The sequence below is a fragment of the bacterium genome (assembly GCA_016786595.1).
Classification (GTDB): Bacteria; Bdellovibrionota_C; UBA2361; order SZUA-149; family JAEUWB01; genus JAEUWB01.
The window spans coordinates 1-57,671 of sequence record JAEUWB010000045.1 but is presented as its reverse complement, the minus strand read 5'-3'; the positions used below and the strand labels follow the sequence as shown (position 1 = coordinate 57,671).

Below are 57,671 nucleotides of genomic sequence, written 5' to 3'. Positions count from 1 at the left end.
TCTAATTGACTACATGCAACAAGGGGAAATTGATTTTTCACGAGTTGAGTTTTTAGTCCTGGATGAAGCGGACCGCATGCTCGATATGGGATTTCGCGATCCAGTAAAGCAGATTGTCAAAGCTTTACCTAAAAATCGCCAAACCTTACTTTTCTCTGCAACAATTGATCGCACCATTCTTGAACTAGCCCAGGGAATGCTTAATCATCCCGAGCGGATCGAAATTACTCCTGCTCAATCTCAACATGCAGACATTGAACAGAAAATCCACTACATCAAGGACCAAGCAGAAAAGCGCGCACTTTTAATTAAGCTTCTCGAAGCAGATGAAGTCGAACAAGCAATTGTTTTTGCTCAGACAAAGCGCTCCGCGGATAAGCTTGCTGAGAATCTTTATCGCACAGGACTAAAGGCCGCTGCGCTCCACGGGGATATGCGTCAAAATGCACGTAACCGTACAATTTCTAGACTAAAGGATAAGAGCGTTAAAATCTTAGTTGCAACTGACGTTGCAGCTCGTGGGATCGATGTCAAAGGCATTACGCATATTATTAACTATGATTTGCCGCGCATGCAGGAAGATTACGTGCACCGCATCGGTAGAACTGGTCGCGCCGGAGCTAAGGGCACAGCAATCTCGCTAGCACTACTTAGTGAGTATCGCCAGGTTCGAGAGTTAGAAAAATTTACAGGCCATAAGATTGAAGTTTTCAATTTACCTGGTTTTGAAGTGACTGCACCGAGTTATGATACTGCTGGTGCGGGGCGTCAGCGACCTGGACGTTCAGGTAGAAATTCCCGCGGTAGAAATAATTTCCGTCGTAGAGAAGACAGTTCGTCATCTGGACGCGGAGAGAAATCTTTCAGCCAGAGAAATAAGAAAAGGGGCTTTGCTGCCTCGAGGTCAGCTAATCGCAAGCCTAGTACGCGTAGTCACGAGCAAGCTTATTAAGTAAAGCGCTGCTAGCTTTCCGCTTGATTTGATCGAGCAGTCATGGGTATATTCCTCGCTATCAGCGAGGAATATACCCATGCGAAAAGTTGTTATTTTTTCATTAATGCTGAGCATCTTTTCTGTAGTTGAAATCTCAACAGCAGATGTTCTATGCGCGAGAAGTAGTAAAAACCATAGTGTTAAAAACCGTAAGGTTTCAATTAAGCTACCAAGTTTGCTTGCAACTTCTGCTACGACTTGCCCTGCTGGATATAGAGAAGTCTTTAGTGTTGAATCTGCTACTGGAACACTATCTTCAGGAAAAACTCTGACTGGAGTTTGGGTTGCTGGAAGTGGGCCAAATATTGAATTTACTGGCACTCAAATTAGTTTCCAAAAACAATTAGCCGCAGCTCCACAGGTGGAAATTCTAAGAATAGGCACTACTCCGACTGCAAATTGCCCGGGGACGGTTTCTGATCCAACGGCTTCACCTGGATATCTTTGTATTTATGAAGGCGGATCGAACAATGTTGCTTTCATTAGCTCTTATAATGAAAGAGGGCAGGGGGCCGGTACAGCTTCAAAGCTAGGCGCAACCATTAGTATGATTCCAGTCTCATTCAGTAGCACATTTTATGCTGCTGGATCTTTCGCTGTCACTGCGCCCTAGTATTTTCAATTAATATGGAACGAGCCTTGATTGAAAAATTGTAGCTGCTCACTCAAAACACTTATTATTGTAAGTCTGTGTTTGGTGAGCAGCATCTCCTGGCTTTCTGTCAGTCAGGAGTATCCGACTGAGCTTAAACTTTTTAATTGGGCTTTAGTAGCACTTAGTTTGCTACTAATTAGTGGTCCATACCGCGACCGCAGTTATTTATATTTAATTACTTTCTTAGGCTTTTACTTAACGCGCAGTTTAATGGAACAGCCGTTTTCCGATCAGTACCTAGCCTATCAAGTTCTCAAGCCAATCGATCTACTTTCTGACTTTCCACTGCGACCACTTTACTCTCATTTTAGAGATTTTCCCGAGAATTATGTACGCCTGCAAGGCACAGGAGAGGCAATTAAGTATTGGGAATATCCCTATCTGCCCTTAACTGCAGTTTTATCTTTTCTGCATTTACCGTTTGGGTTTGACCCGCGGATTATTTATGCACTGCTTTATAGTTTATCAATCCTTGCCAACGCACAATTTATTCAGAAAGAAAAACGCTGGATTTTATTGGCGATAGCTTTTGCTACTCCAGCGCCTTTTATTTTGGGAGTTTGCTCGCTCTCCACCACGGCATTAGTGCCCTTGTCATATTTTTTGTTACGTCTAGGGATGTATTATCAAGGTTCAACGCTGATTGCCGCCGCCATCCTGGCCTGCTCGCAACTTTTCCATCAATCGACTTGGGTGCTTTATGGATTTTGCTGCTTGCTCTTAGCCACTCAGAAAAAACTTGCACCTGCCCTAATTTCTGGCCTGCTTGTGCTACTCTGCTTGACCTATTTTGCTTTTCCCTTTCCTGAGGCGTTTTACCATAACGCAATCTATCAACATCTTGGCTTTACAGATGCAGAAGTTTTTAAGGTGCGAAAAAGTTTTAATCCTTGGACACTAAGTGCATTAGTTGAGAGTTTATCGAATTTAAGTGCCGAAGAAATTTATCAGCTACTACCGCGTAAGACTTTGCAGCTTGTCGCAATTTTAGCGTTTTTTTCTTACTGGCTCTTTAGCGCAAAAAGCAAAGAACAGACGATTCGTGTTGCAACCTTACTGTCGCTAGCGATAATGTTTATCAGCCGCACAGCTTGGTCGGATAGTCGCTATTTCCTTGCCCCAGCAGTAGTTGCATTTTTCCCTGACGCGTTTGTGCAAATTGATCAGCAAGTAATAACACGTCTCAAGAAATTTTTACTCTCTGGCGGTGTCCTACTGATCTGCTGCACGCTATTTGCTAAAAATCTACTACTCGAGCAGTTGTCATGGGGGGTTGGGGAAATGCGTAACTATCAGATCGCGCTCCCTAGCGAGGGAGAGCGGTTTTCGCTATCAAATGGAGCAGGATATCTAGCTTCGGACCAGCGCGGACTGCAGTATTGGATTTTACTTCCACCAGGAAAGTATTCGATTTTTGCCACAGCAAAAAATAAAGAAACCTGGAAAGGGGAAGTAATAATTTCAGAAGAACGCTCATTTGGCTTACGCTTAGCACTGGAAATATTTTCAAGGGGCAACACCTTACTTTATTCGCCACTTCCCAACTCAGATGTTGGCTTTATGCGCAAAAATTTAGTTGGTGTTTCAATTGATCGCATGCAAATTACCAAAACCACTTAACCTGAGGTTGAAGAAATTCTATGAGTCAAGCATCGCAAACTACTTTTTTCCAACCGGGGAAAAGAGCTGCAGCTAGTAGCTATTTAGATTATGCAACCTATGAAAAATTATACCGTGAATCGATTGAAGCCCCAGAGATTTTTTGGGCCAAGCAAGCCACAGAGCAAATCAGCTGGTTAAAACCTTGGACAACAGTATTAACCTGGGATTATTCCAAGGCACATGTGCGTTGGTTTGAAGGGGCGAAGCTAAACGTTTGTTACAATTGCTTGGACCGACATCTTGATCTGCGGGGGCAAAAAATTGCATTAATTGGGGAAGGTAATGAACCAGGTGATGTGCAGAAGTTTAGCTATCGCGAAGCACACAAAATAGTTTGTCAATTTGCTAATGCGTTAAAGAGCCTAGGTGTTAAGCGTGGAGACCGGGTTGCAATCTACATGCCGATGATTCCACAGGCAGCGTTTGCTATGCTTGCCTGTGCCCGAATTGGCGCAGTGCACTCGGTAATTTTTGGTGGATTTTCTGCCGAGGCGATTCGCGATCGCGTGCTTGATGCTGAGTGCGTATGCGTGATTACTGCTAATGAAGGGTTACGTGGCGCAAAATCAGTTCCACTTAAGCACACTGTTGATCAAGCGCTTGAAGGGGTGACTTCTGTAAAGCATGTTTTGGTCCACCGCCGCACCAAGACAAATGTAAAGATGTATCAGCCACGCGATATTTTTCTGGATGAAATTCTCGAAAAAATGCCAGATCACTGCGCTTGCGAAGAAATGGATGCAGAAGACCCGTTATTTATTCTCTATACTTCAGGTTCTACAGGTAAACCAAAAGGCGTGCTCCATACTCAAGGCGGATACCTTGTTTACGCAGCGGTAACTCATAAATATGTTTTTGATTATCACGAAGAAGATATTTACTTTTGTGCCGCCGATGTAGGTTGGATTACGGGACATACGTATGTTGTCTACGGACCATTAGCAAATGGTGCGACAAGTTTGATGTTTGAATCTTTACCAAACTATCCCGATGCGGGGCGTTATTGGGATACGATTGAAAGGCATCGAGTTAATATTTTTTATACAGCACCAACAGCTATTCGCACTGTGGCTAAAGAAGGGGAAACAAAACCCCGTGAATATGATTTAAGTAGTCTAAGAATTCTTGGCACCGTAGGAGAACCAATTAACGCAGATGCCTGGCAGTGGTATTATCAGATGGTTGGCAACAAAGAATGCTCAATTGTTGACACCTGGTGGCAAACTGAAACTGGTGGAATTTTAATTACACCACTCCCCGGAGTAACTCCAACAAAGCCAGGCTCGGCAACGCTACCTTTCTTTGGAATTCGACCAGAAATTGTTGACGAGCAAGGTCAGGTCCTTGAAGGGAATAATGTGCGTGGGCGGCTTTGTATTACTTTTCCTTGGCCGGGACAGATGCGCACTGTCTATGGTGACCATCAGCGCTTTTTTGAGACTTATTTTTCACAATTTCCTGGAAAATATTTTACTGGTGATGCAAGTATTCGTGACAAAGATGGATACTACTGGATCACTGGACGTGTTGACGATGTGATTAATGTTTCGGGGCATCGTATCGGGACAGCCGAAGTTGAGAGTGCAATCGTTCATTCAGGAATTGTTGCTGAAGCTGCAGTTGTAGGAGTGTCTCATCCAATTAAAGGATCGGCGATCTATGCATTTTGCTGTCTCCGCGAAGGGGTAGTAAATTCAGAGGCAGTTAACATGGAAATCCGTAACGCCGTTAAAAAAGTTATTGGCGGTTTTGCTGCCCCTGATTTTATTCAAATCGTACCAGGGCTTCCCAAAACGCGAAGCGGAAAAATTATGCGCCGCATTCTTCGCAAAATCACTGAAGGCGAGCTTGAGCAGATTGGTGACACGACAACACTTGCTGACCCAGCAATCGTCAGTGAAATCATCAAGGGCTACAAACGCTAATCACCTAGAAACAATCAATATTTTCAAGCAATTAAGACTCGAAGCAAAGAGTGAAAAACTCTACTCAAGTTTATTGTATTTTTAAGCGACTTCTAACTTGGGGAAGTAGTACTAAGATTAATAAGATTTTTGAGTAGAATGCTATGTACGACATCAAGCAACTTCTTGCTTTCATGAAGCAACACGATGCCTCCGATCTTTATTTAACAGCAAATCTTGCACCAAGTTTTAAAATTCATGGATCTGTTAAGCCCGCAGGCAAAGTGCCACTCGATGCGGAGATGATCCATGGTTTGATTAAAAGTGTGCTCAGTGAAAAAGATTATCAAGAATTCTTAGGGAAGAAGGAATTTAATTCTGCCTGGTCTGACCCAACAATTGGGCGCTATCGTTTTAATTTTTATCAGCAGAAAGCATTACCTGCGATGGTAATACGTAAAATTGAGGTAAAGATTAAAACGCTAGACGATCTGAAACTTCCAGAAATTTTAAAAGACGTGAGTATGACAAAGCGTGGTCTAGTGCTTGTTGTCGGGGCTACAGGCTCTGGTAAGTCCACAAGCTTAGCGGCGATGATTAACCATCGTAACGAAAACGAAGCAGGTCACATTATGACCGTGGAAGACCCGGTTGAATATGTGCATGAGCATAAGAAATGTGTGGTTTCGCAACGCGAAGTTGGTGTTGATACGGAATCATTTAAGGCTGCCTTAAAAAACACTCTGCGGCAAGCACCGACGGTGATTCTAATTGGTGAAATTCGTGACGAAGAAACAATGGAGCATGCGCTCACGTTTGCAGAAACTGGGCATCTCTGTCTGGCTACATTACACTCAAATAATGCCAATCAAGCGATGGAGCGCGTGATCAATTTCTTTCCACCTGAAAGGCATCGTCAGATTTATTTGCAATTAAGTTTGAATTTGCGAGCAATCGTCAGCCAGCGTCTGATTAAAACAATTGATGGGAGTCGTGCGGCTGCAATTGAAATCTTACTAGACAGCGCGCGCATTAAGGAACTGATCAAGAAGGGACAAGTTGATGGTATTAAAGAAGCCATGTCTGCCGGTAGTGGTGAAGGAATGCAAACGTTTGACCAGGCAATTTTAGATTTATTTTTAGCTAAGAGAATCACGCTCAAGGAAGCTCTGGATAATGCAGATAGCGCGACGGATATGAAAATCAAAATTAAGCTTGCTGGTGGGGAGCTTGCCAAAGAGCTTGAAGCAGAGGAGAAGCGTGATCTTGCCCTGGACGATCACAAGGCAGCAAATGGTAAGTCTGCCTTTGGTTAATACCTTTTGGGTTTTTTTGTCTAAGAGATCCTCTTAAGTTCAAGTCAGAAAAACATTTAGCAACTAAGTGTTTTAAGTTATCATCTTAATTAAGGGTAACCATGCCTCAAGTTGCATTAATTTTATGTCGAAATTTGTAGGCCAGACTTGTTTAGAGTTCGTTTTAGTTTTGAAATTCTATCACTCGGAATTAAATAATTATGTCATTTAGTAGAACTATTTTCATTCACAAATTATTTGTTCTAGCAGTTTCGATTATCGCAGCAAGCTTATTCGCTCCATCGACTGCATTTGCTGACATTACTCAAGATAATAATAACGGCTATCTCAGTATTGATTTATCCAATCTTGTTGGCCTTACACCCTCTTTAAGTGAGTTACCACCGAATGCGTCTAACTTACAGTTTAGCAGTGGTCGTGTGGTACTGAATACAGCGGGTAGTTTTACTAGTGGCACATTTACAACAGCTGAAGTCCGGCCACCTTCTTTCTCGGCATGGACAGAACTTGAAATCGATTCGATTACTTCTTTTCCTGCTGATATTGAAGCCCGCATCATTGAATGCGGCACAACAAATCCAGTTACCGGAGTGCCAAATCCAGCTCCGATCGTTGGTGGTAAGGTTAATCTAAGCGGGATTAATAAAAATACTTATCCCTGTATTCGTGCGCAAATTACCTTGCGGGATAACAGTGGCCCAGCGCCAAGTGTCGACGATTTAACTTTTCGTTGGGTGCCATTGCCAGTGTTTCTTTCTTCTATTACCTGTCCTGCGACCAAAGGAGTTGGGACTAATATAACATATGACGTGCGTTATTCCGTTTCATATGTTTCATCGAACGGTGTAATTGTATGGGTTCCGCTACCAAGTGGGGTGACTGATGCATATGGGCAGGATGCTAGCGCAACATTTGTATCTGCAACAAATGGCGGGCTCTATACATCTACAGGCCTAACTGTCCGTGGGATAAACATTCCAGCGAATTCTGTATATTGGGACTTAGGTCCAGAAGCAGAGGGGTCTTCCAGCTTATTGCGCTTTACAGTTCGTAGTAATAATGGTGTGCAAAATAATACAGCGTGGAATTATCAAGCCTTTGTTGATTCGGCGGATGCTGAGTTAGCGGTAAGCGATAGCAATCCCTCGCTACCAGGAAATCAGCCTTGCGCGACGAACCTAACTTCAACTCCTACACCAAAAATTAGGAAGGAAGCATTGGGCGCAGTTAATCTTGGGACGGATCGCATCGTTTATAATGGCAGTGGTTACAATGGTCAGGTGACTTATCAAATTGATATCGAAAACACCTTTGGTCCAACTGACAAGGAAACAATATTTGATCCAATTGTTCGCGACGATGTGTCTCATATTTTTTCGATTTTACGCAGTTCCGCTGCTGGCGGCTGTAACATGGCATCACCAGCTAGCGCATTTACAAATATTTCATCTAGTGGCGTGCTTAATTCGTCAACACTTGGAGCAGAGTATATTCAATGGGATTTTACGAATAATCATCTGAGCGTTGGCTCGACTCGAACAGTAAGTTTTACGGTTGATTATAGCACTTGTTTATCGCGTCCAATTGCTGATGGAACAATTGTTAATAACAACGTCTCTCTGACTGCAGATAATATTAATCAAATATCAGCAAGTCGAAATGTTAAATTTGGTTTGAATCTTGCGCCAAATGGCGCGTATGCCAAAGGTGAAGAAATTCGTGGTTTTCGTGAAACTAGAGCTGGTGTGAACGATAATGAAATCCGCTTCGTTAATCACGGGGAAACTTTTAAGTATATTCTCTATCAGACAAATGCAGGACCAGTTAACTTATATGACAATGTTTATATTGATAAAATTCCAGCGGGCTTAGACCTTGCTGCTGTTTCGATTGCAAGTTCGTATCGGGCAACAGTGTTTTATGCGACAACTAACTTATTTGGAGATCCAAATTCTCCTCCTGCATTTACATTGAGTGGCACACCAGGAATCGCACCAAGTGATCATGGTGTTTGGTCGACTACGCCACCAACCTCGGTTAATCAAACAACATGGGTCGCAGTATACGTTCCATGTTTATCATCGAATATATTTCCAGCTGCTCCAGGCAGTCTGTGCGATGGTGTGCCATCAAATGTTGCAGCAGATATTTTAGTGCAAGCTGAAATTCCAGGCGATGCATGCTTGGAATCTGAGGCTAATAATATTGGCCACTTTAGAACTTACAACGCATCGAATACGATTGCCAATAATGACAGTGGCTTTGTAACTACAAGTTTAAGTTATATCGATACTGCAGAAAAAACTAAAATTAACCCTCTATTGGGTGAATTACTTGAGCCGACTTCGATCATAACTGGTAATGACTATGTTGATTCTCAAAGTAGTGCAACATATCGTATTACTATTAATAATACTGGTTCCGACACAATTGTCGGTGCTACGGTTAGGGTTAATATCCCGCAGATTCTAGTCAATGGTGTGATGCAATACATATCATTGGCTTCAATTACCGGAGGAAGTGTCGATCTCTCGACCTTGGCAAGTGGTTACGTCACTGTTAGCCTGGGCGATATTCCGCCTGGTGCAGCATTCATCCGACATATTGATTTAAGTCTGACTATTCCAGCAGGAGTGATTGATGGCACCACATATTCAGTTGGAGTATTAATTAATGGTAGCGATCCCGAAGGATGCCAAACTATTGCAAGCTCGCTGTCCAAGACGACAATAATTAATGCGGAGCCACGTATCGAAGTTATTAAATCAAGGGAAGAGGCCTTGATTGGTAGCGGTGGTGATATTCACTATGAAATTGATTTTCGAAATGCTGGTCGCTCGCCATTAACAAATACATACATCGTCGACGAAGTTCCAGCTAAGACTGTTCTAGGCGCTGCATACACTTCACCTGCCGTAGATGCAGTTGGCAATGTGTTTTCTTGCGTAGATTGTAAAGTTTATTTTTCAACTGGCCACCCAGATTTACCAGTCTCTATTTCGCCAGCTGATCAATTTCAAGTCAGTGATATTACGAATTACTTTGTTTTAGGAGTTGAAGTAGATCCACTTAATTTGACAACACTACAACCTGGGTCTGGTGTTTGGTTGCCCCCTGCCAGCTATGCAAACCCAAGTCAGATTAAATTTGTAGCTTGGAAAATCGATGACTCAAGCTTGCCTCAGCCATTATTAGCCACAAATACCTTAGGTAAGGTGGGTATGTATGTGACCAATGATGATGATGGCTCAGGTTCAGGTACATCAGGTTCGGTCGATGGCACAATTATTCGAAATAACGCCGCTTCTATGGCAGATCAGCTATTACAAACGATTTCTAATCAAGTCATTACGACAATATTGCCAGAGCCAGGATTAAGACTTTCTAAAACTTCCGATCAGGACATTATTGGCGCTGGAACGCCATTTACGTGGTCGATTAGTTACTATAACGATTCTGGTTCGGATGACACAGAAGTTATCTTAACAGACGCCCTACCACTTGGCGTTAATATCAGCGGCCTAACTCATGAGTGGAATTCTCAAGCATTGGCAAATGACCCCACTCTGCCAGCAGGGCAAGTCAATATTCTTGCAAACGCCAATGTCCAAGTTACGCCAGGTCCTACAGGAACTACGATCCGCATTGTTATTGCTGATACAGATGGAAGTCCAACTGACGGATTGCGCCAAAGTAACTTAGGATTTTTAGAAGGCGGCATAATTCGAATTATGGCCACGGTGGATGGCACGATTGTTTCTTCTGGTACAACCTTAACTAATACGGTGGAAGGTTGTTATTCTAACCCACTTAATAGCTATTGTATTACAGCAAGCGATCTAGTGACGGTGCAAAAGCCTGATTTAACAGTTAATAAATTTGTCAGTCGCACCGACCCACTACCAGGGGAAATTGTAACTTATACTTTAATCATCGCCAACCGTGGACAGTTAGCTGCACCGAATGTGAATTTGGTAGATATTTTACCTGCTGGCGTTTGTTTTGTTGGCGGCTCAGCGCAAATTTCACCTGCGCATTGGAGTGTGACAGGACCAAGTGAAAGCGGTGGACCGTGTGCTACGTCACCGAGTAATTTGACTTGGTCAAATTTTGTAACAACTGTTCCGCCTGGAACTCCTGCAGGAACCATTCCGGGAAATAGTGAAAATATTACGATTAGCTATCGCGGACAAGTTCAAGCTGGAGTTGCTCCGGGTACAACATTAACTAATAGTGTCGCGATTTCAACAAGTATTCCTGAAGATAATAATTTCCCCAATAACGACACGCAAGATACACGCACACCACTTCCTGATCCTTATATCAGTAAAGCTGGACCTTTGAGTGTCTTACCGGGTCAGGCGTTTAATTACACATTACAGTATGGAAACCTATCGAGAATTGCTGCAACTGGAGTTTACTTTATTGATCGATTGCCTGACATTGGAGATGATGGCACTGCGAATATTACCCTGGCAAGCATTGCTGCAACGCATGGTGAAGTTATATATTGCCACGATGCTACAACTGGAGAGCCGGCAGTGGGCGATCTTTCTCCAGCAACGCTTAACATGAACGGTTGGGTCACTCAGCCCGGTTGTTTCACTCCTGGCTACAAGCCGACATATATATTAGCTGTAATTGGCTCATTAGCAGGGAATGCTGGGCCATTTAGCATCACGATCGGGGTTGAGGCTCGCGATCAAATGACTGGTATCGCGTTACCAGCTGCATCAACGATTGTTAACAATGTTCGTATCGGTGCTACCGTCGATGACAATTCGAGCAATAATAATTCTTCAGCAACGAGCCGCACACCAGGGTTCGATCTATTTATTACAAAAACTGGTAGCATTGAAGGTTCGTTCCCTGGCACGATTCCAGGGGCTGCGCTTAGCTATACGATGACCTATGGTAACTCCGGAACTGAGCGTATTTGTAATGTGGCAATTACGGATACGCTACCTGCCGGATTAGACTTAGCAGGCAGTGGGCATAATTTTTCAACTATCTCCTTGGTAGATTCGGCGGGCAATCCGATGGCGGCTGTTGACCCAGCAGGCCTACCGATTAGCGATGCAATTCCAGTCGTTTTTAATAATTCTTCCGGTAATTTAACTTGGACGCTTGGTAATCCAAGTAGCGGGGTGTGCTTGCCGCCTGGTAGCCGCGGAACGTTTGAAGTTTACGTTAGCATTGATAGTAATGTGGCTGATTCAACGAGTATTGAGAACTGCGCGCATATCGATCAATCAGCTGTTCCGGTTGGGAATGAAGACATTCGCTCAAATAATGATGATTGTTCAAGTGTGAGTGTCTATCGCAGCGATGTAACTAGTTCAAAAACTGGATATGCTTGCGGACCAGATGACGATTGCTCGACTGCAATTCCGGGAGGTGGTGAGGATAATAATAGCTCAGAAGTTAATGCCGGAGAAAAAATACGTTATACAGTTAACTATAACAATTCTGGCAATACTGCTGCAGAAGGCGTAACGATTGTCGAGCAAATACCTACAGGTTCATGCTACGTAATAGGATCGGCTGAAGTCAATCAGCCAGCTGGCACGACGCTCGAATTTTCTTCTGATGGCGGATCGACCTGGAGCTACGTTCCGGTTGGTGCAGCTGGCACGACAGATTGCTTAGTGACAAACTTCCGATTGCTGTTTACTACTGGTCTTCCTGCCCCAGCAACTTTCTGGTCGCAGAGCACGGCAGCTGAGTTTAGCACGGGAACTCTAACTGGGGTTAGAGCGCAAAATGGCTCCGACAATCTAGGTGAAGTTGTTCTTCAAAGTGAATCACGTCGACTCTCTAATCATAGTTTAACTACAGCACACTCATCAAATCCTGACTATGAAAGCGCCCACGCGATGAAAATTCTTACTGGCGCTGATGGGGTTAGTAAATTCGCCTGGGTTGAAGCAACAGAAGCTAGTACAGGTAATGAGTTAGCAGTTTATTTCTGGAGAGATGGCATGGGTGCCGGGGGAGCTCAGCAAGTAGCTCCATCTGCAAATTTCATTCCCGAATCAGACATTAGGGCCTTCACTGATGCAAATAGTAAAGCTCACATTATCTGGATTCAGGAGTCGGGGACGGGCGAAAGTGCTGATGTGTACTACTGGAATGAAGACATGCCTTTTGGTTCTCCACAGCGCATTAGTGATTTAACGCTAACTGAAGGCTGGGTGCGAAAATTAACTGCTACAATCGATGCGAATGGCACAGTCCACGCCTTGTGGGATGAATTGAATAGTGATTCTGCTGAATTCACTGATGCATTTTATTGGAACAGTCAGTCCGGTATTACAACATTAGTTTCAAATCACGGGATAACTCGGGGCTATGCTAGTGCATTAAACCTAGCAGTGACTCCTTCGGGCATCGCGCATATTGCATTCAAAGAGCATACAACTGGGACTGAGCTTGGCGGTTTATTTTCCGATACATTCTATTGGAATTCTACAATGGCTGCAGGCACTGCAATTAATATTTCAGATCCTACAAACACGGGCATGTCAGCAAGCGTAATTCTCCTTAAGCTCGATGCCTTAGATCGCGCACACGTGGCGTGGTCAGAACTCATGGCGGGAGAGCATTACAATATGTTCTACTATCGTAGCGACTTTGGGGCTTCGCCTGGTGTTGATATTACTGATGCAAGCGTTACTGATGGGCTAATTGATAATTGTGAGATGGTTATTTCAACCACTAACAATGCGCACATCTATTGGGCTGAGAAATTAAATGGCACTGGCCATACCGATCTGTTCTTCTGGTCTAGCTCATCGCTACCGTCTCTAGCAGCAACACGAGTAAGTGACACCGCGGCTGGCTCACAAAGTATTTTTCAAATCGAAGTGATCGCCGATTTGGTTGGCAGATCTCACATTAGCTTTATTGAGGGTAATAACGACGTCTACTATTGGAACAGTTCTCAAGCAGCAAACTCTCCAACTCTGATCAGCAATGCGACATCTACTTCGGGTTTTGCTAGACTTTTAACCGATCGCCGCAGCGGCGAAAGTTCAATGATCCTTAATCCAGTGTCTAATACTCCGTGGATAACTTTCGAGAAGAATAACTCCACTCCAGTTGAATCTCTAGATCGTTTTTACTGGGATTCTTCTACTCCTGCTCCTGCTACTAGAATCACAAATTTAGTTGATACTCAAGGAGGAACTAGCCAATTTGGCTCAGCTGCACGTTCTCCCTCTGGGAAATTTCAAACGACATGGGGTGAATTTTCAGCAACAGCGGGAGAATCCACAGATATCTATTTCTGGGATACGGATATTGCAGTTGCCAGCCCATATTTACTTACTAGCCGCAGCAACTCTCAGGGCGTTAGTAAAATATCAGGCTATGGTGGATTAATCCATTATGATGCATCAGGGCAGCCAGTCATATCTTGGGGGGAAGAGAATTCAAGCGGCCAATTTGAAGTCTACCGTTGGGAAGGAAGTTTGGGGGCGAGTTCTGGTCAGCAGATTAGTTTAACAGCAGAAACCGACCCAACAGCAGATGCGACTTTCGAGGAATTTAGCAAAAGAACACCAGATGGCTGTGTGTATACGATTTGGAAGCAGAATGCTAATACCGCTCTTTATCCATCTGAAGGTTCAGATGTTTTTGCTTATCCATTTAATGTTTTAAATGGAACAATTCGCAGCCCTCTGATCGCCAATACTTCTGGCGGTAATTTACTAGCTTGGGGCAACTTGATTGTCAGTACTGAATTACCTCCAGGCTCAAATATTACTTATTCTGTATATGATAGTACCGGAACAGTAATCCCAGGCTTCAATAATTTAACTACTACTTCTGGGATTATTTCTCTGGCTGCGATACCAGTAACAGCACCATCCAATCAGCTCTATATTGAAGCGACAATGACTCCTGGACCAGGTTGCGCGACAACTGTGACTCCAAAACTTAAGTCTTGGCAAGTAACATATACTACTGATTCTCAACCGAATTTTACTTTTGATGTCCGGGTATTTGACTCTGGCCTAAGTGTTAATTCAATTAGAAATGTGGTTTGTATTTCAACTGAGACACCTGAAACAAACGCGAATAATAATTGCGGGCAGCATACGCTGCCAATTCGGATGGCAGATATTCGAATCGAAAAGTCTGTAGATCGCGGCGCAACACTTCCAGGCTCTGGCGATACTCTCACGTATACTATTGACTACTGTAATGATGGTCCTTCAACAGCCGATAATCCGATTATTGCAGATACGATACCTGACTTTTTTGTGCTGAACGTTGGCTCACTGCCTGTAGGTTGTAGCACAAATGTATCAGGGTTTACTTGCATGCGCTCATCACTAGCGCCAGGTGAATGTGGTCAAATTACATTTAACGGCACTTTATCGGGAGCTGCTGTTGGTGGAGAGTTGTTGAGAAACGCAGTCTGTATTTCTTCAGATACATTCGATCCTGATCAGAGTGATAATTGTGACACCGCAGATACTCGTGTTGGCACACTGGCTAACGTGTATATACAAAAAACTGGGCCTTCAACGGTTAATCTTAATCAAGAATTCGAGTACTTCATTTCCTATGGTAATAACGGTAATACTGACGCCAATGACGTCTATATCGTTGATAACTACGATGCTACTCGGCTGACATTTGTTAGCGCAGTTCAACTTAGCGGCAGCCCAGCGCTTACCTGCTCTGAGAGTCCAATTGGAACTGTAACTTGCTCTGCTGACGGAACAACAGCAGGCGGGGTTGTGCTACCAGCTGGTCAGACAGGCACTATTGCACTACGAGTGCGTGTAAATAATGATCCACAAATTTTAATTGATAGCGCCAATGGAACCTATATCGATAATATTGTGCAGATCTCAACAACTACTGCGCAAACAAGCTTAACTGATGATGCTGACGACCATCAAGTTCGACCAACGCTTTCAACGCTGGCAAGCTTGTCAGGAAGCGTTTTTGTAGACCGTGATAGTGATGTGATTTTTGACAGCGGAACAGATACGGGCATTAATAATGTGCCAGTCTTTTTATATGGCTTCGATATTTTTGGTCGGGTCTACGGTCCTGATTCAAATATTTATGCTGCTCAATATACTTCTGCGATGACGGAAATATTGCCGGTTCTTATTTCTAATGGAATCGTGCCAGGCGGAACTACTCTGAGTAGCCTACCGACACTTGCAAATTACGTCGCGCTTGCCCCAGTAATTACAAATTCTAGTGGCGACTATAGTTTTTCGGGATTATATCCTGCACTTCCAAGTTTTAATGGTAGTTTCTACAATGTAATGGAGAGTCAACCGCTTGGTTATAGATCCACAGGGTCAAACGGCGGTCAAATTGGCTTGACTGCCAACGATAGTTCAACAGCTTCTCTCGGCCATGGATTAGGGTCTAAGGAAGGCGGATCTGATGTCAATCGCATTCGCAATATTGAATTAGCCGAAGGCACAAATAGTATTCGTAATGACTTCGGTGAAGCGCTTGGTCAAATCGGTAATCTGGTATTTGCTGATACTGATCGTGATGGCGTTAAGGATCTTGCAGAAGTCGGCATCGGTAATGTCGAAGTCAGCTTGTATCAGGACACTGACCCGAGCGACGGAGCATTTAATCCTGCTATTGATATTCTAATCAGCCAAACTTATACCGACACAAATGGAGCCTATCTTTTTGCAGACTTACGACTTGATGATGATGGTGGAGATAGTAATTTTAACTACTTTGTCGTTGTTACTGATAGTGCCGGAGTATTAACTGGTGCGATTAACACACTTGGCACTCCAGGAGTTGATAATAATTCTCAAAATGCAACTGGATATTCGATTACCTTAGATAGTTCTAACTTCTCGAACCTTACCGGTGATTTTGGTTATGTATACCCAGCCTCTCTTGGCGATACAGTTTGGTACGACACGAATGGAGATGGATTGCAGGGTGCTGATGAGCCTGGGGTAGCTGGTGTGACAGTTAATCTTTATCTTTCAGACAATACTCTATTTGGCACGACGATAACTGACGGTAATGGTCATTACGAATTTCTAAATCTTGCTCCAGGGGATTATTATGTAGAATTTATTCCTCCAACTACAGGGGCTTATCAATTCTCAGTTAAAGATCAAGCCTCAAATTCACTTGATGCTTTTGACTCGGATGCTGATACAAGCACTGGCCGAACTGAAGTAATTACCCTAGCTGTTGGTGAATCAAATCGAACAATTGATGCAGGGCTTTCAATTCCAAATATTTTACCTGCAAGCATTGGTAATTACGTATGGTATGATACCGATGGCAATGGGCAACAAGATACTGGTGAGACAGGTGTTGCTGGGGTTACCGTGAGATTACTTGACTCACTTGGCAATCAAATTGCTCAAGTACTGACTGATGGTAATGGATTTTATCAATTCGGTGGACTAGCTCCAGGTGATTATATTATCGATTTTGTTCCAACTGCTTCCTATAATTTTACAGCTCAAGATAATGGAGCGGATGACTCTGATAGTGACGCAGATGCAAGTACTGGAGAAACAGCGCTTATTTCTTTAGCTGCTGGTGATCATAATGAAACGGTTGATGCTGGCCTGATCTTAAGCGGTGGCCTAAACCCAGCAAGCATTGGTAACTATGTTTGGTATGATACGAATCAAAACGGTCAGCAAGATGTTGGTGAAACTGGTATCGCCGGAGTTACTGTTAGGCTTTACAACGGTAGCGGTACCTTGATTTCTGAAACAATTACAAATGCTGACGGAGAATACTATTTTGGCAATCTTGCCCCTGGAGATTATAGCCTAGAGTTTATTCCATCTAACTCACTTTACGTATTTACTTTTGCTGATTTTGGCGGCGATGACATGCGTGATAGTGACGCAAGTTCAATCACTGGAAGAACTGCCACAATTAATTTAAGTTCAGGCGAAGACGATACAACCGTCGATGCCGGAATGTATTTAAGCTCTGGAGCTCCTGCTAGTATCGGAGACAGGGTATTTAGAGATGTTAATTCAAACGGCATTCAAGATGGTTCTGATAGCAATTTATCAGGCGTCACTGTAAATCTCTATGATTCAAATGGAAATTTAATTTCTACAACTCAAACTGACGCTTCAGGTTTGTATCTATTTGAGAACCTTGCACCTGGAACTTACTATGTGGGAGTTATCCCACCTTCGGGACTTGGATTTACATTTGATAATATTGGTTCAGATGATTCTGTGGATAGCGACATTGACCGTACAACAGGGCGCTCGCCAGCAATTACTTTAGCCAGTGGCGAAAATCGCCGCGATGTTGATGCCGGCTTATCCAGTCCAGTTGGAACAATTGGTAATCAAATTTTTAGAGATCTCGACGCTGATGGAGTATATGAGCCAGGTGCCGGAGAGAGTGGATTTGAGTCTGTCAAGGTTAGCTTATACTGGGATATTAACAGAAATGGCGTGCTTGATGCCGGAGATCAGCTGATTGATGAAACATTTAGTGGGTCAGATGGGCGTTATCAATTTGTTGATCTTCCAATTGATGATGGAAGTTCTGCCTTCCATTATATTGTTGCAGTAGAGCAACCAGCTGGCTTCGTCTCAACCTTAGGAACTCCAGGCGTAGATAATAACTCTCAGATCTATACGGGTTATCATGTAATTTTAAATAGCGGTTCACCTGAAGTAGTCTATGCTGACTTTGGTTTTACTTCGAGCAGCGGAACCTGTGCATCTGCGGATATAGATGGCGATGGTATTCCAAATAGCACTGATGTAGATATAGATGGCGATGGTATTCTCAACACCCTGGAAATTGATCAAGCCAATACGCTCCTTGGTGGCAATTTAGATCTTGATAGCGATGGTCGAGTAAACCATTTAGATCTTGATTCTGATGGCGATGGCATTACGGACCGACGTGAGGCTCAAGTTAGTAGTCCATATCTTGCACCGTCTGGAGTTGATGCAAATTCAGATGGCATGGATGACGTGTATGCTACAGGTTTGACTCCAATTGATACCGATAGCGATGGTCGACCTGATTATCTTGATGCAGATTCCGATAATGATGGCTTAAACGATAACGTTGAGTACTTAGACCCCGCTCAATATATTCCTCCAAGTGGTATCGATGCTAATTGCGATGGTCATGATGATGCCTATGTAATCGACCGCGGCCCATATGGTGGATGTTCAGGTATTCCTGATTTTAGAGAAGCGATCGATTCTTGTCCTGATGTTAACGTAGTCAACTTGCAGTTTTCAGTTGACCATAGTGCAGCGATTTTAGACCAATATATCAATCAGCTGCTACGTCTGCGTCAGACGACTCGATCTGGCTCGGTTCGCGGTCGGGGTTGTAAAAAGCTTTCAGCTTCTCAAGTTAAAAATTATCGTGCACGTTCTCGTGGCTTCTACACACGTTTTTGGAATGCAACTTGGTCATTGCCTGGACGTTCGTCTCAAGTTTCTGACCCTGATAATACTAGCTGCCCACGCTATGAGACCGCTCCAGCACTTACTGAGATGTCAACGACAGCTGCAGGCCTTAAAAACCTAGCTCGCACGATCGCTAATGGCTGCAAGAATAATTCCAAGGCACGTAGTATTCGTACAAAGGTAGATGCGCGTTATTCGTCAATGACGACAGTTATTAATGGGTTGCCAAATCCAATGTTTGTATGTCCGCGGTAGCTTGACAACGAAGCAAGTCTTTTTCGTGAATGATTTGCAGACGATCGAGTCCGCAGTTGGCCAAGATTTGTCTGGCTCCGGCATTAATTTTACGCAGTCGATCATGAACGAATTTTCCAGGGGCAATAAATTGAGCGACTCGCTGCAAGTCTCGGGCGGCAGCTTGCGCTTGATCGCTCGAGTAATGACGCTGAATTAAAAGCCACTGCTCCGGAGGCAGCGTAGATTCAATATTTTTGTATCGCTGGTCTCCAGCCAAATAAAGTAAATTTTTTACTTGAGCTAGTGTTGAATCAATAGCGCGTTGGTTTTTGGTAATTGCATATAGTTCAGCTGAATCAGACAAAGCATTTCGCGAAAGATTACCAGTCCCAAAGAATAATTCAGTTTGATCGAAAATCACGATTTTCATATGTGGCGAGAAGCCTCGATCTGAATTTCCCAAGCTGTCATAATCAACAAGACCTTTGACTAGACTAGAAGATTTTACTCGTGGATGTGTGCCTGTAATGACCACAACTCGAATTCCTCGTTGCTGAGCACTGTGCAACTCATCCATTAGAGAAGAGTCAGAAAACTTATGCATGACTACAACAATTTCCTGTTTTGCCTGACGGATTTTAGTTTTCAATAAATAGCTTATGTCATGTAGCTGTGGCTGTAGGAAATATTTGGCAACTGCTGATGAACTACTTTGGCGAGTAAGAAATAATTCACAGCTTCGATCGAACATTTTTTTCAATAAGACTTGATCACTCACAGTTGGAACCATGAAATCAACTAAGCACTGATAATCATCACGACGTTGACAATTGTGTTCAAGCATTTGCTCATAGTAACTGCGTAGCTCTTGCACAACCTCGGCATCGCTAAAGTGATAGATCAGATCAAGGTATTGAGCGCGGCTGGGTAAGGAAAGATTCATTCCTGACAGAGACGCGTAATTTGAGGTTTCAGGAACAACAAACTTCCAGTGATAAATCGATTCGAATAAGCCTCCACCGATAATTGGGACGATATATATCGATGGATGTTCTGAATACGCTCTAGCAAGCAAACTACTTTGAAATGTAGAGAATGATAGAGCGGCATCTAGAGCCAGAAAGACGTGTTGTCGATTTTCACGAAAAAAATCATTCCAAGCTTGAGCTAGCGAGTTCCCATAAGACATTGTGGATGCAAATATTTTTTCTGATTTTCCGCTTTGATTTACGCGGTCGATCGTGCGCATGATGTTGTCAGCTAATGAATCGAATGGAAATACGCTAATTTCTACATTTTCAATAGGCTCATAATTTGGGATCGTTAGGCGGGGCTGTATTTTCTCGATACTACTTCGTTGGGCGCCGCAGCTTTTTATTGGGCTGTTTAGCATGCTTAATCCGCAAAACTTTCGCGCCTGGCACTCTTGTTCAAGGAATTTTGACCTGACGTGTCGATATTCTTTTAGATAGCTTTCTCGATCAGTTGCTTGCTGCGATCTAAGCTCAAAACCAATTGTTGATTGCTTAGAGGCTTTCCAGGTTTGTATTAGTTGCGAAATAAATTTATCACAAACAAGATCGGCCCGAATTATGGGACCTGAGTCTAGCATTGGAAGCTGTATCGCGTATATATGATTGCGATCGTTTAGAAGGATAGTTTTCTGGAGTTCTTCTGAACAGGCTATGCGGTCTTCAATCTCGCTAATCTTAACAGTTACATAATATTTTTTAGCAGCATGGAAAGCAAAATATGCATAAATAGTGCACGTCAAAATCGCACTGAGTATTATGGTTGCTATGTTTCTGGCCTTCATTGAGTAGTTTGAGTAATATATTTTTTAGTAGTACTAGGTGAAAGTGTAAGTAGATTAAAAACTTCCTCGATATTTTCTGCGTAGCAATTTTCGAGTGCAAGTGAAATAGCAAGACAGATCTGTCTGATACTTTTATTATTTGCATTAATAATCATTAGTGGATGACCGTAGAAACTAATGGTTTGCATCGAGGTTGTGCTATTTAAAGCCGGTAAAGCTGACACTGAAAATTTTGCTAAAAAATGCTGAGCTGTTTGTAATTCTAAATAATCCCAATTCTTAGTCTTTGTTTGCCAAGATAAAATTTTGTGAGCAATAGGACAATGTTTTGTTAAAGTTTGAGCGAGTTGATGTGAAAGCATCTCTGCGGCGTTTGCATTCAGATTTTTCCAGTCCTCGATAATTTCTGAAGATAGTTTTAGTGCGGCAGATAATTCTTGAAGTTGCTTACGTGCTGTATGTGGAATCTGCTTAAAGTATATAGACTTAAGTTCGAGCGATTTTTTTGCTTCAAGCGGCTGGTTTAAATTAAAGTCAAAGCAGTCTATACACCAACCTGAATAAGAGTGCAGTGGAAACACACCTGCGGAAATCCTAGGCATGTACCATAGCCATGAACTAAAGCAGATTAGATCTACTTTCAGATGGGAACGAAGTTCTTGAGTGAATCTTGCTCGATTATCTCCGATTAACTTGGCATCTACTACAAGTAGTATTCCGTGGCGATAATTTGTATCTTTGAGTTTCAATGGTGAGCTACACCCCGCAAAATACTCTGACTTTGCTGCAACATGTAATGGACTACAAACTGGGCGAAATGCGCGAATCAAATGTAATCCGATCAAGGCATTTGCTGCTGCCTCAAGAAAAATTATTAGTGTAATATTTGGTCGCAAATATAAAATAAATAGTGAAAAGCAAGTTAGCAGAGAAATGCTACTGGCCCAGCTAAATCGTAGCATCAGCTTATCGTTGGCGATTGCTTGTGCTAAAATAATTCCAGAATTTTTTAATGCAATGCCCAGTGCATAAATGATGATCAAGAGAATTAGCGTGCTTGAATAAATTACTGAAGATGTTGCCCAAACTATCAGTAAGTAAATCAGTGGAATTGTAAAGACAAGTAAGAATATTACACGCTTCAAGTAATGCGTAAGTCTTTCTGCGATCAGAATCCTAGCTCGACTTGTCGCTAATGCTATTTCAAAGCTCACGGAATAGACAATTCTCTCGGGTATGAAACTTAAAATCAAGCTGCTTTGTAGGATAATAAAGTATGTAAGTAGTGATTGACTGTTTAATGAATACAGACTGAGTGCAATTCCAATTGATAAAACTGTCTGCGGAAGCATAAATAGTAGATGATGATTCTTGTTTAGTCTACGAGCTTCATGGAGTGATGCGAAGAGACTATAAATTGGGAAATGTAGCCTCTTTCGCAGGAGGGCTGCGCGAGTAAATACAACGAGGATAATCCCGCTTATTAAGTGTTTAAAAATTACTCCGAAGATATAAGTTACGATGACATAATCTTCGGTTGCGCAGAGAATTGCAAAGATTGGGATCAGCGATGCTATCAATAGTTGAAGGGTTGGTCGAGGATGCCTTCTAGTAACCGATGCAAAAGATAAAATTACAGCGCTGGCGTATTCGAGGGGGATGCAAAAAATGAACCCTAAACACAGCAAGATTGTCACTGTATTAGCTTCGAAATAGATTGAAGCTAGTAAAATCCCAAATGCAGTTATTATTCCATATGTAATACATAGAGAGTATAACTTATTGAGAGCAAGCTGCTGATCGATTTGCTGATCAGTTGATAAAATCGCGTAGCGCGACTGCAACGTGATGCTGCGCAGCAATTGTCGCGAGCAGCGTAGTGTAAAATAAATAATCGCAAATGTAGGCAGCTGGCTGATGCCAGCAGCTTTATATAATAGATAAAATTCCAGTAAAATTAGGCTACGTTGTGCGATTTTATAGGCAATTACGATTCGATTTCTGAACAAAGCATAAATTAATAGTTTGAAAGTATTGAACGAACCATCTGTAATTAATAGAAGTCCCCGAGCTTGCTTTGTAGCGCGCTGTTGAAGTCGCTCCGTGAGGCTTTGTCGGGCCTTATCAAAGATCTGTAACATGATTTAGATGTGAGTTGAAGCTGTGTCGTAGCTGTTTAGAATTTCGAAAGCGCGTATCAAAGGCGTAAAGTAATGATTTTAATCCCGCCCTACGTAAGTTATTAAATTGATGCCATTGAAATATTCGATCGTGGCTTCCGTGGTTTAGCGCTATCAGTGTTTTTTTTGCTATCCACCTATCCAAGTGCTGCACTGCTTTACGATTTGTGCAGTTTTTAATAATTTCAAGAAAGAATATACTGAATGAACCGTAGCATAGAGAACGATTAACAGCTCGTATGAGTGACTGAAATGAATCTTGTGAAGTCATCTGTAGTCGAGTATTAGTTGCATGAGCACGTCTTGTGAATTTACAAAAATGAGTTTTAAATTCTTTCAAACGACGCTTTGAAATAAACAACTCTCCAGACTCATTGATATTGAAGCCAAGGTAATCAAAATTCTTTTCACTCGGCGTGGAGTTATCAAAAGTAAAAGCAAGTTTAAATGATTTATTCTGGTTTAATGTTAAGCAGCGCTCTCTAATTAAATGCTCCGCGCGAGACTGTAACTCCTGTGCTAATGCCAGATCAGTAGTCGCGAGCAGAATGTCGTCGCCAAAACGTGCGTAGAAGGTTTCAGTTAGGTAGTCGAAGCTTTGATCAAATTTACTCAAATATATATTTTCACAAACGGGTACTAAATGAAAGCCGGTTGGTAACCCCTTCATGAGTTGATGATTGAGGCTAATTTGGGGACGTAAAAAATGATCGATTAGAGACCATAGGTAAGGATCTTGATTGCCTAAGTAATTTTCAAGATCTAAGCGCAATAGATTGTGATTAATATTTTCTCCATAGTTTGCAATATCGTACTTGGCAATCAGCAATGTTTTGCGATTCATTCTGCATAGTTTAATAAAATCTGCTAGTTCTTTGACAACTAAATAGTGACTTCGTCCTTTGCGGAATGAATATAAACGCGAACTAAGTTGGTTATCGACTGCGCGATAAATTGCTTGAGCAAGCACGCCTTCGATGATTCGATCTTGCCATGACATGCGATATAAGACACGCCGCTTACCTAATACAATTTCATAACTACTAGCAGGCCCAGGAATATATTTTTTCCTTTGTATGTCAGCAATAATTTCCTTAATAACCAGATGTTGATTATCTAAAATCCAAGCTAATGTTAGTGGTTGATTTTGTGATTTTGAAAATAATTTACGCGGCGTCTTTAATGCTTTTGCTCGTAGCTGATCGAAAAACAGATCGTAGTTTGCATACGTAGTGAGTTCGGTAAAAATGTTCACGTTTTATCAGCTTCCAATCATAAAGGCGAGAAGGTAATTTGAAAGCCCCCCTGCGGGGCTGTATTATCCTATGAATGACAACCTCCCCTTGTAGGTAGCATAAGCTCAAAATGTGTCACTCCCATGGACGAACTAAGGGGGAGCTTGCGCTCGTCTACTTCTCGCCGATACTAGAAGAGCATAATTTACTGTGTAGTAACAAGATTAAATTATTTTTTATAGCTGTAACACTATAAGAAGTCGATTCCTTATTGATAGTAGTAGAGCAGTTCAAAGAGTTCTTCGCTTTGCCGCTGTGCTTGCGTTGGATTATATTTTACAGATAGCTGGCCTAATAGTTTGCGCGCAGCAACCTGAGCGCTATTAATACTCAAAGATTTCTCTAGATCTTTTACAACTTGCTCTAAGGAGAGATCATGAGCTTGTAGACCTAACTCGGCAAGTTTAAAGTATTTTTGCGCTACTGCATACGAGTCATCTTTAATCGAATTTAAATATTTTCGTGCAACTAAGTATTGATGTCGCTCTTTAGCAAATGCTGCTAACGCGAGTTTTGCATAGTCTGAGAATCGCTGATTAGCGTTAGCAATTTTCTCGTATAAATGCTGGGCTTGTTCTTCTTGACTAGCTTCACTTAATGCGAAGGCATGCATATTATCGGCTGCAGAAGTATCATTGAAACCAGGTATTTCAATTTGCTTGGCGGCTATGAATGCAACAATAATAAGTAGAAAGTTAAAGTAGGAGATTGATTTTAACTCTCTCAGTAGTTGCCAGAATCGCACAAAATAAGATGCGGTCAAGGGGATCAGGCATACTAAGATCGGTAGACGATATCTTGCCGAAGAATAAAAGGGTAAAATGCTTAAGCAGTAAATTATCAATACCGATAAAATTACTTTAGACTTTTTGTCTTTGATGCCGAATGCAGCCAGGCCTAAAATGAAAATTAAGAATAAATATTCAAGACTAAGATGTGTGTACTGAAAGATCGAAATATAGGTTTTAAGTGTGTGGAGATCATAATGCTCGCAAGCATCATACCCAAAAATTATCGCCAAAACTCGGTAAGTAATTTTTTTCAAGTAACCTAAAGGATCGTTAAGAATATTTTCGACCCCTTGTTTGTACCAGTAACGAGAGGCTTCGAGTGGAGTAAGCCTTTGACCTAAGCGTTTTGCAGCTTCAACTTGAAATTGTATTTCTTGAATTGCTGGTAAAGGCTCGGCAAATTGTGTCGGTTGGAAATAAGGGTCAATGTTTGCCTGACCTGTGCCTAGATAAAAATTCATCCCACCTTGAGTAGAACTAAGAATAAAATGGCCCGAGCGTTGATAGTTAAAGTATGCAAAGGGCGAAATTACAGCACTGCAGCCTAGGATATACAGGAATAGTCTGGTTAGTTTTCCTGCTAACTTAAGGTCAGAGGTGCTAAGAAAAATTATTATTAAATTTAATGGAATCAATGCAAATGTGTTTTCTCTGGAAACCGCACAAAGGCCAGAAGCGATACCGACACAGAGCACAGCCATCAGCTGCGGTCGTTCGACAACGCGTAGTACCAAGAATAGATATAAACTAAAGCATGCTAGTTCTAAGGAAGTTTTTAATGGGACAATCGCATAGAGAATAAATGGCGAATATAAAGCAGCAAACGTTAATGCGATAAACTGAGCTTGCGGTCCTTGCACTTTTTTAGCTGATAGGGCGATCAGTAAACAGGCGAGGCTACCTAAAATAATATTCAAGTATCGAATCGAGTCTAAACCAAGATTCATTAACTTAATTGTAATCGCGAAAACATATGCGGGTAAGGGTGCAAATTTAAATGGCGTTGCGGTGCTGAATTTTGACTCTGCAATAGCGGATGCCCATTGAAAATATAGTTGTTCATCTGGTAATTGCGTACTGCCAAATGGGGATGCTGAAATTTGCTGAAAGGCAATTACTCTTATGCATAGACAAAGGCAGAGTAGTATTAGTATTAATACTGGCTCAACATATGTAGTAGATAAGCAGCGAAAAAAATGAGATAGCTTTGCAATTTTCATTAAGCTTAGATTTGATTACATTATAAGCTGCGTCAATATACAATTAATTCGCTTCTTTTCCCATTTTGTTAGCTAGTTTTAAAATTTTACAGAACTCCCAATTAGTTTGTAGAGCTAGTCGATGATACTCTTCTGTTGTTCATGCTCATCGAGAATATAGTTCAACCGAATACGATTACTGTTTGACTTACTTTAATTTATATTTGCGCACACTAGTTCCGGTAGATAAACAAGCTGCAATCTTAGACCTGGGTGCTGGAGCAAGCTTTCTTGTTCTCGCATTAAAATCTTCGAACTATCAAGATGTTCAAGGTTTTGATTAGTCGCTTGAACAAGTTAACTTTGCTCAGCGGTGCAATTTGCCAGTTGAACAAGGTGATTTATGGCAGGAACTATCAAAGCCCAATACGGTGAGTGTTGTTACCTTAGTTGACAACATTAAACATCTGCATCGTGAAACTTGTTTCACCTTGATTCAGGTCAGTAGAAATTTGATCGCAAGTAGTTTGAAATATTTGGTTTTTAAAAATTATTTTTGTATCCTCGCGATAAGGAAACGTGCGCCACACGTTTGTCGCGCCAGCGAAAATAATAGAGTTTGCTCCTACAGCTGCAGCTAAATGACCTATCCCTGTATCGCCAGAAAGAACCAACTGCGACTTTTCTCGCACTGCAGGCACAGTTAAAAGCACTAAATTTTTGATGTAGTGAATGTGCGATTTGAATACCCGATCGATAATGCTACTGATCTCAGATTCAAGTTCACTCTGCTCAGAACCAAGCACGACATCCAAATCTCATTTGGGCATCGACTTCAGTCTCGAATTCATCAGCATTGCAAGTTCAGACAGCCTCGGCCGCTTAGCTTTCTGTTCAGAGCCACTTCCTGGATGAAGGGCAATCCAAGTTTTATTATCCAAGTCACGCTCAGCTAACCAGTTTTGTGCAGTAATTCTTTGTTGATCTGTCCGCAAGAAGCAAAGACGCGCATCGCTGCAGCACCTTGATCTAAACTTGAACTCGCCAAGTATGACTGGCAAGTTTTGACGCAGATTTTGTGTAAATTATTTCGTTTTCGAATGCCCATTCTAGAGATTTTGCTGTCTTAACTATCAAGTTACTGTAAACATTAATATGTTAGCGATTGATCTTTCTCAAGTAATGTTTGAGTAGATGTGACAGACTGTAGTTGGCTGAATCTAAAATTTTTGCCAACTGCAGGTCTCTCATAAATTCTGGTTTTTTATCTCCTCTTTCCTTGAATTTTTTATGCGATTCAGGGAAGGAGGAATCCACATGAAAAAGCTGAAATCTTTTTGCAGTAAGCTGCCTGAGGTGACAAGCCTCGCTGCTGACACCTGCGGCATTAAGGTCATCCCATGGAAAAGCCTTAGCCCGAAGCATCGCCTGCTATCTGTCTTTATGGCGCTTGGAATTTGGGCCATTCCGTTCCTTGAACCACAGTTGGTGGAAGTTAAGGCACGGCCAATGACAACGCTCGATTCCAAGAGCTTTGAATTTTCTGGACTAGACCTGGAAGTAGGCGAGCCAGTGAGTTTTAAGTCTACTGAATTCGACGATCCCGCACTGCAAGCAGTGTTGGCAAAGGTAATGAAATGACAAATCGACCTGGCGCAGGGATTTTAGCTTTAGGAATTTGTTTTTCAAAACGGTTTTTAATACTGAGAGACTTGCGCCCTAGTTCTATAGAGAGATTCTTTGGAGAGAATAGAGAAGCAGTAATTTTCCTAAAAAAATTTATCGAAAAGATTTTTATCGGGGAGATGCCTAGGCAGAGCTCCCCGATAGCTGACACCGCTAGGCGGCAACGGCGAAGACGTGGACTTCTCCCAAATGCAGGAAGCTGTAGAGGAGTCCTTTCGCCATGACATAACCGGCTTTTCCACGCAGCTCCACAGCAGCGTGAAGTCCGCTCCTGGCGTGAACCTGGTCAACGGAGCCATGACAGACGAGTCTGTACTTGGCTGTGCTACGACGAGAACTTTGAAACATTTCGACTAGAGACATTGGTTTCTTCCTTGAGTTTTTTCCCTGACTTCCTTGAGATTCCCCCTCAGAGCAGGAGTAACTGTAAAATCTAGTTCTACAGTTACGCCTACACTCAGGTGGATTGATTAGTTTTAATCTGGAAAACCTTAGATTACTGCTTCTCCTGAAAGAGCTTAGACTGAATAAGCGCTTTGAGGAGAAGATTTACTTTAACTGGCTGCAAATATTTAGTTATCAAAGAACAAAAAAACTATTTTATTAGTTTTTACTAATTTGGAAATAGTTTTTTTTCTGTAAAATTAAAAAAGAAGGGAAAGAGAGAAGGTTTTGGTGGCTTGAAAACAACGTAGTTGCAACAAGCCACCGAGAAAACCTTAACCGACGCCGGCCATTTGGGGCACGTCACCGTGGACGATGGCTTCGCCTTCTGGTGTAAAAGTACCACAGCGGGACCCTTTGGGAACCGTATCAATGCTACTTGCCGTAACGATGTTACCGATCGCCATGGCTACGTGTAGCGTTGTGCGATTAGAGTTCCCTGCGAGACGGTCGTGGAGTAGCCCGCCCAAGTAGGCTCTCATCCCATCTTCTTTGCCATCGCCTTCCATCTTGAGGATGAAAAAGCGGTTGCCCTTGGCGCGTTGGGCTACGAATTCAGCGATCATGCCGAAAGCGTCTTGTAGGGATTTGAGTGGACTGGCGACAAAGACCGTAATCTCTGCCGCTTGGGCTAAACTATCAACCCGTCCGGGTTGGATTTTGACCCCGATGCCAGCTGGTAGTGACGTCATGTGTGTTATTTACTCCTGCATTTGGATTCTCATCTCTTTTCAGAGGCTGAGTATGCAGACGAGTTTCTAATTCTCGCTTGCACACTCAGCCTGATATAAAGCTGATTTGAACTCGCCAACACTGGAGCAGTGTTAAGAATCTAATAAAACCTATATTCTCTCTTACCGCTTCTCATCAGAAAAAATGAAATAAATCTTACTATCTGAAGATAGCGGCGCTATTAGAAGCTACCCAAAAAAATAAATGAATGAACAAATGCGAAACTAGATATCTATCACAAATCATTAATTTTTTGTCAATTCTACTTTATTTTACTTAAGAATTCTCCCATGATACTATTCGCCGACATTTGGGTGCATATCCCAGTTGTTGTTCTTTAAATCTCTTAATTTCTTTGAGTAGTAGTATCAAAGATGCCGTTTAATTCAGCTCCATACAGAGAGCCCTGAATTAAGACGGCTCTTCTTAATTCAGGTTTTTTAATGCCGTAACTGTTTTTCTTAACTGCCACCTTTCAAGGCGGATGACATGAGCTCGAGTGCTGATGTCATCCGCCTCTGGAGGCAGAACAAACACATGAAAATCAACACGGACGCGCTTAACGAGCGCATGCGCTTTTTGCGCAAAGGTCTAGGAGAAATCCTGGGCGAGCGGATTCTAGCTCAATTCGGAGACAAGACCTTCAAGCTCGTTGAGAAGATCCGCAAGGGATTTCTTACTGCTCGAAGGGAGAATGACAAAACTGGCTGGCTAAAGACCTGCCGCGACCTCGAAAAATTACCAGGCAACAAGCGCCGAGAACTGATCACTGCTTTTGCTGTTTTCCTTTTGGTTGACGGCATTGTTCTTCATGAAGGCCGAGCAAGTGCAAAGTTTTCAGGAATTGACGCGATTCTCGACGAGACCATTCGTGGTCTGAAAGAGGATCTAGGCTTAAGCGCTAGTCAGGCACAGGAAGTACTGAAATCACTGGCGATCTACCTGACTCTGACAACGCACCCAACCGAGGCACGTCCAGACGACGTGATTCGTCTCTTCGATGAACTGCGCCAAGTCGTGCGGCAAATCCTTGAGGCAGAAGACTACGAAGCAAAATACAGTGACTGTCGAGACCAAGCAGCCGGCGTAATCGAACGTCTCTTGGCAACGCCTTTAATCCGCGAAACGAAACCCGAAGTCATGGACGAAGTCCAAGGACAACTGGAAAAGTTTGGCGTGATTTACCAGGTCTTGCCCGCGGTCGTTCAAAACTTCGAACAAGCATTTGCTCGACACTATCCGGGAGAAGAATTCGACGTCGCAAGCGTTTTCGAGTTCTTTGACTGGGCAGGTGGCGATGCAGATGGTCATGACGGAGTGACTGCTGAGGTGCTTGAAGCGAGTTTCCGTGCGCGACATGCGTTTATCGTAGGCCGCTATGTGGGAGACTTAACTCAGCTTGCAAAGAGTGCCACGATGGAAACTTACGCCAAGGCTTGGCGCGAGTATACGGCAATGTTTAAAGAACGACATCGCCGGATGTCTGGACAGGCACTGCGCGTTCCTCAAGTGAGAAATGTTCTGGAGCACTTTATCTCTCGATGCGAAGCGCGCCTCCAAGGTGAGCCTCAAGTCGGATGGAAGTGCGCTGGAGACTTTCGAGCGGAAGTTACTGAGCTACGACAAGTTCTTACAGCGTGTGGGTTTACTCACTTCGCTGAGAGGCTTTACGACCTCGAAGTGCGCCTCAGAGTGTTTGGATTTCACCTGGCGACAGTTGACATTCGGCAGAACTCCCAAGTGCATGAAAATCTTGCAGGCCAAGTTGCAGCTACTTTTGGCTATCGCTTCGGTCAACCCTACCAAAAGCTGAACGAAGGGGAGCGAAGACGGCGCTTGCATTGGATGCTTTGTGCCAAGACAGGTCCGCTTCGTATTGACTCGGAGGAACTTCGACGCCTGGAAGTAGTCAGGTGGGCGCAAGAGTGGCTAGGCGCACGAGCATGCAGTCGCTACATCGTCTCTCAAACGGAGACATTGAGTGACTTGCTCGAGGTGCTACTGTTCTTAAAGCTTGCAGGGCTTCAAGGCACAGTCGACATCGTGCCTCTGCTTGAAACCAGACAAGCTCTGGAAAACGGTGAGGTGATTGTCACTTCAATGCTGAGAAACCGCTACTTGCGACCTCAAATCAAGTCGCGCGGCAATCGCGTCACGGTGATGGTCGGTTATAGCGATTCCAACAAGGAAGTTGGCTTTATCGCAGCCCGCCACTTAATCCGCGAAACCAAAATGGCAATTGTCAAGGCAGCCAAGCCCTACAAGGTGGAAGTTGTCTTTTTCGATGGTCGTGGAGGTTCGATCGGACGCAGTGGAGGGGACCCAATCGGGCAAGCGATTGCCATGGTTCCCGAAGGGATTACCTCAGGCAAGACAAGCTTCACTGTGCAGGGAGAAGCGGCTCAAGTCTTCTGGGAAGAGCGCTCGGCGAGTCTTTTCTTAAGCGATGCTCTATCGTCCTTACTGGTGAATGTGGCTCGCCTCAAACACCAAGGTCTTGAAATGCACGCCTTAAGCATGGAAGAGGAAAGCCTGCTTGCCCGCTTGAGTGAGAGATCGTCTGCAGCCTATCAGGCGCTTGTCGCCGAGGAAGGCTTCGGACGTTTCTTTGAAATGGTTACTCCGCGAGAACTAATTCAGAGCTGGAAGCGTGGCAGTCGACCGCAAAAGCGTCGAGACCTTGACCACGAACAAAGCTTTGCTGAGATTCTCAAAGAGGTGTTGCGCGCCATCGAGTGGCAGATTGGGTGGATCCAGAATGGATCTTATCTACCTGCAATTTACGGCGCGGGAACAGCCTTGAAGGAACTTGCCCAAGAAAACCTTGAGGGGCTGCAAAGTCTCTTGGAAAAAAGTCCGCACTTCAAATCGCTGATCAGAAACCTGGAGTTTGCCTTGCTTAAGGCCGACAACTGGGTGTTTGGGATGTTTGATGGCTTAGTGGAAATGGATCTGAAGTTTGGTGCGCAGATATTAGAGGAGACCGAGCTTGCTAAACAGGCAGTTCTTGCCATCACAGGCAATAATGAACTTCTCCAAGATGCACCAGACTCGAAGACTCGCATTCTTCGACGCAAACCCTACGGCGACCCGGTAGAAGCACTACTGTGGATTACGCTCAGGGGCTTGCGAGCAAGGCCAAGTGCTCGGACAAATAGCCGCCTTTTGCTGGATGGCCTGCTCTGCATGGCCGCCATTGCAATTGGACAAGGTGAGACGGGTTAGGTGTCCAAAAAAATGGGCAAAAAAACGGAGCGGTGGTTGTGTCAAACACCGCTCCGTCAATTTTTTCTTTAGGTTAAATTTAAGAAGAGCCTACCTTTCTTTTACGCCTATGTGGCAAGTGAAAGCTAGGCCCAAAGTAAAAGAGTTAATTATTTTGCAATTACTTTACAGCCAACAATTCAACATCAAAAATCAAATTTGCGTTTGGAGGAATTACTGATCCTGCGCCACGGGCACCGTAGCCAAGATTTGCAGGAATCATCAAGGTGCGCTTGCCGCCGATTTTCATGCCTTGCACACCTTCATCCCAGCCAGCAATGACTTGTCCAATGCCGAGGGAGAACTGGAAAGGCTCACCGCGGTCGACTGAACTGTCAAATTTTTTACCTTTCTTACCAGCTTCATCCAGCCATCCAGTATAATGAACAGTTACCATCTTGCCAGAAGTTGCTTCTACTCCAGCACCAACTTTTTCGTCAGTATAGCCAAGACCTGTTTTTGTTTTTGTAATATCCGCAAGTGCCATTGAAGCTACTCCTAAGGTTAGAATTAATAACAGAGAGAATTTTTTCATAAACGTGTCTCCAAAAATAATGTGGATCAGTGTAACTTAGAGAAGATAATTAGAGCAAGTTAAGGCAGTTAGTTACTTAGAAAATGACTTGTTTGATCACGACTGCTTTTAAGTAGTTTTCGGAATGAATCTTACTTCTCAAATTAATGATAAGTGACTTCGGTATGATTCGGCGTGCGTAGCGCTTGAAATAGTTTGGCTAGCGCTTTGGAGAGTTTTCCTTCGTTAACTTTCAAAAAATGATTTAACTCTTGAAGTTTCCTTTGATACTCGCGCTTACCCCAACTCGGCATTGCTTTACCCGAGCTTTCACGTTTGGACTGAAGCTGGGAAAATTTTTCCTTTTCCTTAAGAATGCTGGCATAGCATTCAGCCCGCTCGAGTAAGAGCTCCTCAACGATCGGTAACTCCTCGATCCGTGAGCCACTACTATCAGCGATTAATAGACAGCGACTGAGAATATTCTGGTTTACTTCGCGTGCAGCCGTGATCGAGCTAATTGAAGATTTCGCATTGAGAATGAAGGCACTCTCGAGCTCTTGCAATGCTTTGGTGAAATTATTGTCTTCAAGTAAAGTGTCTGCGCTGCTCAGCCTCAGGTAGGCGCGTTTTACTGCAGCCATTTCTGCCATTTCGCCAGGGAGTTTAAAAAGTGAGCTCGCCAGAAGTTTTAAGAAGAACACACAGAGCGCGCAGCCGCAGGCAAGTAAAAAAAGAGCGATCAGTGTTTCTGCTGGGGACATAAGTTTATTTTAGCGCTTTTTGCTGCGGGCTGAAAGTCTCGCGCCAAAATGCCTGGACTAAAATTAATAAGAAAGCAGCTAGAGCAAAGTATGGGTAAAGCGCTGACTTTGTTATAATTTGTTTTAAATTATCTTGTAAATCTTCTAGCTGCGGATTAATCTTGCCACCGCTTTTCCGGGCTAATTCTTGTAGCAACGCAGCGTTAATGCCGGCACCTTGTTTTTCCCCAAAAGCATCCGGTTGGACTGTCACAGCCAATGGCGGCAATTCAGTTTTTCCGTATTTAATGTTGAGCTTGTAGTCCCCGGCAACAACATTCTCGAGATTCCCCTGATAGCGACCAATGATTGTTTCACGCAGAGTGATCGTCTGCGATTTGCCCTGCGGGTCAGTGATCAAGATTTCAGGATTTTGCTTTTGGCTTACAAGAGCTTGATCGAAAAGTGTGAGATCGAACTGAAGATGGTCAGCTTGAATTGCCGTGCGTAAGTCGAATTTTGTATTACTATCTTTATTGGATTGAATAGGTTTGATTGCATCGAGCAGGTTTGACCAAAAGTTCACAAAGTCACGCCAGGGCACCCAGGGGCTACTCCAGCGCCCATGAGCATCAGAAGTATAGGCGATAACTTTTCCCTGACCGTAATTCCAAGAGGCAAGCAGTGGAAAACGCTCCTCGTCTTTACTGACTTGTAGTTCAAGCGTAGCTGAATCTTTTTGGCGGGTTTCAACAAAGCCCAGCAGTGGTGGGTAGTTTGGCCCAACTTTCAGCGAGACTGGATTTACATTAAATACAGGAAATTCTTGGTTTTCCTTGAGAGTTTTATCGCCGGTTGTGACTTTTATATCTTGCAAGAAAATCTCCGGAAGATTGCTTTGATTGAGCACATGGTAGAAGGCACCTTTCCCGGCACCAGCCATACCTTTAAGCACTTGCACATCAGCTTCAAACCCGAGTGCCACAGCGGAAAGTGTTATTCCTTCTGCATTAATTCGTCCGGCCTCTTGAATAAATTCTTGGTCAGTACCCGAAAGCTCGCCATCGGTAAGAACGATAATATGCTTACGCCCAGCCTTAGCCTCAAGCAGCATCCGTCGAGCCTGTGCTAAGGCGGGGCGTAGATTAGTTTGGCCGGCTGCAGTTAAATTTCTAAGTCGCCGCTCTGCACTGGGTTTAACCTCGGCGACAGTGTCCATGCGGATAATTAAAAATGGATTAGTGTCAAAACCAATTACCGAAATTAGATCATCATCCTTAAGCGCGTTAATTGAGACAAGTGCCGCCTCTTTCGCAGATAGGATTTTGTTTTCCTCTGCCATACTGCGTGATTTATCGAGAATCAGAACTACGGCGTTATTTAAGCGCTTTTTTGTAGTAGTCGGTGGTACAAACTTCACTGGGGAGATTTCATCCAGGGTTGAATTCTCATAACCGCCCAGTCCATACATTCTATCCCCTCCAACCAGTAACAAGCCACCGCCCGAAGCGACGTATTTTTTCAATTCTTCAAGAAAGCTCTGGCTAAGATCGGTTTTAGGAATATTATTTAGAATCACATTGGCATAGTCTGCGAGATTTGTCGGCGCCTGCTCCCCCTGTGAGGGAATACGACTTTCAATTAAGTATCCGCGCTCTAAATAAAGTCGCGGTAAAATACGTGCGTCGACTGCGCTGCCACTTAAAATTAAGACTTTCGATTTTTTCTTTACCGAGATCCAACGATAAGCTTCAGAGACTTTATTTGTAGCCACTTCTTGCGGCGTGAATTTTGCTTTAATTTTATGCAGTCCACCGGCTAATGTTTGGCTATCGATTTTCAAGGTCTTTTCACTCTGTGCTGTAATACTGACTAGACCCGAATGAAGCTTTTTATCGTCGAGATAAACTTCAAGGCGACCTTGCTGAGTTGTTTCGAAGGTATTCTGTAGACTGACTTGAATTTCTGCTGAATCTTCGGCTTCAGCAATTAACGGAGCTGAAAGGAATGAAATTTTTAACTCTGGATCAGTAAATGACTCTAGTGCAGGAAGGATTGGATAAACGTTAGACTTTCCATCAAATTTAAGCGACTTGATACTTCCCGAGGTCTCATAACCATCACTCAATAAGAGTATGGTGCGCTCGCTACGTGTTTGACTGAGCGCAGTTTCTAGATTTGTTCTCCCCGCATCGAGCTTTGCTCTGAGGAGATTGTCCTCCGGGAGATCTTGAATTTGATATTGCTTGTCGCTAGTTGTTCCAGCGAAAGGAATAACTTTGATTTTGAGATTATTCTGGCCAGCGCTTAATTGCTGGACTTTAGTGATTAATTCTTTCCTCGCCTTAGGGGTGACACTTTCGGAGACATCGTAGAGAGCGACTGCGCTTAATTCAGTGTCAATCTTTTCAGTCGATGGTTTAGTTAAACCCAGCACTAAAAAGCATAATGCAAGCACCCGTAGAATTTCTGATGCTGAGAAGCTGCGACTACGAATTCGAAAAATCGCTTCCAGGATCAGAATAAAAATAATAATCCAAGTTAGAGTGGGGTAGAGCTCAGTTTTTGCTAGCTCCGGGGTTTTATCTTCAGAACTACTTCTCGGCAGACTTAGGCGTGGGCGAATTGCGGTTTGCGACTCGTGACTGAAAAACGCATTGACATTGTAGCTTGAATTCTTGCGAGTGATTTCAGTTTGATTTTTCCCGGAAAGTTCAGTGACATGATATATTCCAGGAGTGTCGAAATTTAAAGTTTGATTGACTTGGCCCTCAATGGTTGTAGTTTTTCCACTGGGGTCTTTGATCACCCAAGTACTTGGTGGGCTGAGCGCAAGGCTTGAGCCAATTAATGTTGAGCCTTGACGATTTGCTAAATTTCCACTTTCCGCACTGCGTAGAAAATTAAAACAATTGAGACTGAGCACGCTTAAGACTGGATTTAAGGTGCCCTCAAATGGCAACAGTTCAATGCCGGAAATTAAAAAACGAATCCCCGCGCTCTCACCACTAAGGAGCACGGGACCTTGTTCGCTGCGGATTACGTTTTTTAACCACGCTGGGGTTTTAAAATACTGTGCTGCTGAGAGGTTCAGTAAATTTAGTTTTACATAAGCAGTAATCGGGCTGGTTTCATCCCAGTAACTAAGGGTATTACTAGAACTAGTGCCCAGCACCGGTGCAATTAAGTTGTCACGCGGTGGCAGGATATATAATCCAGGTATTTTGGGAGGACGTAGTGGTGCCAGTTTATGGAAAATTACAAACGCATAGCGTGTTAATGCTTCTGGAGTTAAATTTTCATATTCCTCGATTCCCAGGCGTTCAAACTTAATTTGCTTAATCCCCCCCAGCCCAGTTTGAAAGTTAGGATCTGCACCCACGTAAAGTGCAGTCGTGCTTGCAGTGTTTAGTACGGACCCCCAAGCGGTGTTATCGAGGGTAAGTGCATCTTCAAGTTGACCCGAATTGAGCTTAATTTGAAAACTAGATATTTCTTGAGCAAGCTCAAACTCGATTTGAGCGCTTGTCGAAATCGAAATCTCTCGACGCGTGATTAGCTGATTCCGCAGTGCTGCGTTGGCTATCAAATTAACTGGAATTAATTCGACACTGATTTTACTTGGAGTTAGGCTTGAAGCTTCTGAAGCATAGCGCTCAACTGTGACATTGAGCACACGCTTACTGTCAGCCTTAGTTTCAACTTGTAGGTCAGAAATTGCAAAATTTTGCTGGACTTTTCCAACTTGTAGCAGCTCAAAGCGACTTGTTATGCCGGGATAGGCTTCTTGATCGGTTGCGACAAAGGCGCTGTCGAATGTTTCATTACGATTAATCTCAGCAAGAGCAGGCTCGAGTGAATCTTCTGCAGCACTCAACTGTTGTCCATTTAAAATCGACTTTGCCTCAGTAGTTGAGACAAAATCAGTACCGAGGCTACGTAGTCGAGGACTAGTGAGGAAAATTTTAAATCGACTATTTCTCGGTGCTAAGTCAATTTTCTGAGTCAAACTTGTAATTGCTTGGCTGAAACGATTTTCAGCTTGCATACTTAAAGAGTTATCCAGCACCAGGACTAGGTCTTGCTTTGTTTCTGAAAAAAATGGCTGAAGCGCAAGTATGCCGAGCAAGATCAAGGCTAGTAATTCTAATAATGCCGTCCAAGGCGGGCGAATTCTTTTAGTGGGGCGCTTTCTCGGAGTAAGTTTTTTTAATAAGTAGGTACTGGAAACTACAATTTGCTTACGCAGGTCAGAATTTCGGTAGGCAAGTATTAGTAGTGGCGAAAGGAAAATTAAGCCCCAGCCCCAGCTCGCTGCGACACCGAGTGTCGATAAACTAAAATTTGAAATTAATCCGCCGAGCATTATTAATCCAAAAATATCTTTACAGAGATTACTTTAATAAACCCACACGGGGGAGTTCTTTCAGCACAATATCTTCCAAATTTGCAGAGCTTGAGACTAGTAAATGCCTTAACTCTTTTTGTGCAGTTAGTTTGGTGATTTCACTTAAATGTAAATTAAGCTCCTTGGCATATTCTGCGCTTGAGCTTGCATCGGGAAAAATTATGCTCAACTCCCCACTTTCACTATCAAGTAGCGGACCCTGGAGCTTGTCTGGCTGAAGCGTCATTTCACTAGGGGCAAGAATTTGAATCAGCGAAAGATCGAAATTGCGCCCAAGAATTAAGTCAATAGTTTGAGCAATTTCTTTGGGGTCAAAGAGTAGGTCAGAAATATAAAAGCACTTCCCCGGGGTGCGGATTTGAGAAAGCGCATGCGAAATAAACTTTACTTGTTGACCATTAAACTTTGGATCTAGGCCTGCAATTTCTTTTTTCAGTCGTGCAAAAGAGCGCAGACCGCGAAAGCGGGGAGTTGACTTGATTCCCGACAGGCAATAACTCACTGTGTCGCCACCTGCAAGGGCAACATAACTCAATGAGAGCGCCAGAAACTGTGCGGTTTCGAATTTCCTTTCCTGGTTGGGGTAGTTCATCGAAGCACTGCCATCAACGATGACTAAAACATTAATGTCTTGTTCTTCGCGAAACTCTTTAACAAAGAGTCTGTCACTGCGGGCATAAGCCCCCCAATCAATCGCACGAAAATCATCACCCGGAGTATAGGGGCGAAAATCCGCAAATTCTAAGCCAAAGCCGCGACGTGATGACTGGTGAATGCCTTGCCTGGTGCCTAAATAGAGTTTACGTGTATGAATTTTTAATTGTTCAAGACTGCGAAGAAAGTTTGTAGAAAATTCCATTAGGCGACACTTTTAAGAACTTCCTCGAGAATTTTATCTGCAGTAACCCCATCAGCATCAGCCTGATAGTTTAAGATTAAGCGATGTCTTAGTGCCGGCAATAAAGTTTTACTGATATCTTCGTAAGAAAGATTAATTCGCGAATCAAGCAGTGCTTGCACCTTTGCGGCAAGTAGCACTGCTTGTGCCCCACGCGGCCCAGGGCCAAAGCGCACATATTGGTTGACTAGATCGGGTGCACTTGGATTTCCTGGAGAAAGCGAGAACATCACCCCGACAAGAATATCTTCAAGGTGCGGGGCGACAACAACGCGACGCACGAGGTTACGCAGTGCAATAATTTCTTCTGCGCTTTTTTCTGGAGTAAAGAGCGTCTGGACTTCAGGAGTTTGTGCTCCAGTTGTGCGAGCTAAAATAGTTTTTAAAGCTTGAGCATTGGGTGGACTGACCAGCAGCTTTAATAAAAAGCGGTCAAGCTGGGCCTCCGGTAGCGGATATGTGCCTTCAAGTTCAATCGGATTCTGCGTAGCTAGGACAAAGTATGGCTGCGGCAGTTTGTAAGTTGTTCCGAGGACAGTGACTTGTTTTTCCTCCATTGCTTCAAGTAAAGCTGACTGGGTTTTTGGCCCAGCACGATTGACTTCGTCGGCCAGGATAACATTGGAGAAAATTGGACCTTGTTTAAATTGAAATTTGCGACGCCCAGACTCATCTTCAGTTAAAACCTGAGTGCCAGTAATATCTGAGGGCATGAGATCGGAAGTAAATTGAATGCGATTGAAAGAAAGCCCAAGCGATTTAGCAATTGATTTAACGAGTAATGTTTTACCCAACCCAGGAGCACCTTCAAGTAACACGTGCCCCCCAGCAAAAAGCGCGCTCAAGGCTAGGCGCACAATCTCATCCATGCCAACTAAAATAACACTTAGGTTAGTCTCAATTGCTTTAACTGTTGCTGAAAAATGTTTAATTTGCGAGTCGAGTTGTTGTGTTTCACTCATAATGTCTATATCTTTCCGCACTCAGTCTAAAACAAAACCTATCGCAGATGCTATAGGATATCTTTATATTCTAAAGGAATTGGTTGTTCTTCTTTGCCCCGGGAAATTTCTGGCTTTTGGAAGGCATCTGTGCCAAGTGCAGTTTTTGAGCGTTCAGCCTCCTTTGCAAGGCTACGTGTCTTTTCATCTGTCCCGTAAGGTAAAAGTTTTTCTTGTCCAGTCTGAGGAATTTCTACTTTGTCTTTTTGCTTAGATCCGGTGTCCAGTTGCCCAGCCTCTCCACCACCAAAAGGTCCAAGTTCAAGAGCTTCTTTATCAGGGAGTGCTGTTTGCTCACGTTGACTCTTCGATTGCTCGAGTGATTGATCGTCTCCCGGGCGCCCTGCTTGTTCACTTGTTTTTTTTGCTTCTGGCTTTGTCTGATCTTCTGTGTCCTTGGTTGCTGTGGGGTTTTTAGTCTCGCCGGGTTTACTTTCACCGGGTTTACTTTCGCCGGGTTTATTTTCGTCAGGCTTTTTATCACTGGATTCTTTTTCTTCGGCAGCTTTTTTTTCTGCCGAGTCTTCTCCAGCTTGTTTGTTTTGATTTTGTTGCTTGTCTTGACTCTGTTCTTTCTGGTCCTGTTTTTCTTGGCCCTGTTTCTCTTGCCCCTGCTTTTCTTGTTCCTTGCTTCCAAGACCTTGCTCTTGAGGACTTTTTTCTTGTTCTCCAGGCTTGTTTTGATCTTCTGCCTGGCCTTGCTTTTTCCCTTGATCTTTCTTCGGCTCTTTATTTTTTTTGTCCTCTTCGTTTTGTTTCGAATTAAGTTCCTCTTTAATGCTACTTAATTTTTCTTGTGCAGCACTAAACTCAGTTTGCTTGCTTTGACCTGGCTTGCTTTGATCTGATTTCCTGACACCTTCTTCCTTGCCACCTTGGGCATCTCCAGCTGAACCTTTCTGCGGAGCTTCTTTTGTTTGATTACTATTTTCTTTGTTTGCTTCTCCACTTCCCTTTTTATTGTCTTTAGCTTTTTGTGCTTCCTTCCCCTCTTTGCCACTTTCGGAAGGAGAATCCCCGTCCCCTTGGCCGCTTTGATCTTGTTTGTCGCTTGAAGCCTGCTTATCAGCTGGCGCTTCCTGCTCGGAATGATTTTCGGCTGATTTTTCTTGAGCTGATTCTTTGTCAGACTTTTGCTGATCTGCCTTCTGCTGCTCTTCTTTGTTACTTTGTGCTTGAGCAGTTTTTGAATTTTCCTGGGATTGTTTTTCTTCAGCTTGCTCTGCGCCAGACTGCTTTTCACTAGAGTGTTTTTCTTGATCTTCTTTTTCTTGTTTGCTTTGTTGCTCTGGAGTTGAATTTTCCTGACTTTGATCTTCTTTTTCTTTATTTTCCTTGAGGTCGATTTTTTCTTTTTTAGTTTGCTTTTCTAGAGTCGAGTTTTCTTCAGCTTGCTTTAAGTTTTCGATTTGCTTTTCAAGCTTGTCAAACTTAGCATTCAGTGTTTGCAAATTTTCTGAACCGGCTTCAATCTGATCGGCTAAATCTGTTAAGTTCTCCGCAATCGAAGGGGCTTTGGTTTCTAGGGTTTCTGCCAGTTCTTTTAACTCTTTTGCTAGATGCGCACGGCGCTCAAGAGTCAGCCCAAGCTGGGGCGGGGAAGGAAGTAGTAAAATTAGCCCAATTAAAATTGGGCTAAAAAGTGCTGATTGAAGCGGTTTCCTTCCTGGAGTGATTTTAATTTTAGTTTTGACTTGCTCAATCACGGCGCTCTTGCCGCTTAGTTCTTGCAATTCACGGTCTATATAGGCGAGCTCTTCTGTGTGCTGAGTTGATGTTAAGTCGCTAAGACTTTGAAAACGGTCTTTCGCCTGCAGTATTGTATCTAGTATTTTTGAGCCACTAGTTTGGCTTTTGTCGGAAAGCCCAATCCAGTGCTTCAGAAAATAGAAAATTACTGGGACCGCCAGTAGGCTACTAACGAGAGCACTTGTTGGGTCGATTTCCCAGAGCATGAAAACCAATAAAAGCAGGCAGAGTGGCGTTAAGAGCAGTAACCCACGCTCAATTACTAAGCGTAATTTAATGCGTCCTTGGGCCAGATTTAATAACTCTCGTGGGGTCACAACGTTGCTACCGTATAGCTATTATGCAGGTTTTTCTTATGACGATGGCTATACTATTTTATTGAAATTATTGCGTAAAATTGTTTTTACGGCATGGAAAATCCCATCATTATCAACGCTTTTTGTCACCATCCAAGCATGTTGTTTGAGTTCTTCCTGTGCGTTTCCTAGTGCAATGCCGAATCCTGCTCGCGAGATGAATTCTAAATCCTGTAGGCCATCGCCAAAAGCGATAACTTCCTCGGGTCGAAGATTGGTCTGTCCGAGGATAAAATCGAATACTGCTGAGCGGTTAGCCTTGCGGCTAGTGATGTTGAGGAATGTTACTCCTTGATGCAAAGAGCCTGGAGTAATGCCTACGGAAAAATTGCTTAACTGCTGGCTGTAATGAAGAAGTCGCTCTCGCTCCTCGCTATTGCAGGCGATTGATAAAGCTTTAATTAATTTTAAATTTGTTGTGTCTAACTGCTGGAGTATTTTTTCAAGTTGTATCGACTGTGGCCGAGGAAGACCATACTGTTGATGCATTTTGGAGTAATCATTTTCGCAATCTGTGAAGTAATTAGTTGTTGAATAAAGCTCAAAGTATAAATTCTGCTTTCTCGCAAGTTCTAGCAGTTCTAGAGCTTCTGTTGATTCCAAATACTTTGCTTGCAACTCCTGATTAGTGACAGGATCGATCACTAACGCTCCTGAAAAAAAGGATGAAGGAGCTGTAATTTTTAACTCAGAAATAATTTCTTTTGCTGAAAATGCAGGGCGCCCTGAAGCTAGGCCTAGTTGCACTCCGCTTTCACGTAAGAGCTTAAGCGCGAATTTTGTTGAAGCAGGAATATGCCCCCTGCTATCAACTAATGTTCCGTCGATATCAAAAACTGCGAGTCTGGGGGTCAGCTGGTCTTTGCTAGAGTGACCCATTATTGTGCACGTAATACGTCTTCGATACTTGGCCCCTGGGCGGGAGCTGGAGGAAGATTTCCTGCAGGACCAGGGGACTTTTTAATCGGGTCAATTTGACTCAAAGCGGGCTTCTTGCTTGGCGCTGTGATAATTGGGGCAATGGGTTTCTTGGTAGGAGCTTCTTGTAAAACTACCTCGGGCTTTTTCTCGGGCTCCTTTTTTTCTTTTTCTTGTTCCTGTTCGACTGGAGTTGGAGAATTATCACCTCGCAAAATCCGTAAGTATTCTTGTACTGCCTTGTTATGCTCCTTAAGTGTTGCAGAGAACTTATGCCCACCTGAGCCGTCGGCAACAAAATATAAATACTCTGTGTCCTCGGGGTAAAGTGCCGCTTTAATCGATTCTAAGCCAGGGTTACAAATTGGAGTTGGAGGAAGGCCTGTATTTAAATAGGTGTTGTATGGTCCGGGAGTTTGCAGATCGGCTTTAGTTAAATTGCCATTAAAATTTGGCAGACCATAGATAACTGTGGGGTCAGCCTGCAGCGGCATACCGATGCGTAGTCGATTGTGGAAAACTGACGAGATTTTTGGCTTCTCTTGTTGGTTGCCCGCTTCTTTTTCAATGATTGAAGCAAGGGTCAGAATTTGGTGATAGATTAATCCTAGATCAATCCAGCGCGAGGCCATCTCATTGGTGATTTTTCCTTTCCCGGTTTCGATTGCCTTGGTGATAATTTCCTCAGCAGTAGTTGGGCGTGTAAAACGATAAGTGTCGGGAAAAATATAGCCTTCAAAGGAATTTGAGGTAATTCCATACTTGAGCATGAGCTTGTTGTTGTAAATTGCATTCTTTGCTTGATCTTTTGAGACTAGAGTTGTGCGCTCGAGGAGCTCAGGTAGATCTTTAATAGTTGCGCCTTCGGGAATAGTTACCCCATAGTACACAACATCACCTTCGATGAATTTTTCCAGAATTTCAAGTGGCGTCATGCTTGGTGAGATACGATATTCACCGGCTTGAATTTTTTGTTGTTGACCGTGCATGCGATATATCAAAGGAAAAGTCCAAGTCTTTTTGACCAAGCCCTGTTGCACAAGTTCTTGACCGACTTTCTTGACGCTACTGCCGCGTTCAACAATGAAAGAAAAAATTTCTTGAGATTTTGGATTTGCTGGCTCGTATAGTGTTGCCCGCATAAAAGCAGCAGTAAGTAAAATGCTCAAAATAAAAGGAATCAGATAGATGCTCAGTCTGCCAACTAAGAAAAAGAAGCGGTAAATATTAAATTTCTGTGCTGTCATAATAAATACGTAGTGCCTGAACATCAGTTACGCGAAATAGACTAACTCTAAATGGTGTGTCTGAAGCGCAACAGCTATATTTTCACTTATCCTACTGTTTAAGATAACTTTCAAGCAGTAAACAGGCGCTGATTTCATCTAAACGCTTACGCCGGTCTTCATTTTTCAGTCCAGCACCAAGAATATATTCCTCGGCTGCAACCGTAGTCAGTCGTTCATCGAAAAGTTGAACTACAAGGTTTATCTGGTTTTGAGCAAGAAAAGTTTCTAACTCAGCTGTAAATTTTTTTACCTTTTTAGTTTGTAAACTTTCGGACCCATCGAGTAATAAAGGTAATCCAATCAGTAACTTAGAAATTTTTTCTACTTGGATCAGTTTTTTTAGTTTGGTGTAAGAATCCCTACGGTTTATAGTGCCCAGCGGGCGCACTGTCAGGCCTAACGCATCCGAACAGGCAAGTCCAATACGCTTATCCCCGACGTCAAGTGCAAGGATTTTACCAATATTTTTTTTATTTTCCACCTGAGACACGCTTCATTAATAGCGTAATTTTATGATAAAGACACCACCTTATGCCGTACTCGCCAGGAAATGCTGTGCCTAAAGAAAATGCGATCACTTCTGAAGTGCAATCGATAGTGGGATCTAGATCGAATGCTCTCAAACAGAGCTTAGCTGTAAAAGGTGAGCTCAAAGAACCTAATCACTTGCTGCGACTTGCGGGGGTGCTTTCAATTTTGTTGCTTTGCATTGCATCCATAGTTTATTTTTTTCAAGCGCAAGAGCCGCAATCTCTTGCGGCAATTCAACCGGATTCGACAATCTTATTTACTGATCAGTATTTAACTCCAGAGCTTGAACCCCTAGACAGTTCACTACTTATTACTTCAGTCTTAAAAGACGGGTCGTTGGAAAAAGTTTTTGAGGAATTAGGATTAAATCTTGAGGATGCACAAAGTGCAGAGCGCAGTTGGCAAGGTTTCAGTAAAAAATATCCCGAATTTTTTACTGAGACAAAACGCAGCGAAGTGCGCATCAAAATTGCGCAAAATTCAACTCTAGTTGGCGCTTTTTCAATTCCCGTCGCTGAAGATAAATTAGTCGTATTTTCTCGCGAAAAAAATGGCAAGTTTAAGCATACATTTCGTTCAGCTGAACCGCGCTTTAACGAGCGTGTGCTGATTGGAACAATTAGTCGTGAGTTTCCTTCATTTGCAGGTGCAGCAAAAAATGCCGGTGTTTCTTATGATGTGGTTGACGATTTAGTCGATCTTTTTAGTGACCGCATTAACTTTAGAAAAGACTTCCAAGTCGGAGATCGTTTTGCTGTGATTTATCAAGCACGCCTGAATCAAGATGGTGAAGAAGAACAAGTTGGTGCAATACTTGCAGCGGCCTTTAAAGTTAAAAACAAGCGACGTGTCGCCATCCGCTATGTTGGTAAGGACAATCGCGCACGCTATTTTGACGAGTCAGGTAGTGGCCTTGATAATGGTTTTTTACGCTATCCCTTGAAATTTACGCGCATCTCCAGTGAATTTTCAACCGCACGATTCCACCCTGTTTTGCAGCGCTTGCGCCCTCATAACGGTATCGACTTTGCAGCTCCAACTGGCACCCCTGTGCGTGCTGTCGCTAGTGGAGTTGTTGACTTTGCTGCATACAAAGGGGCAAGTGGAAATATGGTCTTAATCCGACACAATGACAGATACACAACAGGCTATTTACACTTGTCGAAAATTTCTCCTGGCCTAAAAAAAGGAGATAAGGTTTCACGTGGTGAAGTCATTGGTGCAGTTGGCATGACTGGATTAGCAACTGGCCCACATTTACATTTTAGTTTCCTCGATAACGGGAAATATGTAAACCCAATGAGCATGGACTTGCCATTAATGGATACTACTGATGCAGCGCAGCGTATTCATGACGCTTATCGCGACGCAGTGATTAAAACATTAGAGCATTATTTACAAACCCACGTTGCATTGAAACTGGGGCAGCCTAATGTCAGTTAGTCTGGAATTGCTCAAGTCTGTGGTACAAGGCTTAGCAGATAAGAAGTTTACAGTTGCAACTGCTGAATCGTGCACGGGAGGACTTGTCGCAAAACTACTGACTGACTTTTCCGGCGCATCGACAATTTTTCTTGGTAGCGTTGTCGCTTATAGTAATCATGCTAAGAGCAAATTGCTAGGTGTTGCGCCAGACTTACTCAGCGCTCATGGAGCGGTGAGTGAAGCAGTGGCAGCTGCGATGGCACAAAATGTGCGTCAAATTCTTGGAGCAGATTTCGGACTTTCAATTACTGGGATTGCAGGACCAACGGGTGGCACTGCGAATAAGCCTATCGGCACTGTATGTTTTGGCTTAGCTTCGCAACACTGTCTTGAAACTTTTAGCTTGCTTCAGCCACTTGAGCGCAGGGCCTTTAGGGATTTTTGTGCCGAGAAATCATTGCAATTACTCAAGCAGAGCCTGGACAATTTACCGCGGAGCATCCTCTAAGTGACAAGCGAAATAACTGCTGAGATTGAAAATTTAGCCGTCGGTGGAGCTTTCATTGGTAAAGTAACAAGTCAGCCTGAGCAGGGCATGAAGGTTTTTATTCCTTACGTTGCACCTGGAGAGAAGGTTCATGCACGCATAACCAAGCGTTGCGAAAGTTATCTAGAAGCGCAAGTGATTGAAATTGATCAGCCTTCGCCACAACGTATTAGTCCAGTCTGTCCGTACTATCAGCAGTGCGGAGGCTGTGAACTTCAACATGGTTCATATCAAGCACAGTTGGTATGGAAGTATGAGATGATTAAGTCTGCTTTGAAAGCTCGCGGGGCAGAAAATCTGTCGAGTTTGCTTGCGCCAATTGTAGCAAGTCCGCCATACGGCTACCGCCGACGCGTGACTCTGCATTTATCAAAGGAAGGCCAGCTTGGGTTTTATCAACCAAATTCTCGAACAGTGGTGACCGTGCAAAGTTGCGCTGTAGCAACCCTTGATATTAACCGCCTGTTGCCGAAGCTGCAAAATATTTTGTCGTCTTATGCTGGAGCCATTATTCGCGTTGCGCTAGAGCAAGGAATTGAAGGTGTGCATGTTATATTTTATCTCGCTAAGCGGATTGCGCGTGAAGAAGTTGAGAAGTTGCTTTCACATGTAAAGGCAGATGTTACAGGGGCAACAGTGCTGGAAGGGGAAACGGTAGTTGCGCAAACCGGTAGTAGTGTTGTGCGTCTTGAGATTCCTACCGCAGGAGATAAAATTGTGGAACTCCCGCCCGGTGCTTTTTCTCAAGTCAATTGGGAAATTAATTCTGCGTTGGTAAGTGCGGTTTTACAACGCATTCAAGCCGACTCAACCAATCAAATTATTGATTTATACTCAGGTGCAGGCAATTTTTCTTTACCACTTGCCTTGCAGGGCCATGCTGTAATTGCAGTTGAAGTAGAAAAGCGACTTGTTGATTTAGGAATTGATAATGTAATTCGTTTTAAGCTTGGTAAGCAACTGAAGTTTATTCAATCTACAGTCGAAAAATTTGTTAAAGACGAGCTCAAGTTTCATTTTGGCGCAACAGTGATTGCCGATCCACCGCGAAGTGGGCTGGGTAAAGTTGCGATGAACATGTCTGCTGCTGGTAAAATTTTATTGATCTCATGCCATCTGCCAAGTTTTATTCGAGATGTAGTTTTTATGTCGCAACACGGCTGGAAAGTTAAGGAAATAATTCCTTTTGATATGTTTGCTCAGACGGCATATGTTGAAATTTTGACTGTGCTTGAACGCGAAAGGAGATAAAGTGAATCTGCGTTTTGATCGCTGGCTGGCACTGCGTGCAATAGTTTTTGCATTAATCGTTAATTGGGGAAGCATTAATCTGGTGATTAATGGACATCTCAATTCTCGCCTCTTAATCAGCGATGCCGATGAAACAGTCTACTTGAAGCGTGCTTATGATATCTCTCAAGGGCGTAGTCCGGATTCGATTTTTTACGAATATGATCGATTTCCTGGGATTGGTGAAATTATTGCCAATGAGCCGCATGCACTAATAGATTTGCTTGGGGCGCTTGGACTTAAACTAGGGATTACGCCAATAATCTTTGGATTTTTTCTAGATTTATTTTGTGCCGCACTTTCATTTTATATTTTTGTTTTAATTTTTCGCTTACTTGCAAGGGACTTAATCTCGGCAGAAATAGGGGCCTTTTTCAGCTTAGTTTTGCCGTGGAAGCTCTCGATTGATCAGTATTTAAATTTTCACTTACAGAAAATATTCCCACATCTGATTAATGCTCCCGTAGGATACACAGCGTGTTTGCCAATTCTGCGGGGGTTCTATACCCAATTAAGTTATCCAGTTTACGGACTTGCCATTTATTTTGCACTTAAAACCTGCCTTGATTTAGTAGATCGCAAGTCAAATCTCATTTTTGCTGCGATTGCGACTGGACTACTAATCTATCTATATTTTTTTAGTTGGTTAGCAGTGTCGCTTGTCTGTTTTTCGATGATTTGTATCACTTTATGTCGTGACTGGCGTGCCGGCATAACTTCTTTGCAAAATGTAACTCGATTGCTTGGAACATTTATTTTTGCGCATCTTTGTACTGCTAGTTTTGGACTCTATGTATTACTTGCAGGACACGGCGCTCGTCGTGATTGGAAGTTCATCGAGTTAAAGCAGTATTGGTATTTTTCATCTGAAGTTATGATTTGTGCGTTGCTAGCAATCTTCCTAGCATTTGTCTTTCGACGTCAGCGGCTGTTAACTACTACATTTATGCTGTTTGTGACGATCTATGTCTCGCAACTACTGTTGATGAATACGCAGCCACTATTGGGCAAAGTGTTATCACCATTTCGCTTTGTCCAGCTATACTTGCAACCACTAAATTCAGGATTGATTGCTAGTTTAGTTTGCTCGCTCTTATTCTCACGAATTCGATTTAGTAATTACTTAGTGGGGATTTATTTGTTCTTTGCGTTTTCTGCTGGGAATTATGCCTTGAGTCGTGAAATGTTAGATTCGGCAATCGCAGATTCTCAGTTTGAAGAACTGATTAGTGAACTTAATGCCAATTACAAACGCAGCGATGTTTTTGCCGTATTAAGTTTTTCTAAACCCTATACGGATCGTGTCCCTAAATATTTCAGCTGGGATGAGTTACCAAATCAATTGCATTTGTTTACCGGAGCACACAGCTTACACCAGCTTTGGATTGTTTCTAGTAATATGACTGGCGCAGATCTGATTCGCCGGGAACTATTAGCGGGCTGGATCTTCTCTGGTAAGCCGCAGCTTTTTTGGCCTTGTATTAGCAGAAAATATATTCCACTTCCGGGCGATATTTTTTCTGTAACTTGGACGATCCATAAATTCTACCGCAGTCAAATCTGTCTTGAAGGTTATACGGATGTGATGCGGCCTGATTTATGTTCACTGCTCAAAGCATATAAGCTAGATTATCTTGTTTGGGATCGAACAAAAGATGAGTTAGTGCCCACTGCACGACAGCATTTGCAAAAAATATCAAGACTTGTCTGGACAAGCTCAAAACAGCAATTTGAAGTTTATCAATTTAACCAGGCCCAGCAACTCGAACTAGCTTGCCAGTCAAGTAGCCCAGCAAGTCCGAGTATTGCACAATAAGTTACAATCAAACACAAGAAGAGTATGATTTATGAATTTCTTGAAACTCACCAAATCCCCTACCTCAGGGTAGATCATCCAGCTGTCTATACTTGTGAAGAAGCCCGACAGCACGTTCCACGACTTCCTGGAGCAGAAACTAAAAATCTTTTTCTCTGTGACGATAAAGGAAAGAAGCATTTTCTTGTCGCCGTTGGCTATGAGAAAAGTGTTGACCTCAAATTACTAGCTGGGACTTTAGCCTGTACGGGGCTCAGGCTTGCTTCACCTGCCCGACTCATGAAATATTTAAAGCTTGAGCCTGGGTCTGTGACCTTACTTGGTGTTTTGCATGATGCAAATTTTGACGTGCAAGTGATTATCGACGCTGATTTGTGGAAAAATGATGCCTTACTGTGTCATCCACTTGTCAATACCAGCACATTAGTATTAGCTCGAGCTGATTTGCTTAAATTTTTTCGATTGACTGGGCATAGTCCACAAATAATAACTATTCCAACCCGTGTGCAATTTCATGATTAAGCTGGTGATTTTCGATCTTGATGGAACGCTAATTGAGTTTCACCACGACTTTTTATTGAGCGAGTCGGAGCGCATCTTTCAGCAATTAGCCATGCCGCATATTACCCGTGAGATCCTGCAACACGGCTTTGAGCGTTTTAACTTTTTTCATTTTATTGAAGAGCAGGAGCGCATTGAATTCGAGAAAAAATTTTGGGAGCACTTTGACTTTTCGAAAGTGCCAAGACCAAAAGTCTTACCAGGAGCCGAGCAGATTTTAAGCCATATCGCAGACCGGCAAATTCCGCAGGTAATTGTTACAGCGCGCACTGCCCCAGAAGAGCATGTGCTTGAGACCCTCCAACATACCTGCATCCCCAAATATATTGAGCGCATCGTAACCCGAGTTGAAGACGACTTGCATTGGTCCGATAAGCGCCAGATGCTTAGAGAAATTTGTGCAGAGTATCAAACTGAGGCCGAGGCTGTGCTTTTAATTGGGGATACTCCAGCTGATATTAAGAGTGCTGAAGAAATTGGAATTACTCATAGAATTGCAGTTTTAACGGGGGGTATTTTACCCGAGATTTTAGTGGCGGCTAACCCAACAATCGTTGTTAATCACCTCGAAGAGTTTTACGAGCTTCACCTTGATAAGTTTTTCCGTTAGGATAAAGCTCTATGAAAGTATCTGAAATTAGACAATCATTTTTAGAGTTTTACGCCAATGCCAATCACACGATTGTTGCAAGTTCAACACTCGTTCCGGCGGGTGACCCGACGCTACTCTTTACAAATGCCGGAATGGTTCAATTTAAAGATTGCTTTCTGGGAACCGATCCTCGCTCATATGTTCGTGCTACGACCTGTCAGAAGTGCTTACGTATTTCTGGCAAACACAACGATCTTGAAAACGTTGGACGTACTCCGCGACATCATACCTTTTTTGAAATGCTCGGTAATTTTTCTTTTGGCGACTATTTCAAAAAGGATGCAATCATCTTTGCTTGGAAATTTCTAACAGAAACTCTTAAGCTTGATAAAGAAAGACTTTGGATTACCATTTATGAATCTGATGATGAGGCAGGAAAGCTTTGGAGTGAATCAACAGATGTTTTACCTGGGCGTATTTTAAAATACGGCAAGGAAGATAATTTCTGGGCCATGGGTGAGACTGGCCCATGTGGACCGTGTTCAGAGATTCACTATTACCTTGGCACTGATTTAAAAACGCAGAGTGAAGATGATTTTCGTAAAGCCGATGGCCGCTACATCGAAATTTGGAATCTAGTTTTCATGCAATATAATCGTAGCGCCAATGGGGAGCTAGTAGCTTTACCTAAGCCTGCAGTCGACACAGGCATGGGACTTGAGCGTATTGCTGCGGTGAAACAAGGTGTGCGTTCAAACTATGATACCGATGAATTTCGCCGCTTGATTTCCTGCACAGAGGCACTTTGCGGCAAGCATTACGATGGTAAAAATTATGAACGTGCGCATAATTCGCATTACGATATCGATTGCGCTTTTCGTGTGATTGCCGATCATGCACGAGCGATTGCCTTTTTAATCGCTGACGGAGTGCGCCCTGGGGCCGATGGGCGCGGTTATGTTTTACGACGTTTAGTGCGCCGTGCCTGCCGACATGGTCGTATTCTTGGATTTAAAGAATCGTTTCTATTTAAAGTTACAACTGAAGTGGTTGCAACCTATGGTGGAGTTTATCCGGAGTTGCAGGCGGCGCAAACTCAAATCGACAGATTAGTTAAGGCTGAAGAAGAAAAATTCTCAATCACATTAGACCAAGGATTGGTTTTACTCGATCAAGCAATTCAAGACACTAAACAAGCTGGGGCAAAAGTTGTCACAGGTAAAACTGCCTTTCAATTGCATGATACTTACGGCTTCCCACTGGACTTAACCGAAGACATTTTACGTAACCATGGATTGACGGTTGATGGGGTAGAATTTAGCCGTGAAATGGAAGTGCAGCGTGAACGATCGCGTGCCGCGCGTGCTTCGGAGACGCAGTTAGTGATTCAGCGCTCAGTTAAAGAGTTGCCGACAAAATTTGTTGGCTATGAATTTTTGGAATATGAATCTGAAATTTCTGGTTTGTTTGATGTTAACGGCGAAGTTAAAAATGCAAAACCAGGAAGCGAGGTTGTAATTGTTACGCGCGAAACGCCATTTTACGCTGAAAGTGGCGGGCAAGTTGGAGATACGGGGTTTTTAAGCACTGATGGCGGGGCAGCCTTAGATGTAATTGATACTCAGAAAACCGCTGCAGGCACAATTGTGCATATTTGTCGCGTGGTTGAAGGTGAAGTCCAAGCTGGCGAAAAAACCCATCTCACAGTTGACGGGGAGAGGCGCCGTTCAATTGCAATTCACCATTCTTCCACGCACCTCTTGCATCTTGCTTTACGCGATGTTTTAGGAGTGCATGCCACTCAAGCTGGTTCACGCGTCTCTGAGCAAGCACTCCGGTTTGATTTTAGACATGACCAACCGCTGCGTGAAGCGGAGTTATTGGAAATTGAAAATTTAGTGAATCACTGGATGCGAGAGAACTATGCAGTCACGACTGAAGTGCTTTCACTCGAACAAGCTAAGAAGAGCGGAGCAATGGCTCTTTTTGGTGAAAAATATGGAGAGCAGGTGCGTGTTGTGCAGATTGGTCCACGTTCGCGAGAGCTTTGTGGGGGAACTCATGCCAAGGCTTCTGGCTTCCTTGGTAGTTTTTATTTACTAAACGAAAACAGTATCTCGGCCGGCGTGCGTAGAATCGAAGCTGTGGCTGCAGAAGAAGCCTATAAGCATAGCAAACGTAAGCAGAATTTAATTCGTAATCTAGAGTTGGCGCTCAAATCACCGGAAAAAGAACTAGAAGATAGAATTCGCAAACTTTCTGCTCGCTTGCGGGATCTTGAACGTGACGCAGAGCGACAAGGTCAGCGTTCTCGCAGTGAGCTTGGAGATAAGCTTGCCGATAGAGCTCAAAACTCGCCGCATGGCGGAAAGTATATTATTTCTAAGGTTGAGGCGATTGGAGGCAAGGAGCTGCGTGAGCTTTCAGATAAGCTACGTACGAAAATCCAGAGTGGCTGCGTGGTCTTAGGCTCAGTTGTGGATGGGCAAGTGCTCTTACTTACGGCTGTAACTGATGATTTGACGGATCGTCTACATGCTGGGAAACTAACTGAGGAGTTAGTGAAGATTGTTGGTGGACGTGGTGGAGGGCGAGCCGACCTAGCTCAGGCCGGTGGTGGCAGCCCCGAAAAACTTGATTCGGCATTGAAGCGTGCCGAGGAAATATTAGGCAGATGAGCGAAACTAATACTACGCCGCTGATAAATGTAGAAGCGATTTCTAAAGCTGCGCTTGTGGTGGTGACTTCAGTAATTGTCACACTGATCACTATCGTGATTCAGTCCACGCTTGAAATTCGTGCGCTTCCCGAGCCGCTAGCGATTGTTTTAATTACTTATACTTTTCTGGTCACAATTATTTTTGGAGTGACCTATTTATTTTGCAAAAGTGTTTGGTCTAGCTTTAATCCAACCTTGCGCGATCTTGCGCTTTTATACGGAGTCTTAATTTTTAGTATTACAGTGCTTGAGGCGCATGTTGTTTTAGGGCGTGCGCTAAGTTCAACATTTAAGGCCCTCAGTCCTGAGGACTTAGTTTATGCCGCGCCGCTTGCTGTCGGGGGCATTCTTTTGCAGGTAACTTTAAGTACGCCTAGTGTCGTATTTTTTGTGATTTGCTTTACTTTAATTTCAGGCTTGTTCTTTCCGGGCACCTGGATTCTCCCCCTCATTATTTGTCTTGGTAATTTTACTGCAATTTTAAACATTAAGCGTTGGTCAAGACGTGCCGCTTTCTTGCGTGCGGGGCTTCAAGTTGCAGCCATCAACTTAGTACTAGTTTTTTCAGCGTTAATGATTGACGGGGATCTAAATGCTGCAGACGCGCCGCTAAGATTAGCTTTTGCTCTACTTGGTGGACTGGTTTCGGGAATGTTTGGAGCAATGCTTACACCTGTTGCAGAATATTTCGGTTCATATCTTACAGATATTAAATTGCTGGAACTTTCTTCACTCGATCATCCCCTACTGCGGGAACTTTCAGTTGGCGCTCCAGGAACATGGAATCACTCGATCGTGATGGGGCAGATGAGCGAAGCCGGTTCTGAGGCAATTGGTGCCAATAGTTTACTTGCGCGAGTTGGTGCTTATTATCACGATATTGGGAAAACCAAGAAGCCTGAGTATTTTGTAGAAAACCAAGCCGACGATGAGAATCGACACGATAAGCTTACGCCGTCGATGTCAGCTTTGATTATCAAAGCGCACGTTAAAGATGGAGTTGAAATGGCTAAGGAACATAAACTTCCTCAAGCTGTAATTGATTTTATTCCGCAACATCATGGCACATCGATCATAAAGTACTTTTATGACAAGGCGGTCAAAGATGCTGCTAATGATGAAGAAGTGGAGGAACAGCATTTCCGCTACCCTGGCCCGAAGCCACAAACTAAGGAAGCTGGAATCTTGATGCTTGCTGATTCAATTGAAGCTTCCGTGCGCACACTTAGTGACCCCACACCGGCGCGTATTCAAGGTGTGGTGCAGAAAATGATCAATAATATTTTTTCTAGTGGACAGTTAGACGAGTGTGACTTGACGTTGCAGGACTTACATCAAATTGCCAAAAGTTTTACACGAGTTTTGACTGGCATCCATCACAAGCGCATTGAGTATTCAGAACCTGTTGAAAAGCGAAATAAGGACCGCGATGAGCAGCAAGAAAGTTCGCAAGTTGACCACAGCAAGACAAATGAAGGTGAAGTCAAAGACGCTCGTGGAGGTGCAGCTACAGGGGAACGTCAAGGCACCGCTAACAAAAGCGAGGATTCAAAAGATCGCAAAGAAACTCTTAAGCGACTTGGGATCTGAAGGTTTAGAGCTTAGTATTCTTTTAACTACGGACAAGGTGATCGAACAGCTTAACGCGGAATATCGTGGTAAGCATCGCCCGACAGATGTGCTCTCATTCTCTTTGCGTGAAGGCCGTGGGGCTAAGCTTGCTGGAAATTGCCTTGGAGATGTCGTGATTTCACTACAAACCACTAAGCGCCAAGCTAAAGCTTATGCAGTTACATACGAGGAAGAATTTATACGCTTACTGGTGCATGGGGTTTTGCATTTGCACGGTTACGACCATGTGGGAGTTAGTAAAAGTAAGGCCCAGCAGATGCGTCGCAAGGAAAAAAAGCTCTTTGACGAACTAGTTACTGATTTGCTTTAAGGTTATCTACTATGGCTCAATCAATTATTACCGACTCGGAACTACGCAATGTAATCGACTCTCTACGTACAAGGCTTGAAGCCTTGAGGGGGTATCTTTGACCTGGCAAGTAAACAAAAACGCCTTGATCTCATTCAAACTGAAAGTGCGAATCCAGATTTCTGGTCAAATCCAGAAGCTGCGCAAAAAATTCTAAAAGAAAAATCTGCGCTTAGTACTATTATCGATAAATTTAAAGTACTCGAAAGTAAAATTTCAGATTGTAGCACCTTACTCGAACTCTATAGCGAGAGTTCAGATGCGGCTTTGCTGGAAGAAGCAAATCAGGAAATTACTAATGCCGAAAGCAAGCTCCGTGCGCTGGAACTTGAGCAGATGCTTTCTGGAGAACATGACACGCATAATGCTATTCTTGAAATTAATTCAGGAGCAGGCGGCACCGAAGCCCAAGACTGGGGCGAAATGTTGCTACGCATGTATTTACGTTGGGCTGAGCGTCAGGGTTTTGCCACAGAAGTTTTAGATCTCCACCCGGGTGAAGAAGCAGGAATCAAAAGTGCGACAGTTTTTATTGAAGGTGCTTCCGCGTTTGGCTACCTGCGTTCAGAACGCGGGGTGCATCGGCTTGTTAGAATTTCTCCCTTCGATTCTAACGCGAGAAGACATACTTCTTTTGCCTCTGTTGCAGTTTTACCTGACGTTGAAGAAGACGTAGAGATTGAAATTCGTGATGAAGACTTACGAATCGATACTTATCGATCTGGCGGTGCGGGTGGTCAGCATGTAAATAAGACCGATTCCGCAGTGCGCCTGACGCATCTACCAACTGGGATTGTAGTTGCTTGTCAGAATGAAAGGTCGCAACATAAGAATAAGGCCCGCGCAATGAAACTTTTAAAAGCCAAACTCTTTGATCTTGAGACAGAAAAGCAAAAGCAAGCGCTGGAAAAAATTGCCGGCGAAAGAAAAAAAATCGATTTTGGCAGTCAAATCAGAAACTATGTGATGCAACCATATCAGCTTGTCAAAGATTTACGGACGAACACGGAGACAGGAAATGTGCAAGCCGTACTTGATGGCGATCTGAATCAATTTATCGAAGCTTACTTACTCTCTGCTGCAGGGGCAGATTAATCATAGCGGGTAAATTTAAAGGAACATATGTCAGCGATTAGAATTACATTTTTAGGTGCCGCAGGAACTGTCACGGGTTCTAAGTATCTTATCGAATATGAGAAGAAAAAGCTCTTAGTCGATTGTGGATTATTCCAGGGGCATAAGGATTTACGTCTTAGAAATTGGCGCAAACTCCCAGTCACGCCGAGTGAAATTGATGCCGTGATCTTAACCCACGCGCATATCGACCATACGGGATACTTGCCGCGGCTCGTTAAGGATGGTTTTAAGGGGCCAATTTACGGCACTCCGGCAACGATTGAATTCACCAAAATTCTTTTACTCGATAGCGCTCACCTGCAAGAAGAAGATGCCGCATATTTTAACAAACTTGGCACTTCAAAACATAAACCTGCACTACCACTTTACGACGAGCAAGATGCGCAAAAAGTATTACCCTTACTCAAGGCTTACCCGCCAATTGAAAATTTCCAAGTTCTTCCTGGCTGGAATCTACGCCAAGTTGTTGCTGGTCATATTCTCGGTGCAATGTCTTTATTGCTTGAAGTCGGTGGACGCTTACTGACTTTTTCTGGCGACATCGGACGCTATGGAGTGCCAATTTTGCAAGATCCAGGGGCTGTGGAAATTGG

At 43.3% G+C, this 57,671-nt stretch carries 35 protein-coding genes (1 of these 35 running past the window's edge); 19 read left to right on the top strand and 16 right to left on the bottom strand.

Annotated elements, in window-relative coordinates:
* The 6 genes from JNK13_06785 to JNK13_06760 form a co-directional block, all read left to right on the top strand.
* Nucleotides 1–952, top strand: the 3' portion of a protein-coding gene (locus JNK13_06785; GenBank protein MBL7662440.1) for a DEAD/DEAH box helicase. It extends 491 nt beyond the left edge of the window; the window shows 952 of its 1,443 coding nt (coding positions 492–1,443); its start codon lies beyond the left edge, outside the window; the stop codon is at nt 950–952.
* A gap of 79 nt (nt 953–1,031) precedes the next feature.
* Nucleotides 1,032–1,607, top strand: coding sequence for a hypothetical protein (locus tag JNK13_06780; GenBank protein MBL7662439.1), 576 nt, complete (start codon nt 1,032–1,034; stop codon nt 1,605–1,607).
* Nucleotides 1,608–1,691: 84 nt separating this feature from the next.
* Nucleotides 1,692–3,269: a hypothetical protein gene (locus tag JNK13_06775; protein MBL7662438.1), complete on the top strand. Its 1,578-nt coding sequence runs from the start codon at nt 1,692–1,694 to the stop codon at nt 3,267–3,269.
* A 20-nt stretch (nt 3,270–3,289) separates the two neighbouring features.
* Nucleotides 3,290–5,236, top strand: a complete 1,947-nt coding sequence (gene acs, locus JNK13_06770; GenBank protein ID MBL7662437.1) for an acetate--CoA ligase — start codon at nt 3,290–3,292, stop codon at nt 5,234–5,236.
* Nucleotides 5,237–5,379: 143 nt separating this feature from the next.
* Nucleotides 5,380–6,531, top strand: a complete 1,152-nt coding sequence (locus tag JNK13_06765; GenBank protein MBL7662436.1) for a PilT/PilU family type 4a pilus ATPase — start codon at nt 5,380–5,382, stop codon at nt 6,529–6,531.
* 200 nt (nt 6,532–6,731) lie between these two features.
* Nucleotides 6,732–19,214, top strand: coding sequence for a DUF11 domain-containing protein (locus JNK13_06760; GenBank protein MBL7662435.1), 12,483 nt, complete (start codon nt 6,732–6,734; stop codon nt 19,212–19,214).
* On the opposite strand, the gene JNK13_06755 is transcribed toward JNK13_06760, so the two are convergent.
* From JNK13_06755 to JNK13_06730, 6 genes are all read right to left on the bottom strand, one after another.
* Nucleotides 19,174–20,589 (bottom strand): DUF1669 domain-containing protein, encoded by a 1,416-nt coding sequence (locus tag JNK13_06755; GenBank protein MBL7662434.1) that lies wholly within the window; start codon nt 20,587–20,589, stop codon nt 19,174–19,176. The genes JNK13_06760 and JNK13_06755 overlap by 41 nt on opposite strands.
* A gap of 419 nt (nt 20,590–21,008) precedes the next feature.
* Nucleotides 21,009–23,153: a hypothetical protein gene (locus JNK13_06750; protein ID MBL7662433.1), complete on the bottom strand. Its 2,145-nt coding sequence runs from the start codon at nt 23,151–23,153 to the stop codon at nt 21,009–21,011.
* Entirely contained in the window at nt 23,137–24,447 is a 1,311-nt protein-coding gene (locus tag JNK13_06745; GenBank protein ID MBL7662432.1) for a hypothetical protein, read from the bottom strand. Before JNK13_06745 ends, JNK13_06750 begins: the two co-directional genes overlap by 17 nt.
* 248 nt (nt 24,448–24,695) lie before the next feature.
* Nucleotides 24,696–26,498 carry a glycosyltransferase family 39 protein gene (locus JNK13_06740; protein MBL7662431.1) on the bottom strand — a complete coding sequence of 601 codons (1,803 nt, stop codon included), beginning with the start codon at nt 26,496–26,498 and terminating at the stop codon, nt 24,696–24,698.
* Nucleotides 26,499–26,923: 425 nt separating this feature from the next.
* Entirely contained in the window at nt 26,924–27,283 is a 360-nt protein-coding gene (locus JNK13_06735; GenBank protein MBL7662430.1) for a hypothetical protein, read from the bottom strand.
* A gap of 146 nt (nt 27,284–27,429) precedes the next feature.
* Complete coding sequence (locus JNK13_06730; protein ID MBL7662429.1) at nt 27,430–27,585, bottom strand: hypothetical protein; 156 nt, start codon at nt 27,583–27,585, stop codon at nt 27,430–27,432.
* Between the two features lie 209 nt (nt 27,586–27,794).
* Here JNK13_06730 and JNK13_06725 point away from each other — a divergent pair, with 209 nt between their 5' ends.
* On the top strand, nt 27,795–28,118 hold the full coding sequence (locus JNK13_06725) for a hypothetical protein (protein ID MBL7662428.1): 324 nt from the start codon (nt 27,795–27,797) through the stop codon (nt 28,116–28,118).
* A 764-nt stretch (nt 28,119–28,882) separates the two neighbouring features.
* Here JNK13_06725 and JNK13_06720 read toward each other — a convergent pair.
* Nucleotides 28,883–29,299: a hypothetical protein gene (locus JNK13_06720; GenBank protein MBL7662427.1), complete on the bottom strand. Its 417-nt coding sequence runs from the start codon at nt 29,297–29,299 to the stop codon at nt 28,883–28,885.
* A 577-nt stretch (nt 29,300–29,876) separates the two neighbouring features.
* Between JNK13_06720 and JNK13_06715 the strand changes: the two genes are divergently transcribed.
* Nucleotides 29,877–32,564 carry a phosphoenolpyruvate carboxylase gene (locus JNK13_06715; protein ID MBL7662426.1) on the top strand — a complete coding sequence of 896 codons (2,688 nt, stop codon included), beginning with the start codon at nt 29,877–29,879 and terminating at the stop codon, nt 32,562–32,564.
* A 160-nt stretch (nt 32,565–32,724) separates the two neighbouring features.
* Here JNK13_06715 and JNK13_06710 read toward each other — a convergent pair whose 3' ends face one another.
* From JNK13_06710 to ruvX, 9 genes are all read right to left on the bottom strand, one after another.
* Nucleotides 32,725–33,138: an FKBP-type peptidyl-prolyl cis-trans isomerase gene (locus JNK13_06710; protein ID MBL7662425.1), complete on the bottom strand. Its 414-nt coding sequence runs from the start codon at nt 33,136–33,138 to the stop codon at nt 32,725–32,727.
* Nucleotides 33,139–33,281: 143 nt separating this feature from the next.
* Entirely contained in the window at nt 33,282–33,881 is a 600-nt protein-coding gene (locus tag JNK13_06705) for a hypothetical protein (GenBank protein ID MBL7662424.1), read from the bottom strand.
* Between the two features lie 4 nt (nt 33,882–33,885).
* Complete coding sequence (locus JNK13_06700) at nt 33,886–38,226, bottom strand: VWA domain-containing protein (protein MBL7662423.1); 4,341 nt, start codon at nt 38,224–38,226, stop codon at nt 33,886–33,888.
* Between the two features lie 28 nt (nt 38,227–38,254).
* Nucleotides 38,255–39,127, bottom strand: a complete 873-nt coding sequence (locus tag JNK13_06695) for a DUF58 domain-containing protein (GenBank protein MBL7662422.1) — start codon at nt 39,125–39,127, stop codon at nt 38,255–38,257.
* A complete protein-coding gene (locus tag JNK13_06690; GenBank protein MBL7662421.1) occupies nt 39,127–40,128 on the bottom strand; it encodes an AAA family ATPase in 1,002 nt (333 codons plus the stop codon). The genes JNK13_06695 and JNK13_06690 overlap by 1 nt, the downstream gene beginning before the upstream one ends.
* Before the next feature lie 50 nt (nt 40,129–40,178).
* Nucleotides 40,179–42,233, bottom strand: a complete 2,055-nt coding sequence (locus JNK13_06685; GenBank protein ID MBL7662420.1) for a hypothetical protein — start codon at nt 42,231–42,233, stop codon at nt 40,179–40,181.
* Nucleotides 42,234–42,281: 48 nt separating this feature from the next.
* Nucleotides 42,282–43,151 carry an HAD family phosphatase gene (locus JNK13_06680; protein ID MBL7662419.1) on the bottom strand — a complete coding sequence of 290 codons (870 nt, stop codon included), beginning with the start codon at nt 43,149–43,151 and terminating at the stop codon, nt 42,282–42,284.
* The gene (gene mltG, locus JNK13_06675; protein MBL7662418.1) at nt 43,151–44,437 is read right to left on the bottom strand and encodes an endolytic transglycosylase MltG; all 1,287 of its coding nucleotides are present in this window, start codon (nt 44,435–44,437) and stop codon (nt 43,151–43,153) included. The genes JNK13_06680 and mltG overlap by 1 nt, the downstream gene beginning before the upstream one ends.
* 91 nt (nt 44,438–44,528) lie before the next feature.
* Nucleotides 44,529–44,960 (bottom strand): Holliday junction resolvase RuvX, encoded by a 432-nt coding sequence (gene ruvX / locus JNK13_06670; GenBank protein ID MBL7662417.1) that lies wholly within the window; start codon nt 44,958–44,960, stop codon nt 44,529–44,531.
* Between the two features lie 74 nt (nt 44,961–45,034).
* On the opposite strand from ruvX, the gene JNK13_06665 reads away from it, so the two are divergent.
* From JNK13_06665 to JNK13_06615, 11 genes are all read left to right on the top strand, one after another.
* Entirely contained in the window at nt 45,035–46,453 is a 1,419-nt protein-coding gene (locus JNK13_06665; GenBank protein ID MBL7662416.1) for a peptidoglycan DD-metalloendopeptidase family protein, read from the top strand.
* Nucleotides 46,443–46,943 (top strand): CinA family protein, encoded by a 501-nt coding sequence (locus tag JNK13_06660; GenBank protein MBL7662415.1) that lies wholly within the window; start codon nt 46,443–46,445, stop codon nt 46,941–46,943. Before JNK13_06665 ends, JNK13_06660 begins: the two co-directional genes overlap by 11 nt.
* Complete coding sequence (rlmD, locus tag JNK13_06655; GenBank protein ID MBL7662414.1) at nt 46,944–48,233, top strand: 23S rRNA (uracil(1939)-C(5))-methyltransferase RlmD; 1,290 nt, start codon at nt 46,944–46,946, stop codon at nt 48,231–48,233.
* 1 nt (nt 48,234) lies between these two features.
* Nucleotides 48,235–50,088, top strand: a complete 1,854-nt coding sequence (locus JNK13_06650; protein MBL7662413.1) for a hypothetical protein — start codon at nt 48,235–48,237, stop codon at nt 50,086–50,088.
* 24 nt (nt 50,089–50,112) lie between these two features.
* Nucleotides 50,113–50,610, top strand: a complete 498-nt coding sequence (locus tag JNK13_06645; protein ID MBL7662412.1) for a prolyl-tRNA synthetase associated domain-containing protein — start codon at nt 50,113–50,115, stop codon at nt 50,608–50,610.
* Nucleotides 50,603–51,259: an HAD family hydrolase gene (locus JNK13_06640; protein ID MBL7662411.1), complete on the top strand. Its 657-nt coding sequence runs from the start codon at nt 50,603–50,605 to the stop codon at nt 51,257–51,259. The genes JNK13_06645 and JNK13_06640 overlap by 8 nt, the downstream gene beginning before the upstream one ends.
* An 11-nt stretch (nt 51,260–51,270) precedes the next feature.
* Entirely contained in the window at nt 51,271–53,919 is a 2,649-nt protein-coding gene (gene alaS / locus JNK13_06635; GenBank protein MBL7662410.1) for an alanine--tRNA ligase, read from the top strand.
* Nucleotides 53,916–55,550, top strand: coding sequence for an HDIG domain-containing protein (locus JNK13_06630; GenBank protein MBL7662409.1), 1,635 nt, complete (start codon nt 53,916–53,918; stop codon nt 55,548–55,550). Before alaS ends, JNK13_06630 begins: the two co-directional genes overlap by 4 nt.
* Complete coding sequence (gene ybeY / locus JNK13_06625) at nt 55,462–55,902, top strand: rRNA maturation RNase YbeY (protein MBL7662408.1); 441 nt, start codon at nt 55,462–55,464, stop codon at nt 55,900–55,902. The genes JNK13_06630 and ybeY overlap by 89 nt, the downstream gene beginning before the upstream one ends.
* A gap of 11 nt (nt 55,903–55,913) precedes the next feature.
* Nucleotides 55,914–57,036, top strand: a protein-coding gene (gene prfB, locus JNK13_06620) for a peptide chain release factor 2 (protein MBL7662407.1) whose coding sequence is annotated in 2 segments (ribosomal slippage) — nt 55,914–56,000 and nt 56,002–57,036 — 1,122 coding nt in all. Because the reading frame shifts where the segments join, the coding sequence is not laid out codon by codon here.
* Nucleotides 57,037–57,063: 27 nt separating this feature from the next.
* A partial coding sequence (locus JNK13_06615) for an MBL fold metallo-hydrolase (GenBank protein MBL7662406.1) occupies nt 57,064–57,671 on the top strand: 608 nt, incomplete at its 3' end.

Excerpts from the sequence above, each read along its gene's own strand:
- JNK13_06780 (MBL7662439.1), top strand. The coding sequence starts at position 1,032 with ATGCGAAAAGTTGTTATTTTTTCATTAATGCTGAGCATCTTTTCTGTA.
- acs (MBL7662437.1), top strand. The coding sequence starts at position 3,290 with ATGAGTCAAGCATCGCAAACTACTTTTTTCCAACCGGGGAAAAGAGCT.
- JNK13_06765 (MBL7662436.1), top strand. The coding sequence starts at position 5,380 with ATGTACGACATCAAGCAACTTCTTGCTTTCATGAAGCAACACGATGCC.
- JNK13_06760 (MBL7662435.1), top strand. The coding sequence starts at position 6,732 with ATGTCATTTAGTAGAACTATTTTCATTCACAAATTATTTGTTCTAGCA.
- JNK13_06755 (MBL7662434.1), bottom strand. The coding sequence starts at position 20,589 with ATGCTAAACAGCCCAATAAAAAGCTGCGGCGCCCAACGAAGTAGTATC.
- JNK13_06750 (MBL7662433.1), bottom strand. The coding sequence starts at position 23,153 with ATGTTACAGATCTTTGATAAGGCCCGACAAAGCCTCACGGAGCGACTT.
- JNK13_06740 (MBL7662431.1), bottom strand. The coding sequence starts at position 26,498 with ATGAAAATTGCAAAGCTATCTCATTTTTTTCGCTGCTTATCTACTACA.
- JNK13_06730 (MBL7662429.1), bottom strand. The coding sequence starts at position 27,585 with ATGGGCATTCGAAAACGAAATAATTTACACAAAATCTGCGTCAAAACT.
- JNK13_06725 (MBL7662428.1), top strand. The coding sequence starts at position 27,795 with ATGAAAAAGCTGAAATCTTTTTGCAGTAAGCTGCCTGAGGTGACAAGC.
- JNK13_06720 (MBL7662427.1), bottom strand. The coding sequence starts at position 29,299 with ATGACGTCACTACCAGCTGGCATCGGGGTCAAAATCCAACCCGGACGG.
- JNK13_06715 (MBL7662426.1), top strand. The coding sequence starts at position 29,877 with ATGAAAATCAACACGGACGCGCTTAACGAGCGCATGCGCTTTTTGCGC.
- JNK13_06710 (MBL7662425.1), bottom strand. The coding sequence starts at position 33,138 with ATGAAAAAATTCTCTCTGTTATTAATTCTAACCTTAGGAGTAGCTTCA.
- JNK13_06705 (MBL7662424.1), bottom strand. The coding sequence starts at position 33,881 with ATGTCCCCAGCAGAAACACTGATCGCTCTTTTTTTACTTGCCTGCGGC.
- JNK13_06700 (MBL7662423.1), bottom strand. The coding sequence starts at position 38,226 with ATGCTCGGCGGATTAATTTCAAATTTTAGTTTATCGACACTCGGTGTC.
- JNK13_06695 (MBL7662422.1), bottom strand. The coding sequence starts at position 39,127 with ATGGAATTTTCTACAAACTTTCTTCGCAGTCTTGAACAATTAAAAATT.
- JNK13_06690 (MBL7662421.1), bottom strand. The coding sequence starts at position 40,128 with ATGAGTGAAACACAACAACTCGACTCGCAAATTAAACATTTTTCAGCA.
- JNK13_06680 (MBL7662419.1), bottom strand. The coding sequence starts at position 43,151 with ATGGGTCACTCTAGCAAAGACCAGCTGACCCCCAGACTCGCAGTTTTT.
- mltG (MBL7662418.1), bottom strand. The coding sequence starts at position 44,437 with ATGACAGCACAGAAATTTAATATTTACCGCTTCTTTTTCTTAGTTGGC.
- JNK13_06660 (MBL7662415.1), top strand. The coding sequence starts at position 46,443 with ATGTCAGTTAGTCTGGAATTGCTCAAGTCTGTGGTACAAGGCTTAGCA.
- JNK13_06645 (MBL7662412.1), top strand. The coding sequence starts at position 50,113 with ATGATTTATGAATTTCTTGAAACTCACCAAATCCCCTACCTCAGGGTA.
- JNK13_06640 (MBL7662411.1), top strand. The coding sequence starts at position 50,603 with ATGATTAAGCTGGTGATTTTCGATCTTGATGGAACGCTAATTGAGTTT.
- alaS (MBL7662410.1), top strand. The coding sequence starts at position 51,271 with ATGAAAGTATCTGAAATTAGACAATCATTTTTAGAGTTTTACGCCAAT.
- JNK13_06630 (MBL7662409.1), top strand. The coding sequence starts at position 53,916 with ATGAGCGAAACTAATACTACGCCGCTGATAAATGTAGAAGCGATTTCT.